Genomic DNA, 56655 nt, shown 5'->3' on the forward strand with positions numbered 1-56655 from the left:
ACGGGGCGCAGCCGCTCGGCCCGCCTGCGGCTGGGCCGAGCAAAGAAGCGGCGGTCAAGGCGAAGCCGCCGCAAGAGCCGGAGCGGTCCGATTCCATGGACCGCCTCCTTGCAGCCCGCAAGCGTAATTCGCGCTAACGGGCAACACCCATGATCCACATACGTTCCTTGGATCATGTCCGAATACTAATGCCCGCGGCCTACTTTGAGCCGTGGCTTTTTTTATTCCGTTAAGCTGGGTGTACTCACATAAGAACGGGTACATATACAAGAGGATGTGAACCCAATTGCTTAGTTTTCATACGAATGACGTGGGTTTTTCGTGCGTGAAATGAATAATCCGCAGATTCCTAGCATGATTCCATACAGCAGATGCCCACTAAGCCACCATAGAAGTGCGATGCCATCTGTGACCGAGGGTACCCTCTCCGATAAGAGTGACAGTGGAAAAAATAAGAGCGATGATAACATTCCTAGCCATAATCCATTCCGCCAAGGATGGTGATTTGTGCGCGTCCAAGCCACATAGAGAATGCCGATGATCAAGGACACTATCAAATGAAAGCTAAATTCAATCCATTCTGGCATATCCGTGGGTAAAAAGGGAACAAAATCAACATTAAGCAGTAGGTCATAGACCCTTTGCTCCGTCAGAAACTGAACAGCTTTTAGATAAGAGCCTAACAGGATTCCGCTGAAGAGCCCTGCAGCAATACCGAATAAACAATGTTGGGAGGTCGGCCATCCCTTTTGAAAAAAAGGAGTCATATGATTTCTTTTTCCTCATCTCTTGTAAATATGGAGTCATTCATCGTTAAGAACAGACTACAACCATTCATGATTTTATGCTGTGTAATATTAACTTTTTACCATTTCTGAATCATTCTAAATGTTCCCCAGAGCATGCGTAGGTTCAATAATCCTTCCGCATAATGAGTCCAATACCAGGGAAAGGTGATAAAGGATATGGAAAAGATGCTTGCCAAGTGTTACAATAGTCAAAATGAAACATTCAAGCGGATTCTCTTCATAATAATTGTTTTTTGAAGGTTATGAAAGAATTCCAAATACATTGAACACATGGAGTTTCCACAACCCCTGAGGAGGATAAGTCATGAACGACAAGAACCAAGCGATTGATAAAGATGAGAACCAAACGATCGAGAATTTGTCGATTACTACCATCCGTACATTAGCAATTGATGCTATAGAAAAGGCTAACTCGGGTCACCCAGGTATGCCAATGGGCTCTGCACCTATGGGTTATCAATTGTTTGCGAAGACAATGAACCATAATCCAGAGAATCCAACATGGATCAACCGCGACCGTTTTGTGCTGTCCGCAGGACATGGTTCCATGCTTCTTTACAGTCTCCTACATTTGAGTGGATATGATCTGCCAATGGAAGAGTTGAAACAGTTCCGTCAATGGGGAAGCCTAACACCAGGACATCCAGAGTTCGGTCACACTGCAGGTGTTGATGCTACAACCGGTCCACTTGGACAAGGTGTTGCTATGGCTGTAGGTATGGCGATGGCAGAAGCTCAACTAGGTGCAACATATAATAAAGATCAATATAAAGTCGTAGACCATTTCACATATGCAATTTGTGGTGATGGCGATCTAATGGAAGGCGTATCGGGTGAAGCCGCTTCGCTTGCTGGTCATTTACAGCTTGGTAAATTGATTATGCTATACGATTCCAATGATATTTCGCTAGATGGTAAACTAAACCTTTCATTCTCTGAAAATGTACAGCAACGCTTTGAAGCTTACGGCTGGCAAGTAATCCGCGTTGAAGATGGTAATGATTTGCCTGCAATCGAGGCTGCTATTGCTGAAGGTCAAGCTGACACGAACCGTCCTACACTGATCGAAGTGAAAACGGTAATCGGTTATGGTAGTCCGAACAAGCAAGGTAAAGGTGGACATGGTGGTACTCACGGATCACCACTTGGTGCTGACGAAGCTAAATTGACTAAAGACTTCTATAAATGGGTGTACGAAGAAGACTTCTACGTACCTGATGAAGTTCGTCAACATTTTGCTAAAGTCAAAGACCATGGAGTTAAAGTTAATAAAGAGTGGAATGAGCAATTCGCAGCTTACAAAAAGGCTTATCCAGAACTTGCAGCTCAGTTCGATCTTGCTGTTGCAGGCGACCTACCTGAAGGCTGGGATGCTGATCTTCCTAAATATTCTACTGAAGACAAAGCAGTTTCAACTCGCGTAGCTTCTGGTAATGCATTGAACGGTCTAGTTGGTAATGTTCCACAATTACTTGGTGGTTCAGCTGACCTAGAAAGCTCAACGATGACACACTTGAACGACCTATCTAACTTTACAAGAGATAGCTATGAAGGTCGTAACATTTACTTCGGCGTACGCGAGTTCGGTATGGCTGCTGTAATGAACGGTATGATGCTGCACAGTGGCGTAAAAGTATTCGGCGGTACATTCTTTGTATTCACTGACTATCTTCGTCCTGCCGTGCGTCTGGCTTCCATTATGAAACTGCCAGTAACCTATGTACTAACTCATGACAGTATTGCTGTTGGTGAAGATGGACCTACGCATGAACCAATCGAGCAACTGGCTTCACTACGCATCATTCCAGGTTTAACGGTTATCCGTCCAGCAGATGCGAATGAAACATCGGCAGCTTGGGCATACACGGTTGAGAATAAATCAAACCCAGTAGCTCTGGTATTGACTCGTCAGAACTTACCGATCTTGCCAGGAACCGTGGAAGGTGCTCGTGAAGGTATCAAACGTGGTGCTTATGTAGTGTCTGATGCTAAGAGCGGTAAGCCTGTAGCACAAATTCTTGCAACAGGTTCTGAAGTACAGCTTGCTGTGAAAGCTCAAGAAGCACTTGCACAAGAAGGCATTGAAGTTCGTGTTATCAGTATGCCAAGCTGGGATCTGTTCGAACAACAAGATAAAGCATACAAGGATTCTGTTCTCTTGCCTGACGTTAAAGCACGTCTTGCCATTGAAATGGCTCAATCTTTCGGTTGGGAACGTTATGTTGGCGACAACGGCGATATTCTTGCCATTACGACTTTCGGAGCATCTGCACCTGGAGACCGTGTCATTAAAGAATACGGATTTACAGTTGAAAATGTCGTTAGTCGTGTAAAAGCTTTGCTGTAATAAGCGATAAACCGATTATAAAATGTTAGGATTTCAGAACGAAGCTACTCTCGTAAGCTGAATTCGGGAGGATCACTTACGATTACAGCTGAGAGTAGTCCATTCGTTCTTTTGATATCATACAGTTTATTTATAGAGGAGCAGTGAATCGATGCCGCAGTTCAGTAACGCTACTATTGTAAAAGCAGCAAACATTTATTATGACGGTCAAGTGACGAGTCGGACAGTCATTAAGGAAGACGGAAGTAAAGTAACGCTCGGCATTATGCTTCCAGGAACATACGAATTTGGCACGGATGGTCCTGAAATTATGGAAATCCTTTCAGGTCATTTGAAAGTTCTGCTTCCCGGTGAAGATGGCTGGCAGGAAATCCAAGGACAACATACATTTCATGTACCAGGCAATTCCAAGTTTGCTCTCGAAGTTTTTACGATAACTGATTACTGCTGCTCCTATCCGGTGTAAATATAAAAAGAAGGGTAAGTCCCAACCTTGGGACTTACCCTTTTCACAACATTTCTGTGTATATTCTGCAGTTAGCTTGGCTCGATGCATAATTTATGCTTCCAGCCATCAAGCTAGTGATGCGGGATACATTGATTATTGAAGTGGTTTGCCTGCAATGGTTTGACCGATCCAAGCTTCATAACATTTGACGACAGCGGATAAATCCTCTTCACCAAATCCTTGGGTTTGGCCTGCTTGGAACAGGCTCTTAGCCAAACTTAGCATTGGAGAGGGCATACCAATGCTATCGGTTAAAGAAGCTGCGAGCTTTAAATCTTTGAGCATGAGAGCCAATGAAAATTGATTGGTAAAATCATGCTCGATGATTTTGCGACCTTTGAGGTCTGCAGCTTTACTACCAGCAGATCCAAGCTGAACGAGTTCAAGAAAGCGATCTGCGGGTATTCCTGATTTGGATGCTATGGCGAAGCTTCAGCTAGTGCAATGTTGTTTATACCAACTACGGTATTATGAGCGAGCTTAGCAACAGCACCACTGCCATTTGGCCCCATAGGTAATACCTTTTTGCCGAGGGTTTCGAATAGGTCGGACTGCGCTTTAATGACGGCAGCCTCTCCGCCGACCATAAATACAAGTGTTCCATCTACAGCGGCAGGTTTACTGCCCGTAACTGGAGCGTCTAAGAATTTTGCCCCGACTGCTTGAATGCTGATTGCTAGTTCCTTGACTAGGTCTGGAGAGATAGTACTGCAATCAATAACGGTCATGCCGCTTTGTAGCGATTCTTGTAGCCCGTCTGTTCCATAAAACACGCTACGAATGGAGTCGTCATTACTAACCATCGTAATCACGGTATCTTGGCCTGCTGCTGCTTCCTTAGGAGTATTTGCCTGAGAAGCCCCTTCTTCAACGAGTGGGTTACATTTAGAAGCTGTGCGGTTATATACCGTAACTTGGTATCCAGCCTTCAGTAAATTGGAAGCCATAGGTGCTCCCATTGTACCGAGTCCAATAAAGCCTATTTTTTTCATGAGATCACCCATTTCTGTGAGATATAAACTTCACTTATTTTAACATGGGGATCTGATACAATCCATTGAAGACGGCTGGAATATGCCTTGAACGATAGGTTGCTCAGACCTTGCCAGTCTATTGAAATTAAAGTATCCTATTCTAAAGCTGTTTTTTACGGAGTGTAGAGTAGAATAGAGAAAAGCCAAACTAGGAGGTAACACCATATGTCTAACCCAATTAATTTTGATTACAGCAAGGCTTTATCTTTTATTAGTCAGCATGAAGTAGATTACTTTGCTGAACCGATCAAACTGGCTCATGAACAGTTACATAACCAAACAGGAGCAGGTTCGGATTACCTCGGTTGGATTGATCTGCCTACGAACTACGATAAAGAAGAATTTGCTCGTATTCAGCAGGCAGCTGCCAAGATTCAAAGTGATTCTGAAGTGCTGATCGTTATCGGTATCGGGGGATCATACCTTGGTGCACGTGCTGCAATTGAAGCATTGACTCATTCTTTCTATAACAATTTGCCGAAGGACAAGCGTAAAACGCCTGAAATTTATTTTGCCGGTAACAATATTAGTTCCACTTATGTTACGCATTTGCTCGATTTGATTGAAGGTAAAGATTTCTCGGTTAACGTGATTTCGAAGTCCGGTACAACAACGGAACCAGCTATTGCTTTCCGGATTTTCCGCGCAGAGCTTGAGAAGAAATACGGTAAAGAAGAAGCTCGTAAGCGCATCTATGCAACAACGGATAAAGAGCAAGGGGCTCTGAAGAAGCTGGCTAATGAAGAAGGATATGAATCCTTTATTATCCCAGACGACGTTGGTGGTCGTTATTCCGTACTGACAGCGGTTGGTCTGCTACCTATCGCAACTGCTGGCATTAACATCGAGGACATGATGAAGGGTGCAGCTGACGCTTCTAAAGAGTTCAGCAACCCGAATGTGGCTGAGAACTTAAGTTACCAGTATGCAGCAGTGCGTAACGCGCTTTACCGTAAAGGCAAAGCCATTGAGATTCTTGTGAACTATGAGCCTTCCTTACACTATGTTTCGGAGTGGTGGAAACAACTCTTTGGTGAGAGTGAAGGTAAAGACTACAAGGGTATCTATCCAGCTTCCGTTGATTTTTCAACAGATCTGCATTCGATGGGTCAATTCGTTCAAGAGGGTAGCCGTAACATATTTGAAACGATTATCCAAGTTCAGAATGTTTCCGAACAGATTACCATTGAAAGCGATGCTGATGATCTAGATGGTCTGAATTTCCTTGAAGGCAAGACCATGGATTTTGTAAATAAAAAGGCATTCCAAGGCACAATGCTTGCTCATACGGATGGACAGGTTCCTAACCTAATCGTCACGATCCCAGATCAAACACCTTACTCTTTCGGATACCTCGTATATTTCTTTGAGAAAGCTTGTGGAATTAGTGGCTATCTATTGGGTGTCAATCCATTTGATCAACCTGGAGTAGAAGCTTACAAGAAAAATATGTTTGCCTTACTTGGTAAACCAGGATATGAGAAAGAGAAGGCGGAACTGGAAGCCAGACTTACCGAATAAATTTACATCCATTGGAATAGACATAAAGCGGAAGAAGGCAGTCACCGGTTACTTTTACAGCGGGGGACTGCTTTCTTTCCAATCAGGGAAGGGCTGTACTATGATTGAACGTTACAAGACGGTCCGCGGGCCAGGCTCTAAGGAAATCGTTATTAAGAAATCACGTTTCATTGGTCATGTAATGCCAGTTGATAGTGAAGAAGCTGCAAACGCTTTTATTGAAGATATCAAAAAGAAGCATTGGAATGCGACTCACAATTGTTCGGCCTACATGATTGGAGAACGTGATGAAATTCAGAAACAATCGGATGACGGGGAACCCAGCGGTACAGCTGGTAAGCCAATTCTGGAAGTAATACGCCATCAAGGACTAAAGAATGTGGCCATTGTAGTGACGCGGTATTTCGGCGGTATTATGCTGGGTGCTGGTGGTTTGATTCGTGCGTATGCGGACGGAGCTGTCGCAGCTATTGAATCTGGAGATGCGATTACGAAGGTGCTTCATCGTGAGATATTTGTAGAGATCGATTACACTTGGCATGGTAAAATAGAAAATGAACTTCGTAGCCGGGAAATTCGGATGGGTGAGACGCTTTTCACTGATAAAGTAAGACTGGAATGCTTACCTTTGAATACAGAGGCAGAATCCTTTAAATCGTGGATGGTGGATTTGACTCAGGGGCAGTCCCTGATTACGGAGGGTGAACAGCTTTATTTTATTGAAGGGGAATAAAGTCTATGGCCAGAAGAGCAGTGGAACAGGAATTATCCAGGGACCGGATATTAGAGGCCGCTAGGCATTTGTTTATAACCAAAGGATACCGCGCAATTTCTATGCGTAGTATTGGACAGCATCTGGGATATAGCCACGGGTCTCTCTATTATCATTTTAAAGAAAAAGCAGAGTTATTCTATGCTGTCGTTGTTGAAGATTTCAATAATCTCGCGTTCCAATTGAACAAGGTAATTAAAGGTCCTCCTCTTCCAGATCTGAATAAGGTCGAGCAGTTAATGCTTGAATTCATTCGTTTTGGGCTGGATCATCCTTATCAATACGAAATTATGTTCATGATACGTGATGAGGAACTACTGTCCTACTGTCGGTCAGAACAGGTTCGATGCTTAGATTTGTTTGCTTCGATTGTACGTCGCTACATGAATGAAGAAGAGCATGGGCTCGATCACTGCCGGAATCTTCCACTTACTTTATTTTTATCCATGCACGGATTCATATCCTATTACATACAAGATCGTGTGACGTTTGAAGAAATTAAGCCTGCAGCCATTTCGCATGTGAAAATATGTTGCCGAAGTTTGCGTAATTAAATGATAGCGTTCTTAGCTGTGGACATGTCCTTTAGGACGGTGAAAGAGCATCGCTGAAAAGCGGAATATTAGGGTATTCGGTGGTGAGGACAGGAGGGATGTTAGAGCCTGTCAACATCGCCTCTTTGCCCTTGCTAATCTTATTATCCTTCCATTATTTTGATATGATATTGTCTTCGCCGTGGACCATCGAATTCACAGAAATAAATGCCCTGCCAACGTCCTAACAGTAGCTCCCCCTCCGTGATAATCACAGTCTGGGAAGTCCCGCAGGTTATCGATTTTAAATGTGAGGCGGTATTTCCTTCGGCATGTTTATATTTTGGGTGCTCCCAGGGGTATACCTCTCCCAATCTCATTAGCACATCACGCTTCACATCAGGATCGGCATTCTCATTAATTGCGATGCCTGCAGTTGTATGTGGGCAATAGATTAGCACGGTTCCGCTTTGCACTCCGCTTTGATGCACCAGCGCAATGACCTCACGTGTAATATCCCTTATTTCGTCCTGTCCGGTAGTGGACAATTCTAATGTATATAACATCATCATACTCCTTCTCCAAGTCCTTAGATTTAATGAGGGGCGCTTATTATATGTATACCCTTTAAGAGCCAGAAAGATAGATTTATGTAAATAAAAACTAAAATTTATATTGACGTTGTCATACAATTTTTGGTAAAGTAACTGTTAAGTAAAAACCAAGTAGACAAATAGGAATAATTAAAAAAATACAGATAAACGGTTAAGCAGGGGGAGAGGTATGAATATCATTTTGCGTCATAAAGGATGGACGTGGGGATTCCGAAGTACAGTGATGTTATATTTTGTGTTACTTGTGATTCTACCTTTACTAGGTGTATATTATCATTCATTTTCCCTCGGATTTCATTCTCTTATAGAGAGCCTTTCTGATCCGATTGCATGGAAATCGGTACTGCTAACACTTGAACTTGCTATCTTTTCTACTTTAATAAACGTAGTGGTCGGTACGATGATCGGTTGGGTATTGGTACGATATCAATTTCCAGGAAAAGCGTTCTTAAATAGTCTAGTTGATTTGCCCTTTGCATTGCCGACAGCGGTGGGTGGACTAATGATTCTGCTTCTACTCGGGCCAGGGAGTTTGATCGGCTCAGCCGCGGAATCACTAGGGTTTGAAATTGTATTTCATCAACCGGCGATTGTGATCGCGATGGTATTTGTTACGTTTCCATTCGTCATCAGAGCGGTGCAGCCGCTACTTGAAGAACTAGAACCATCGGAAGAAGAGGCTGCCCGTACGCTTGGTGCCTCTGGGCCCCGTGTATTCTTCAAAGTAATCCTTCCATCAATGCTGCCTGGAATGATTAGCGGGGGCATGCTGGCCTTCTCCAGAGCTATGGCTGAGTTTGGTGCCGTAGTCCTGGTCGCAGGTAATATTCCTGGAAGAACACTGATCGCCTCGGTTTTCATTTATGGGGAGGTTGAGAGTGATAATACAGCAGGAGCAGCGGCCGTTTCTATTTTGCTTCTCACCTTATCTTTTACAGTCTTATGGCTGATCAATTGGGTACAGTCGAAGGGGAAGACTATATGAGAAAATTGTGGATCGGACTAACGTATTTGGTGTTTGCACTGTTATTGATTGCTCCACTTGGGAAAATGGTTTTCGGTGCATTTAATGAAGGAATCGGAGGTTTAACGTCAGCCATCCTTCGACCAGAAGCACTACATGCGCTGATGATGACAGGTTTCATTGTATTGACGGTGACGCTACTGAACACGTTGTTTGGCATGATGATGGCTCTATACCTCGTCAGAGGAAGTTGGATGAGCCACTCGATTAAGCGTTTCTTAAATAGCATTGTTGATTTGCCTTATGCGGTGTCTCCAGTTATCGGAGGACTTATGATCGTTCTAATGCTGGGTCCGGGCAGTATTGTAGGTGCCTTTTTCGAAAAAGTTGGATTTCAGATCGTATATGCTTTTCCGGGAATGGTCATTGCGACCCTATTCGTAACGTTTCCGTTAATGGTGAGAGAAGTGATGCCTGTGTTGCAAGAGATTGGAGCCCAGCAGGAAGAGGCTGCTTCTACCCTCGGAGCATACGGCTGGACGACATTCTGGAGAGTAACTTGGCCATCTATTCGCTGGGCTGTTGTATATGGTGTAGTTCTGACGGTAGCAAGGTCTCTGGGCGAGTTTGGTGCAGTCCTTGTTGTCTCAGGTAACATTATGAACAAGACGCAGACAGCAACAACGTTGGTTTATCAGGATGTAGAGAATTTCAATGTAACTTCAGCTAACAGTGTGTCTTTGGTTCTGGCGGTATTTGCAGTTGGTCTGCTTTTAACAATGGAATGGGCCAAAAAAAGAAAGGGTGTTCATTAATATGCATATTGAAGTCCGTAATCTAAACAAGCAGTTTGGAGATTTCAAAGCTGTAAATGATGTTAGTTTTGATATCGAAAAAGGCCATCTTATCGGTCTGCTAGGTCCGAGCGGAGGTGGTAAGACATCGATTTTACGGATGCTTGCGGGACTTGAACATCCTGACTCTGGAGAGATTCGTTTCCATGGGCAACTTGTGAATGCTATTCCGCCGCAGGAACGCGGTATCGGATTCGTGTTTCAGAACTATGCTCTTTTCAAGCATATGACCGTGTTTGATAATATTGCGTTCGGACTTAAGGTGAAGAAGTTCGGTAAGGCTCAGCTTAAGGATCGAGTGATGGAACTTGTTGAGCTCACTGGACTGAAAGGTTTCGAGAAACGTTATCCGCATCAGCTTTCAGGCGGTCAACGTCAGCGTGTAGCTTTTGCTCGCGCCCTTGCACCGGAACCGCAACTGCTGCTCCTAGATGAACCATTTGCTGCGATTGATGCGAAGATCAGACAGGAACTGCGTTCGTGGTTACGTGAGTTAATTGAGCGTGTAGGGATTACATCTATTTTCGTTACGCATGACCAAGATGAGGCGATTGAAGTTGCTGATGAAATTATGATTATTAACCAAGGACGTGTCGAGCAGAAGGGTACACCTTGGGATATTTATAAAGAACCGAAGACACCATTTGTGGCGACCTTTATTGGTGAATCGACAGTGATAGAACGTGGTTCACAGCTGAAGGGATTTGAAGAAGAGGCAGCGCAACCGGGAACCAAAGCACTGATTCGTCCAGAATATATTGAGGTTGGGCTGGCGCAGGAGTTTAATTTGCTATCGGTTACGGAAGAGGGCATTGTAGGGCATCTTCATTTCCGTGGTAGCGAATGGATGGTTGAGGTTCAGGTAGGCGAGCATAAATTAATTACGTATCGTTCGCTAGAGAAAGAGACATTACAACCCGGGCAACAGGTTCGTGTACTGGTGCATCGCGCTTATTTGTTTAACGAAGATCGCAGCTGGATTGCGGAGAATCGCTTGAAGGAAGATCCAATGCCAGTAATGATTTAATCATATTTTGGACACGTAAAGGAAGTGAAGGTCATGCGTCATGGTCAAATAAGGCAGAGAGTTTCGGCTATTGTGAGTGTATTATTGTTGTTCATCATGGCGCTGATCTCTTCCGGATGTGAATCGAAGACTTTGCCCGTGAGCGGCGGGGAGGCAGCCGTGCAAAATGGGGATGTAACCCTCGTTATCGGTGCATATAGTGTCGCCAAAGATGCTTTGACGGATATTCTTCCACATTTCCAGAAGGAGTGGAAGGAGAAGACAGGGCAAACGATCCGCTTCCAGCAATCGTATGAAGCATCTGGAACGCAGGCGAGAGCTATTGCAGGTGGATTTGAAGCTGATGTAACCTTGCTGGCGATGGAAGGGGATATTGGTAAGTTAGTTAAGGCAGGACTTGTAAGTAAGGATTGGAAACAAAAGCCCAACAAAGGAATGATCACGAGGTCTATTGTGGTGCTGGGAACTAGGGAAGGTAATCCGTTAGGAATCCAAGATTTCACGGATTTGACGAACCCGGGTGTGAAGGTGCTGTATCCAAATCCGAAAACTTCTGGCGGAGCACAGTGGGATATCAATGCCATTTATGGTGCTGGGCTTAAGATGTCGGAGCTCAGGGTCATAAGGACCCTGCTGCCGCGAAGGATTTTCTCAAGCAAGTACATCGCAACGTAGAGTCACTGGATAAGAGTGGAAGAGCATCGATGGCGGCTTTTGAGTATGGTGTCGGGGATGTCATTGTTACTTATGAGAATGAACTGCTAGCGCGGATTCAGCAGGGTGTAAAATATGAAATTGTTGTACCGAAGAACACGATTCGGATTGAGAATCCGGCCGCAGTTGTAGATACTTTCGTAGATAAGCACGGGACGCGCAAAGTAGCTGAGGCTTTCATTGATTATTTATGGAGTGAGGAAGCACAGCGAATATTTGCCGATCATGGATTTAGACCCGTAAATGAGAAGGTACTTAGCGAAAAAAAAGAGCAGTATATAGATCCTCCCGGGTTATTTGATATTCAGTATTTAGGTGGTTGGAGTAAAGTGAAAGATACGTTATACTCCAAAAAAGGGGTATGGTATCAGGTTCTAGCTGGGCTTTAACTCTCGGTGCTCATGTGAATCAGAAGCTAAGGTGTATAATTAGCTTTGAGATTTATATGCAGGAGGAGATAGCTTGAATTCACTCATTTTTCTCGGTACGGGCGATGCCATGGGCGTACCTCGGGTATATTGCGACTGCGATATTTGTCTTGAGGCACGTGCGGAAGGCATTAACCGTAGATTTCGCTCTTCTGTGATGGTAGATGGTGCGGCAGGGCAATTTCTAATTGACTGTGGTCCGGACTGGCGCAAGCAGATGGAGTTAATAGGTCAAAGATTTACACATAAAATATTAGTGACGCATGCTCATTTTGACCATATTGGTGGGTTACCTGAATGGGCAGATGCCTGCCGCTGGACTGGTACCAAGGGTGAAATGTATGCGCCACTTGTAGTGTTGGAGCTGATTCAAGTCCAGTTTCCATGGCTCAGCAAGCATATCGACATGATTGCGGTAGATGAAGGCATTTCACTTGCAGGTTGGAAGATAACCGGCTGGAAAGTAAACCATGGTCATAACGGATATTCCTATGCCTATCGTTTAGAACAAGATGGCTTTGCATGGGCCTATTGTTCCGATTCGATTGGACTTGGAACAGAAGAAAAACAGCCTTTATATGGACTCGATCTGCTTGTTCTAGGTACAAGTTTCTATCATGAGACCGCTGAATATTCAACGCGTTCTGTTTACGACATGGTCGAGGCGGAGCAACTAATCAGCGAGGTTAAACCTGTCGAAGCCGTGTATACGCATATGTCTCATCATGTGGATGTAAGGAGTAACTATCCGCTCCCAGCGGGTGTAGTGCTTGCTCAAAGCGGAATGAAATTGATTCTTGAAAAAGAGTAGTTGTGAGCATGCCCATATCCATACATGATGTGGCATAGATTTGGAATGCTCCAAACCTGAGAGTACATAAGTACCAAAAGCCCTGCGGATCATTTGATTCGCAGGGCTTTTGCATAAATACATGCATGTATGCATTCAGTAATGTGTATCTATCTTAGAATTTATTCAGCTTGTAGTACGAATTTCTCAATCGCAGCCTTCACACCATCATCATTATTGCTTAGCGTCACGTAGTCAGCAATATCTTTCAAAGCCTGAATGGCATTGCCCATAGCTACGCCAAGTCCTGCCGCTTCTAGCATTTCATGATCATTCCACGAGTCACCGATGGCAATCGTCTGTGACATATCGCAATCAAATTCTTTTGCTAGGAATGTGAGCGCGTGGCCCTTAGTTCCTTCATGATGCATAATTTCCAAAAATTGTGGCTTTGACTTGGTAATATGAACTTGATCTCCAAGCAATTCGCGAAGAATTGGACCAAGCTGATCTAGATAATCGGGATCGTCGATAATGAGCATTTTAGGTGTTTTTTGTGCAATCAGCTTCTCGAAATCAGGCTCAATATAGTAAGGAGTACGATTCAACTCACTGTAATCTTTCAGCTTTTGGTTTTCTTCACGCGCATACAGCTTATCATCAATGTAAACCTGTAAATGTAAGTCATGCTCAATGCAGTATTCAAACAGCTTGTGGGCAGCATCCTTCGGAACATAACGCTCATATAGCACATGTCCGTCCATTAGGTTCTTCACCAAAGCTCCTTGGTACGTAATGATAGGTACGTTCAGACCCGTCTGACGGGCGATAGCTGTGCAGAAGCATAGGCTCTGCCTGTGGCTAGGGTAACCACAACACCCTTCGCTACGGCTTGCTCTAGCGCCTCCTGCGTAGCAGGTGTCACCTCTTTATCATCGTTAATCAAAGTATCATCAATATCAATTGCAATCAGTTTGTACATGGTTGTCTCCCCATCTCTCTATTATTGAATATGCTTCCTTCTATTGTAACGTACGAGGCGTAGATTTCAATTCGGTAAGTATCATTCCGCTAAAAATACAAATACATCCTATCCCTGCAGCAGTCCCAAGTATTTCTCCGCCAAAGAATACACCTGTCAATGCAGCGAAGACCGGTTCCATGGCGAATATGACGGCAACCCGCGATGGACTCGTATATTTCTGGCAAACGGTTTGGATCCAAAAGGCAAGTGCGCTAGTCGGTCCGATGGAGATGACGAGTGCCCACAGAACTTGCGGCTCCATTAGACGCTCCATGGTCTGATGAATTGGCCCCACATTTTCAAATAATAAAGAAGCAATAAGGCTTAATACCCCAACAACAGACATTTGAAGTGCAGCTAATGGAAGGGCAGCATAACGCGGTGCAAAGACACCTGTGTATGCCACATGTAGAGCAAAAGCAATGGCGCACAGAAAGATTAGAAAGTCACCACGATTAATGGATAAGGCTGTTCCAGCAAAAGCTAGTAAATACAGACCCGCGGCGGCCAATAGCGCACTCAGCCATGTGTATTTGGTAATCGGATGTTTCAGTAGGATCAGAGATAGAAAGGGAACAAACACGACAGAGAGCCCAGTGATAAATCCTGCATTGGATGTCGTGGTGTACAGTAACCCTATGGTTTGAAAAGCATAGCCCATAAATAAAAAAAGGCCCAGTAGGCTAGAATGCAGAAGCATTTTACGAGAAATATTCCGCCACTGACTACGGTAGAATATCGAAATAATCAGACTAAGCAGTATGGCTGCGCCAATAAAGCGGATGCTATTAAAGGCAAGTGGTGGAAGTACCCGGACGGCATTTTGCACAATTAAAAAGGTACATCCCCACATCATAGCAACAATCAATAGGCTGATGTCGGCTAGACGTGAGCGGTTCATGAGGTCATTTTCCTTTCATCAGGCAAGTGAACAAATTGTATCGCATTATATCGCAGTGGACAATAGGTTATTGCATGACGAGCCTACATAAAACTGATATAATGTGTGTGGAAACGGAGATGATGACATGGCCAAGAAGAAACAACAGGCTAACGCTCCCAAAGTTGCCGCGGCAGACAAACCTACCACACTGAAGGACTTGCTGAGCAGTGAGGTGCTGGAAAAGCTAAAAATGCAGGCAAATGAGCTGAAGGCCGAGGAAAAGCAGAAGAAGGAAGCCGAAGAGAAACAAGCAGCTGATGCTCGCAAGGCGGAGCAGAATCGATTAGATAACAATTTCGAACATCTGCTGGAGAACAGCAGTATGGACTGGCATAAATATAAATAAGAGTGTGAAGGGTATGTAGAATAGTCGACAGAGGGTGTCCCAAAAGTCATAAGATGACGAGGGACACCCTTATTTTATTTTAATGAGGGAGCGAAGCGCGCAGGGAAAGGGCTACGGATTGTGCTGAATGGACAGGGCTATATCTCTATTCTTGCAATAATAATTTCCAAAATTCAGAAGAAAAGTAGGTAGACTCAGGAAAATTGAACACTATAATGGAAATAAGATACATAAATAGAACCAATCTTTAAAATATAAACAAGAATCAAGCTAAGTAAGTTAACGATTAAGGGAGGCTCTCTCGTGGGGAGATCATTTGCAAATTTGCATATCAAGTCGGATAACCTTGAGAAGACTGTCGAAGCATTAAGAGAACTAAGCAATGGGCATGCCGAAGTATTAGGCATAACAAATCAGGAGGCTCATGAGACGCACATTGTCATGTACGTAAGCAAAAGTAATGAGAACTGGATCAGCGTGCTTCACGATTATTTTGTATGGGGTACGGTGAAAGAGATCGGACAAACGTTGTCCCGGCTTATCGAGGAGCCAGTGATGACGGTCGGATATATGAATGAGGACATATTCGAGTTGTCGTTTTTCGAGAATGGAGACATTCAGGCCGAAAGAATCTTTTGTGAACCGTGGACGAGGGATGAATATGAACAGCTCAAAGAAGAGCGTATTAATGATGACTACTTGCGCGAAGTGTTGGATATCCGAAATGAGGATGGTGACGATCTTCTTAACATCACGAGTCCAGAACAAACCGTGAATAAACTGTCAGAACTCTTAGGAATGTCTTTATGGTGTGATTGGGAATGGATACCGTATGAAGAGACTCTCAGAGAACGATTTGAGAAATATGAATTCTGATAGAGAGGATGAAGATTGACGGTGAACCAAAAATGGACAAATTAAAGAACAGCGGATTTTATAAACTTAAATTTTTCATAAGGCCAGAAGAGTTTAAGAGCATTTTGAAGCTTTTTGAAACAAAGCAAGCACAATTTCATCTTACCAACTATGCCAGAGCAGAGCATGATCAGAATCAGGTGTATGAGGCGTATCAGACATTTTATCAGTATTTTGCGGCAGAGGAAAAAAGGAATGATTATCACCCCTTCTTTGTTTATTCCATTACTGTTGCTTCTAATCAAGAAAGCTCCGGATTTTTTGCAAGAAATGAAGGTGTCCCTTTTCCATATGGCGGACAGTGGGCACAGGATGAACTGCCGTGTATATTGATTTCATTTCCTAAAGGCTTTCAAATTAATTTGGAAGATGAGAAGGGCAAATATTATATTTATGAGGATATCCGGGACTATAAGCCGTTATCCTATACGTTTTTCAATGAAATAACGGACTCTATTAAAAAAATGACAAAGCCACTTCGCTTCTCGGCGCATGATGCAGATGCTATGAAGGAGCAAAAGCCCTCAGTGCGTATAAGCATGATGCGATTCAAGACTTGAGCAAATCGTGGATTGTTAGTAAATATGGACTTGTGATTCATGGTAAATAGGGGGTTAACGGATGCGCAAAGTATGGAAAAAAAGGATTCTGATCAATAATCCTGTTGCGCTGGACCGGGTTCAGATCGAGCAGGATTTGCACGGCGGCAACCAAGTCATTGTGCAGTTCTCTAACCCGGAGTTTTATGGCTCCATATTGGAAGAAGTAGATGAGCTTTGCGAGCGCTATGATGAGAATTTCGGAGTACGTTTTTACGCCCACTATTCCCTGTCCTTTGATTGTCATACGCTCATGCGGATTCCCCATGTCAAAATGCTGCACCTCGACTTCCTCCAGGCACATAACATCGAAGCATTTGCCAAGCTTAATAACCTGTACAGTTTGAGTATAGGCATACACGAGCTGGAGAATTCCGAAATTCTGGGGATTGATACGCTTTGCTCTCTAAAAAAATTAACCATAGTCTCAGACAAAAAGATTCTCAATTTGCAATATTTTAAGGAGTTCCCTTATCTGGAAGAGTTGCATGTAGGGGGCAAGGTTAAGAACCTTGATGCTGTAGGTGATTTGGAGGAACTAAATTATCTCGCGCTGCATTCGATCAGCAAACTGCCGTTACATTTCATTAACCGACTGCGGAAGCTGAAGAACCTTCGCATTTTGCTTGGAGGCCGAGAGCATATTCAGGAAATTGAAGAGAATGAAATCATCGAGGATCTGGAAATCGTTAGAGTCCGCGGCTTACATGACCTGACTAATATTACGTCCTTTCAAGCACTGAACAGACTTGTTATTGAGGATCAAATCAAGCTGCAAGAAATCAGCTTTGACAAGGAAATGAAGGTACTGGAGGAGCTATCTATCAGAAATTGTAAAGGCTTAACTGGTTTGACGGGAATGGAGCAACTGCCTTGGCTGCACAAGCTTCGCATTCTCAATACGGCAATTGATTTTGATTCCTTTATCAATCAAAAACTTCCAAGTTCTTTATTTTCAGTGGAGTTTGCAACTTTCAAGAGCAAAGCAGACAGGGAAATACAACATTCTTTATTACAATTGGGTTATCAATCAAGTTGGTGCTAAAGTTTATCTGTACCTGGAATATTGCTCGTTGCATCATGTTTGGTGGTGAGGGTGGGGCTTCAAAACAGAAAAGTTTATAACCGTCTCTTGTCTGGCGTTTCTACTACCCGCCGTCTTCCAGTTCGCGGCCGCTTTCCGGATCGGCCCCAGCGATGCGAAGTAGCTGATCGTGTTCGGCTGCATAAACCTTGTGTTCACTGCCCTTGTGGGTGTGGCTGTCTGGTATCTAGTCCAATGGGCTAATGCATATAAAAGAGGCAAATAATTGACGTGCTGGTTCGACGCAGCCCGCGCTTACTGATTAAAAAGCTCAATAATATGATATAAGAATCCAATAAAACTAGATGAAGTTTATCCTGAACTTAGTGGGGAGCGCGAAGGAGGTTACTCATGAAAGATGCATTAACGGAGAGATTAAAGATTTTTCTTCATCGGGAAGATAATAGAACATTAGTAGGCATTCCGGCGAGCAAGAGGAAATTGCTAAGGCCCAGCAACGGATGAACGTAAAATTTCACGAGGACTACATACAATTTATCAAGATGTTTGGGGGAGCCTATGCGGGTCTTGCGGTGCATGCCTTCTCTAATGGATCTAGTCTCGGAAATGAAACGGTTGTCGACTTGACGCTGGGGTTCCGAGAGCAATTCAAGGACCTTCCCTTTGCAGAAGTTTTAAGAACCAGCTATGTCATTTCCATGAATGGGTCTGGCGATCCGATCATTATTAATCAGGCAGGGAAGGTTATCATCTATTATCACGATTCCGGAGAGACCGAATTATTAGCGGATTCATTTGAGGTGCTAGTCGAGGACAATTTTTATGAATGGTGACAAAAGGGTGCGAGACGATATCATAAGTCTTTGACGAAGAAGTGTAATTTTATTAAACTTGTTCCCTTTTATCACATAAAAAGAGAGAGCCTCATGTTTCCATGAGAACTCTCTAGTTCATTACACCATGCTATTCTTCTAAGAAAATAAGCCCGATAAAGTCATCCATTTCGATATTTCCGAAATAGTGCTTGATATCAATCTCTTTAAGAGCTTCGCGCACTTCAGTATCTTCGTAACGTTTCCCGCGCAACAGATCTTCAATATCAGCTACATCCCCAACGCCGAAGAAGTCGCCGTAGATTTTGATATTTTCGATGCGTGCATCCTTGATATCCATACGTAGATCAATGATACCGACAGGGAATTTCTTGGTATGCTTTACGTTGGATTCCGGAGATTTGCCGTAATTCCATTCCCAATTCTGATAGTGCTCTTTGGAAATCTCATGGATTTTCTCCCAGTCGCTATCTGTCAGATGATACTGTGGAACATCTTGGGGCTCAATGCCGAAAATAAAGCGTAAAAGCTCGCCTCGGAACTCTTCAATGGTCATTTTACGGTCCATCAGGTCACTGATATTCGCGACACGGCTGCGCACCGATTTAGTGCTCTTAGACTTGAACTTCTCAGGATTGACGTTCAATGATGACTGAACATTGTCCAAATTAAGATCAAACATCAGCGTACCGTGGCTGAACATACGTCCTCTAGTGGAGAATTGGGCATTACCGGATATTTTCTGCTCACCCACCTGTAGGTCATTGCGACCGCTAAGTTCGGCATTAACGCCTAAATGATGCAGCGCATCGATCACAGGTTGAGTAAACTTCTGAAAGTTATGGAAGGATTGTCCGTCATCCTTAGTAATAAAGCTGAAGTTTAGATTCCCTAGGTCATGATATACAGCACCTCCACCTGAGAGGCGGCGTACGATTTGCACCTGGTTGTCCTTCACATATTCTTGGTTGATTTCTTCAATCGTATTTTGATGTTTTCCGATGATGACTGAAGGTCGATTAATATAGAAAAGCAAATAGCTGTCGTCGTCCATAGGCAGATGCTTCAGAACGAATTCTTCAATCGCTAGATTCATGGCAGGGTCTGTTATCCCCTGATTATCAATAAACAGCATAGCTTGATTCCTCCGTTTACTAGGGCAAAATGAATAGTTGTACCTTCCTATTGTAAACCAAGTGTCATAAGAAACAAAAGTGAAAACGGATTGACGAACCCGGAATAATGAGTCAATAATGGGGACATTCATGGTTTAATTGATATTATTGGGGGTTTGTTAGTGATTCTTGAACAATATGGACATGGAGGAGATTTAGAAAGTGCAGCGGTAGCTTATGATAGAGCAGCTGATACATTTCTGGATTTTAGCGCTAATATTAATCCACTGGGCCCTCCTTCGGAAGTTATGCATATGATCGAACAAGCGCTACCATCAATCATTCGTTATCCTGATCCTGGACATCGGCGTTTAAAGGAGTTGCTTGCATCTAAACTCAATGTAGCAGAGGCAGAAATTCTGATCGGCAATGGCGCTGCTGAATGTATGGCGCTTATTTTGCTTGGTTTAAAGCCGCAGAAAGTAGGCATCGTTGAGCCATGTTTCTCCGAATACAGGCAATTGTCTGAACAATATGGAGCAGAAGTTCATTCCGTACAGGGAACAAGGGAGAATTTATGGCGGGCCAGCGTTGCTGATATTTCGGCGCTGCTACGCGAGGTGGATTTACTCTTTATTGGACAACCAAACAATCCCAATGGCGTTCAATATAATGTTGATGATCTGCGGGAGCTGGCATATATAGCGGAGCAGCAGGGTGCTTTTTTGGTTGTAGATGAAGCGTTTATTGATTTCATACCGCAAGAGAGTCGGATGACTCTTTTACCTGAGCTACAACAATATCCTCATACGATACTTATCCGCTCGATGACGAAATTTTATGCCATTCCTGGACTCAGACTGGGATTTGCGATAGCCGCTCCGAAGCTAATTCATGCGATGAAGAGCAAGCAGGTAACCTGGAGCGTGAATGCGCTGGCACTACTAGCAGGAGAGGCTTGTCTAATGAGCGGGGTGAAGTATGAACTTGAGACGATCAGCATCATTTCAGAGCAGCGGTCTTATCTATGTGCGCAACTCGCTCATTTAGGATGCGACGTTATTCAGGGTGAGGCTAATTTTATATTGGTGGGGCTTCCTACATCATGGACGGCAGCAGCTATACAGCGTGAACTTGGTGTTCGAGGGATACTGATTCGCAGCTGTGCGATGTATCCTGGACTTGGGCCGGAGCATATCCGACTCGCGGTGAAGGATGAGAAGGCTAATCGACAGTTGCTGAATCAACTAGAAGAGGTACTAAATGTAGAGGATGGATTGAAATAGAGAGTGGGGGAATAGAAATGACGACACCTTTTCTGGACGAAAAGACCTTAGAATATAGCTCAAGCATTTGGCCAGGTATGGTGTTAAAGCGAGGAGAACGGCATATGCTGTTGCAATCACCAATCATGTTGGATAGTCTTGCAAGTTCGATTCACGGTGGAGGTTTGAGCAGATTACGACGTGTTGTGAATATATATGTCGATCGATTCTACAACTGCGATCATCCGGAACAGGATATTATTCAAAGTCTTCGCGAATGGAGATATCCAATCGATACCACCGCTGGACTGCTAACGGCTGTACAGCTTCAACATACATCTGTGTTAGAGGAGCAGGGAGAGCATGCTTCGATCTTCTGCTGTTCCACGGCTGGGATATCCAATGCTGCGAGAGCAGGGGCTGAGCGAACGACCTTTGCAGCATACAAGCCAGGTACGATCAATACGATATTAGCCATTAACGGACGTCTGACACAATCAGCTATGGTCAATGCTATGATCACAGCAGTGGAAGCAAAGGCGGCGGCGTTGGCCGATTTAGATGTTCGGGACCCCGACAATGGGCGAGTTGCGACGGGGACAACAACAGATGCAATCATACTATGTGTGAGTCAAAATAAGGATTATCCGGTTGAGCATCATTACGCAGGTACAGCTACCGATCTAGGAGCGGCTATTGGCCGTACAGTTTACGGAACGGTCACGGAAGGGCTTCTCGCGGCATGGAAGGAACGGAAAGCATGATATGGATCGCTATCGGAATCATAATCGCTGCATTGGTTATGGATCTCATTATTGGAGATCCACGGTGGATTCCACATCCGGTTATTGGAATGGGGAAAGTGATTAGCCGCCTTGAACGCATCATTCGTTCTACATATGTAGAACCAAAGAGTCTGAAAAAAGCGGGTATTCTTCTCCCTGTCGTAGTCGTAGGAGGATCATTCCTGCTAACGTGGATAATCATTACATGTCTATACAACATACATCCGTGGATTGCTTGGTCCGCCGAAGCGATCTTCATTGCTACAACCATCGCGGTAAAAGGGTTGAAGGATGCTGGTATGGAAGTGTTTCGTCATCTCCGTGAAGGAGATTTACCCGCTGCAAGGCAGGCACTGGGCATGATCGTCGGCCGCGATACGGCTCATCTCGATGAACCCGAAATTGTACGCGGCACCGTTGAAACGGTGGCCGAGAATATTGTGGATGCGATCATTTCCCCGCTTTTTTATGCCCTGATTGGCGGTGCTCCATTAGCGATGGCCTACCGAGCCGTGAATACACTGGATTCAATGGTGGGGTATAAGAATGATAAATATATGAATCTGGGATGGGCTTCTGCCCGTCTGGATGATATTGCGAATTATATACCCGCACGGCTTACTGCACTGCTCCTTATCATGTGCTCTTGGCTGCTCCGTCTGGATTATATACGGGCAGCTCGAACGATCCGCCGAGATGCCCGGCTTCATCCAAGTCCTAACAGTGGATTTCCAGAATCCGCTGTTGCAGGTGCCCTAGGTATTCGTCTCGGTGGCGAGAATGTGTATCATGGGGTAGCCTCATTTAGAGCTTACATGGGTGAGGCGACACGTGCTTTGGAAGCTAAGGATATTATGACAACAGCAAGGTTGATGGTGACGGTATCCGTTTTGTTTATTGTCATAGGCAGCCTCATATTGTGGTCAATTGGAGGCACATTATGGGTTTATTAGAGTTTGAATTTATACTCATGAGGCATGGGCGTACACGCTGGAATCAAGAGAAAAGATATGTAGGTCATACGGATGTAAGTCTTTTGCCTGAAGGGCTGACCGAGTTAGCCTTACTTCGTAAACAACTTGTTGAATTAGAGATATCCAAAGTATATTGCAGTGATCTGATCCGCTGCCGCGAGACCCTATCAGAAACATTGCCTACGCTCGTGGAGAGAGCGGTGTATGATAGCCGCTTGAGGGAGATGGATTTTGGCGACTGGGAAGGTCACTCGTATGATGAATTGCAGCATATCCAGCATTACAGGGATTGGCTTGATGACCCGCAGCATATGACGCCGCCGAATGGTGAGGCATGGACGAGCTTCGCCTCAAGAATTGCTGATTTTCTTCGAACGGTAACGGATGGGATGGAGTCGCAGTCTGAACTAAACCAAGAATTGAACGATACAGAGCTGAAAGTTAACGATCTGTATACTGGGCCAAAAAGGATTCTTATCGTGACACATGGAGGCGTTATTCGCCAATTAGCAGCAATGACCATTCCCGGCTCTTCATTTTGGGACGTTCATGTTGAGCCGGGAAGGACAGCAACGCTCAGGATGACCCGCAACAATGATAGATGGAGCGCTGTTTTTTACAAGGGATGATGCATCATATATTGCAGTCCGTTGGGACCCATACGTGTGATGCCCTTAAATTCAAACCCGGTCTTTTCATATAGTTTCTTAGCAGACGTATTATCTGCATTAACCGCGAGCACCATTTCCTCGAAATTTGGAAAAATATCGCGAGCCCAGTTGGGGAGTAGTTGCATAGCTTTACCGCCGTATCCCTTGCCCTGATGGAACTGATTAATGGATAATCCTCGTAATAGTAATGCACGAGGATTATCTGAGAACTCTAGAATGCCATGACCATGATGTAGAACAAAGAAACCTACAATGGTTTTTGCAGTAACAATTACTGCAGGGAAACGGCAAGGGTCTTCGATAGATATTTGAAGAATTTGTTTAGGGAGGGCTACGAAACTTGTTTGGTCATCTTGTAGCTTAAACGTTTCAAGAACTATGCGATCTGAATCCTCGTAAGGACGAAGTTCAATGATAGTATCTTGGGTAGTCGAATGAAGTGGAATGGACATAGCGGAGGCTCCTTGTACTATAGAATGACTTAGATGAATAAGCCTATCATACATTAATCATAAGGATTAGCGTAAGGAAATTCATTGTAAGTCAAGGGGTTTTCCCCTATAATTTTGTACTAGAGTAATTGTGCCTGGAACCCATACATAAATAATGATGACTTATAAGGTCCCGTTAACGGTGTGATCACACATCGTTCGGGTGAAAAGGGAAGTCGGTGCAAATCCGGCACGGTCCCGCCACTGTAAAACAGGGATATTCCTATATGCCACTGTTCTGACCAATAGGTAGAATGGGAAGGCTGGAACATCATTCACCTGCAAGTCAGGAGACCTGCCTTATAAGCAAATTAACGGTCCTTCGAGGAAAGGATTACGTTTGTGCGCCCGTGTGCATGATGGTTACATGTATTCGTGCCTGTATCTTATGGCTAGTAGCCTCTTAAGATATGTAGACGTAATCCCTGATTCTTGCTTGAAGAGAATCAGGGTTTTTTTATGGATGTTGTATACCGTTAAAATCATTTCATTACGCAGTTTATCCAGGCCCCTTCAGATCATTAGACAACAGAAATGAGCAAAGAGGAGAGAAATAGAAAAATGAATTGGAATCCATGGGTTAAACGCTGTTCTGCAGGAATTGCGGCATTACTAATCGCGTTGTCACTGGCAGGGTGCGGTGATAGTAAGCAAGAAACGACGGTACCAGAGAAAGCACCTGCAACTCAGGATGCCGCTCCTTCTGCTAAGCAGGATGCACTAAAAACGACGTATCCACTGACCGTACAAGATGCTACTGGAGCTTCTTTTACCTTTAAAGAAGCGCCGAAGCATATCATCTCAGTATCACCTGCTGAGACAGAGGCGCTGTTCGCCATTGGTTTAAACGATGAAATTGTTGGTGTCTCTAATTATGATGACTATCCCGAAGTGGTGAAGAGCAAGCCGAAAATGGGCGATTTGATGAAACCAAATGAGGAATCCATCATCGCGGCTCAGGCGGATATTGTATTTACGGGGATTTCGATGAGTGAAGAGGCGGTTAAGAAACTGCGTGATCTTAATATTCAAATTTTCAAAACCAATCCAAAGACGGTTGATGATGTCATGAAGAATATTGAAGTATTCGGACAAATTACGGATCACCAAGCTGAGGCTAAGGCCGTAAAGGATAAGATGAAAAAAGAGCGCCAGGAAGTAACGGATGCTGTTCAATCACTAACACCGGAACAGAAGAAGAAAGTATATATTGAATTCTCTCCAGGTTGGACCGTTGGTAAAGGTGAATTCATGGATGAGCTTATTACACTTGCTGGTGGTATTAACGTAGCTGCAGATACTAAAGGTTGGAACGAAATTAGTGAAGAGAAAATTATCAAGGATAATCCAGATGTTATTCTATTTGCTAAAAGTGTAGTTGATACCAAAACCAATAAAGGTCTTGGTGAGATCATTACAAGTCGCAGCGGCTGGAATCAGATTACGGCAGTCAAGAATAAGGCAGTCATTGGACTTGATGACAACCTTCTTAGCCGTCCAGGCCCACGTGTAACTGAAGGTTTACAAGCTGTAGCCAAGGCGATCTATCCAGACCTATTTAAATAATGCATAAAAAACTAGCAGGTTACGGAGGGATCGGCATCGTACTGCTCGCCATGACCCTCGTAATCTGCTTGGGGATCGGCTCAGTAGCGATACCGATCCGGGATATCGTGATGATGATTCTTCATCACCTTCCCTGGATTGGTGATGATGTAAAGCCGGATTGGAATCCGTCTTATGAACAAATTATTATGAAAGTACGGATGCCTCGTCTTGTCTTAGGGATGTTGGTCGGAACAGCACTCGCCGTAGCGGGCTCTGGATTTCAGGGCGTCCTACGAAATCCACTGGCTGACCCATTTACATTAGGAGTATCATCAGGATCAGCAGTAGGGGCATCTGCCCTTATTTTTTTCGGATTGCAGTATTCATTCATTGGGTCTTTTACATTGCCATTCGTTGCTTTTATAACAGGGATTTTGACATTGTGGGCGGTTATGGCGCTTTCTCTAGATAGGGGAAAAATTCCGACGAACAGCCTGATATTATCAGGTGTGGTCATGCAGTCGTTTCTCGGAGCGATCGTATCGTTCATGACGGCGATGAGTAATAAGACAATCAATGAAATTCTATATTGGACGATGGGTAGTCTTAGTCTTCGAGGTTGGTCGTACACACTCATTTTACTACCGTATCTATTGATCGGATTGAGTTTGGTATGGGGACAAGCAAAATCGCTGAATGTACTCTCTCTAGGAGAGCGGCAGGCCGCACATCTGGGCATGAGGGTGGAGCGAGTGAAATTCATTATTTTGCTCGTTTGTACGCTCCTTACTGCGGCGGCAGTTTCTGTAGCTGGAATTATCGGGTTTGTAGGACTGGTCATTCCGCATGTGATTCGTCTACTTACGGGGCCCGATTATCGGTTGATTGTTCCATTGTCAGCCATTGGAGGTGCCATATTTATGGTTATAGCTGATACACTTGCACGAACGGTCTTAGCTCCCACTGAAATTCCGCTTGGTGTAGTGACAGCTTTTGTAGGGGCACCCTTCTTTGCTTATTTGCTACACCGCAGCAAAAAGCATGGCAGAGGAGGCAGCTTATGATAGAGGTTCAAAAGGCAAGTAAACAATTTGGCGAACTTAACGCTCTCCATGAAGTAGATTGGTCTGTTCAGGAGGGGGAATGGTGGGGGATTATTGGCCCCAACGGCAGTGGGAAATCCACGTTGCTACGCCTACTCTCCGGTACGGAGCAGGCTTCCTCTGGTGAGGTATTAATCCGAGGGAAGGCTGCTTCATCTTACGAAAGAAAGCAGCTCTCTCAAATGTTGGCCGTCCTTCAGCAGGACGGCCTTCCTCCTGTTCACTATCCGGTGAAGGATGTGCTGGAGATGGGAAGGTATCCTTTTCAAAACTGGCTTGGTCAGGAGCTAGGGAATGATCCAGAAGATCTAATTGAGGGGATCATGGACAAGCTTGATCTACGCTTGCTTGCCAAGCGACCGCTGGATGAACTAAGCGGTGGGCAGCGCCAGAGAGTTGCACTGGGTCAGGTGATGGTGCAGCAACCACAAATTCTGTTGCTTGATGAACCAACGACTTATCTAGATCTCCGTTATCAGCATCAATTTATGGAGCTTGTTGGCAATTGGCGTAAGGAATCTGGGATTACGGTCATTGCTGTGCTGCATGATCTAAACTTAGCAGCGCAGTTCTGTGACAAGTTATTGGTTCTACAGGATGGGCAAGTAACGGGAAGCGGGACACCGCAAGAAATGCTGACTGCGGAGCATATTCGAAGGGTTTATGGTGTTGAACCGGTGATCGTGCAGCATCCCGTAAGTGGTGTGCCACAAGTGTTGATATCAAGACATATGGAAGAGTAACCTTTTCAAGCTGAGTTGTAGCTTCTGAAGTATAGCTGTTAGAATGAATAATAGTACAGAATCGAAAGGGGTATATCTGATGAGTTTAGCACTTCTTCCTTACATTTCCCGAATTGAGGAGCTGGATGCACAGGCGGCTCAGGCAGCCGCTCAGCATATTAGTCAATTAACCGTTCCTCCTGGTAGTTTAGGTAAACTAGAGTCTTTGGCGATCCAGTTAGCGGGAATCACAAGAGAGGTCAAACCTTCATTTACCCAACGTGAAGTGGTTATTATGGCAGCAGATCATGGCGTATGTGCAGAAGGAGTGAGTGCATTTCCGCAGGAAGTAACGCCGCAAATGATTCTTAACTTTCTTTCTGGTGGTGCGGCGGTTAACACATTGGCACGTCAGGCGGCTGCAGACGTCGTTTGCGTCGATATCGGAGTGCTCAGTACATTAACACATCCTGTACTTGTGCAGCGTAAAATCCGCCCAGGAACAGCTAACATGGCTAAGGAACCCGCAATGACAAGATCTGAGGCTGAACAATCGATTGTGACAGGGATTGAAATTGTAGAGGATGCGGTAAAACGCGGCGTAAGCTCTTCATAACAGGGGAAATGGGAATTGGGAATACAACCGCCAGTGCAGCTATTATGTGTGCAATGCTCGATATTCCACCTGAAAAAGCAGTAGGACGCGGCACCGGTCTGGATGATGCGCGTCTAGAGCATAAAATAAGTGTTGTTCGTCAGGCTCTTTCCCTTAATCAACCCGATGCGAGCGATCCACTCGACGTATTATCTAAAGTTGGGGGTCTTGAGATTGGAGGACTTGTTGGGGTTATTCTAGGTGCAGCAGCCAATCGCTGTCCGGTCATTATCGATGGATTTATTTCGAGTGTTGCTGCGCTGCTGGCTAGGGCACTCGTGCCAGCATCAGCGGGATACATGATTGCTTCTCATGCATCGCATGAACAAGGTCACCGTTTGCTACTGCAAGGATTGGATCTGCGTCCTGCCCTTGATTTGGACATGCGTATAGGTGAAGGCACAGGTGGCGTTCTTGGCCTACATCTCGTGGATGCAGCTTGCCGTATCGTAAGCGAGATGGCGACGTTTGAGAGTGCAGGTGTCACAAGTAATAACGAGGATGCGTTAATATGAGTATTCTTGTTACTGGTGGTGCCCGTAGCGGCAAGAGCTCCTTCGCGGAAAAGCTGTGCATGAGTCTGGATAAAGAGGCGGTTTACGTCGCTACTGCACAAGCATTTGACGAGGAGATGACTGGGCGTATTGCTCTGCATCGACTTCAGCGTATTCAAGCGGAATATGCATGGCAGACAATTGAGGAACCGCTTAAGCTGGCGGAAAAGCTGCGGACTTGGCGCGTGACTTCAGATCAAGCACCGACGGTTCTTGTGGACTGCTTAACGTTATGGCTGTCGAATGTTCTGCTTGCTTTGGAAGAAGAACCTGACATGGAGCAGAAAGTAGAGACAGCTATGGATGAACTAATGAGTGAAATTTCAGCTTACCCAGGTCAACTGGTGCTTGTAACCAATGAAGTCGGAAGCGGCATTGTACCTGCGTATCGACTGGGACGGCAGTTCCGTGATTTTGCAGGCTTTCTTAATCAAGCGGTTGCTCGCTCTTGCACGCAAGTTTTTCTTGTCACAGCAGGTATACCTATTGAGCTCAAGAGTAGGGAGTATCATCTATGAGTAAAGGCTGGCAAGCAGCTGCGGCTGCTTTTCAATTTCTGTCCAGGTTTCCTGTAAAAGCAAATTTAGATTACACTCCTGCGTTATTCCAACAAAGCACACGTTTTTATCCGCTGGTGGGAGCAGCCATCGGATTATGTATAGGGATCATTGCAGCTGGAACAACCTACGTGCTGCCAGCGGCCCCTGCAGCGGTGCTCGTACTGATTGTCTGGGTGATACTGACGGGCGGCCTCCATTTGGACGGCTGGATGGATACAGCCGATGGTCTGCTCAGCTACCGCTCACGTGAACGAATGCTAGAAATTATGAAAGACAGCCGGGTAGGAGCGATGGGCGTCATTGCTTGCGTTCTGCTTTTAATGTTAAAAGGTACTCTGATTTATTCGCTATTATCGAGCAGTAGAAATGGTGTTTTACCAACATTGTTGCTCATACTTCCTCCTATTTGGAGCCGCTGGTTTATGATCCACGCAATGGCAGGCTATCCTATGGCTAGGGGGAAGGAAGGACTTGCTGGGGCAAATTTTAATGGCATCAGCAAGAAGCATACTGTGCGTGCTTTTCGAATGGCTGCTGTTTTAACTTTGGTGATCACAGTACTTATGCCGTTTCTTGGCATTCACGATTCATCGTGGCTTCAGAGCGTAGTAGCATGGCTGGGATTGCCGATCCTGGCATGGCTTTCGGGAACATGGGCCGCTCGGCAAATGAGCAATAAACTTGGTGGATTAACAGGTGATACATACGGCGCACTGAATGAGGGCATCGAAACGGTATTGTTACTGTTTATAGTTGTTTTGACGCAGTGGATGTAGTCATCATGCAGGCACTTCATTAAACGAATGTTGTATGTGATCTACACAATAGGAACCTAGGTCTTCTCAGGCAAGCTGCTATGAGGAGGCCTTTTTTGTGATTTCCATAATCGGATGATTGGGCTGGCCATTTTTGATTAATGAATAGAATATATCAAAAACATCAATATTAAGAATTAAATTACCATTTTATTCTTCAGTAAATTAATCCTATCCAGATACTATGAATTGTGATATTATAAAAAAACCAGTTTTAGTAGATACGTATTAATAATATTAATGATTAATAAAAGGGGAGCTATAAATGGATACAATTTGGATTATCGCAAACGTCGTTGTTATGTTGCTTCTCATTGGATTGCTCATTTGGATGCAGAAGAAACATGTTTCTTTTACTAAACGAGTGTTCACTGGTTTGGGTCTAGGGATTATTTTCGGAGTTATCCTTCAGATCATATTTGGTGCAAGTTCAGATGTAATGAGTAAATCAAGTGATTGGTTTGGTCTGGTGGGTTATGGTTACGTTAGTCTACTGCAAATGGTCGTGATTCCTCTTATTATGGTTTCGATCATTTCAGCTATTATGAATTTAAAAGGTAAGCAAAACTTAGGGAAAATTAGTGCATCTATTATAGCAGTGCTCCTGATTACAACGGCAATTGCTGCCTCAGTCAGTATTATAACGAGCAACACGTTTAATCTGAAAGCTATTGATATTACAAGTGGTGACCGTGAGCAGCAACAAGGTATTAAGCTAGAAGAGAAGCTAGGGGATGTACAGCATAAATCCATTCCACAGCAAGTTCTTGAGTTTATACCAAGTAATCCTTTCGAAGATATGACTGGCGCTCGTCGTTCTTCAACGCTTGCTGTTGTTATATTCTCCGCATTTATTGGTGTAGCTGTTCTTGGTTTGGATCGCAAAAAGCCTGAACAGGCTGCAACTTTTAGAGGAATGGTAGAAGCTGTATACGCGGTAGTTATGCGAATTGTAACATTGGTACTTCGTCTGACACCATACGGTATACTTGCTTTGATCACCAAGACGGTGGCGACGACCAATGTGGATGAAATCCTGAAACTCATTAAGTTTGTAGGAGCTTCTTATGTTGCCATAATCGCTATGTTTATTGTCCATCTCATCCTAATTACACTGTTTGGTTTCAATCCAATTCAGTATTTGAGAAAAGTGTTGCCAACGTTGACATTTGCCTTTACATCGCGCTCAAGCGTAGCTACAATTCCATTGAATGTGGAAACGCAGAAGAAGAAACTGGGCGTATCCGATGGAATCGCGAACTTGTCTGCTACCTTTGGAGCTACGATTGGACAGAACGGTTGCGCAGGTATTTATCCCGCGATGCTGGCTGTGATGATTGCACCAACGGTGGGTATTGATCCAATGAGTTGGAGCTTCATTATTAAGCTAATTCTTATCGTAGTCATCAGTTCCTTTGGGGTTGCTGGTGTCGGTGGTGGCGCAACATTCGCTTCGCTGATCGTGCTTTCAACGATGAACCTACCAGTAGCATTGGCAGGACTTCTAATCTCGGTTGAACCATTGATCGATATGGGACGTACGGCGCTAAATGTGAATGATTCGATGACAGCAGGACTGATCTCCAGTAAAATTCTAAAAGAAAATGACCATAATGTTTTCAATGATAATAGTGTTGATCTAGATTCAGCACATGTATAATTGAAATAATATGCAGGAAAGAGTTAAAGCAAATTGCTTTGGCTCTTTTTTTGTTGACTCGTTTCGAGGAAAAAATACATAGCCAGATCATCTCAGTTGTGATAAAGTAGATCATGTTTTGGGACTTGGCATCTAAGAGTGGGCTTCACCACACTGATTTTGTACCTGAAACCGCGGTTCGTAACCATCCCGCGTAATCAAAACTAGGAGGAATAATCCATGTTTAACTTGCTTTGGGGCATGTTGTTTGTGCTCGTGAATTTCTCCCTGTTTCTACTGTGTTACCGTTTATTCGGTAAAAAGGGACTCTATGCCTGGATCGGAGTGGCGACGGTTATCGCCAACATTCAGGTAACGAAGACAATCGACATGTTTGGCATCGTGATGACGCTCGGCAACACGATGTATGTCAGTCTGTATATGACGAGTGATTTGCTTAATGAGAAGTACGGGAAAGAAGAGGCGAGGAAAGCAGTATGGTTTGGCTTTTTCACATTAGTAATGACGACTGTGATTATGCAAATGGCACTGTACTTTACACCGGATGCTAGTGATCTTGCACAGGAGTCACTAAGCAACATATTTGGTCTGATGCCGCGGCTCGCGCTTGCTAGCTTGGCTGCTTATTTTATCAGCCAGTTTCTGGATGTACGACTCTATTCTTGGCTGCGCAACATGTTCGGCAAACGCAATCAATTTTGGATTCGTAATAACGGCAGTACGATGATTAGTTCATTAGTCGACACGCTCGTTTTCTGCACGATTGCATTTGCAGGGGATCGATATACATTTGGTGTATGGATGGAAATTTTCCTGACGACTTACATTATCAAATTTATACTGACTGCGGTAGGAACTCCATTTCTGTACATTGCTCGTGATTTCAAATTCAAGGATGAGGATTAAGTCCTCATACAATAAAAACCCGGAAGAGGCACTTAACGTGTATCTTCCGGGTTTTTAAAATTATATATCGCTGACGATTTGCTTAACCAATGACAGTTAACTCTTTAGGATACGAAGTGAGAACTTCGACTCCGTTCTCTGTGACATAAATATCATCTTCAATGCGGACCCCACCGATGTTAGGCACATAAATGCCAGGCTCGACAGTGAATACCATGCCTGCCTGTACCAAATCTTGATTGTTACCGTGAACCGAAGGATATTCATGTACGTCCATGCCTAGGCCATGTCCGAGGCGATGCATAAAGTACGGACCGTAGCCAGCATCAATCGTCACCTTGCGTGCCGCTTGATCTACGGAAGCTAATGTTACACCAGGTTGAATGGCCTGAATCCCATGCATGTTGGCTTCCAGAACGGTTTGATAAATTTTAGTCTGTTCAGGAGTAATATCTCCTACAGCAAATGTTCTCGTAATATCGGATGCATAGTTATCTGCGTAAACGCCCATATCAAACATTAAAAGATCGCCCGCCCCAATTTTACGATTTCCAGGTACGCCGTGTGGTAGCGCTGTGTTCGGGCCTGAGAGTACCATCGTATCGAAGGATGGACCTGCTGCGCCGGATTTTTTCATGAAATACTCCAGCTCTGCAACCAGCTCAATCTCTGTCATTCCAATCTTAAAATGATTGAGGCCTTGACGAAGGACATCCTCTATGAGGTGAATCGCGTGTTTCATTCGAGCAATCTCATCGGTACTTTTGACAACGCGCATGCTTCTCAGAAGGGGACCAATGTCTTGAAACTGGTCAGGTGCCACAGACTGTTGTAATAATTCAAAACGGGATACCGTTAATTGTTCCTTCTCGATACCAAGAACGCCAGGTGAGGACGTGAATTGTTGCCCTAAGATCACGTATGGATTATCTGTGTCTTCATGTGTCACGATGTGGCTTACAGAGGAAGCTGCGCGAGCTGCCTCCGCATCTAATGCAGGCACAATGAGAATGGGCTCCTCACCACGAATGAGTAATAGGCCGAGAAACCGCTCATGGGGGTCAGAAGCAAAGCCTGTTAAATAATATACATGCTTGGGATCTGTGACTAATAGACTGTTCAGTCCCGCTTGACCCATAGTTTGCTCAAGTTGTTGAATTCGTGTACTCATGTTTGGGGTTCGCTCCTTGTTTCGTCGATTCGATTAGTGCAATGTATTTGATATCTATTATAAACCCCAATTATCAAAAAGGAAAAATAATGACAAGGTCATTTCTTCAATAGATCTGTTCTTCTGAAAGCTAGGGAATTCGTATGGTGAAGAACGTATTTGCGCGTAGTAGTTTCATATCCTGTCCCCCTGTATTATAAATGAGATATGTTCATCATAGATTTATTTATCATAGGCTTTTACATGAAAATAATTTGAAATTGTATAAAAGGGGTGAATCATCATCGAAATCGCAATGGTGACTGGAGCTAATTCGGGTATGGGGCTTGCCACATCGATAGCATTGGCTAAAAGAGGAGCGCATGTTATCATGGTTTGCCGCAGTGAAGAACGAGGCAAAGCGGCGTTGGAAGAGGCAATAAACAAAAGTGGCTCACAGCATGTAGAGTTAATGTTATGCGATTTAGGAGATTTGGAGAGCATCCGTAGCTTCGCCACAGCTTTTTGTTCTAAGTATGATGTCCTTGACGTGCTTGTAAACAATGCAGGTGTCGTAAGTATTAAACGAGAAATTACCAAGGATGGATTTGAAATGGATTTAGGAATCAATCATCTCGGGCATTTTTTGCTCACGAATCTACTATTGGAACCACTGATTGCTGCCCACCAAGGGCGAGTGGTGAGTGTTGCATCAGGTGCGTATAAAGTAGGACATATTCATTTCGATGATCCTTTTCTATCGAAAGGATTCAATCCAATTAAAGCATACGCGCAGTCTAAGCTGGCCAATATTCTATTTATTAAAGAGCTAGCTCAGCGCTTGAGCGACACTCGTGTTACAGCAAACTGTGTGCATCCAGGTGCAGTGGGAACGCAGATTGGTGTGAATCGTCAGACTGGATTTGGTAAAAGCGTGCATGCATTGCTACGGCCGTTCTTTCTAACCCCAGAGCAAGGAGCGCAGGGAGCCATTTATTTGGCAACGTCTCCAGATGTGGTGGGGATGAGCGGGCAATATTTTTACAAGACAAAACATCAAAAGCTTACTTCGCGGGCAAATCATCCCGAGGACGCGAAGCGGCTCTGGCAATGGAGCGAGAAGCAGGTTGGTTTGTAAGAAAATAGATAAACCATAACCTCTATTTTTCCTTTAAAATAGTGATATAAATAACCACTATCGGAGGTAGGGGAAAGACATGACAGAGGATCAATATACAATAGAACATGCACAAGTTAGTGATTTAGAGGATATCGTTCGCATATACAATTCAACGATTGCCGGTAGAATGGTGACAGCGGATTTAGAACCTGTGACGGTTGAGAGTAAACTCAACTGGTTTATGGAGCATAATGAACATCAGCGGCCGCTATGGATAATGAAATCCGAAGGTAAGGTTATGGCTTGGCTTAGCTTCCAATCCTTTTATGGAAGAGCAGCTTATGACGCTACTGCAGAAATTAGCATTTATGTGTCGGAGGATTGCCGCGGAGCTGGAATCGGAGGCATTTTTCTAGAAAAAGCTATTGGAGAATGTCCTCGCCTTGGAATCACTAGCCTGGTAGGATTTGTATTTGGGCATAATGCACCAAGTCTCAAGCTGCTACGCAGATTTGGTTTTGAGGACTGGGGTTTTCTTCCTGGTGTAGCGGTGCTAGATGGAGTCCAACGAGACTTGGTGATTATCGGTAGAAAAATAGACAACGCGGGATTGTAAACAAATGAACACACGAAAAGGCGCTTCATTATAACTCCAGCGCCTTTTTAATACAATGTATGAAATTCATAGAAACTAAGTTTCTTTCATGTATGCTATGGAGTTAAAATTAGGTCCTTGTGTCTGTGGCTTCTTCTAATGTCACCCATTGTTCAGACCATTCCTCTATTCCTCGAATAACTGGCTCAAGTGCTAAACCCTTCTTCGTTAAGGAATACTCAATGCGTACCGGTGTTTCAGGATACACATCTCTTCTAACCACACCATCATGTTCTAAATCTTTCAATCTTTCAGATAGGAGCCTTCCACTAATGGGGAGAGAGGCCTCAATTTCGCAGAATCGTTTAGGGCCTGTAAGCAGCTGATAAATAATAAAGCTGGTCCAGCGCCGATTTATAATTTCCATCCCTTTTTCCAATTTCGGGCACAAATCCATAGAACACATATTCTTAGAACTCATGATTATTCACCTCTTTATACCTACATTATAGCTGAAAGTACTCGTTAAATACATAATTTATGATATTCAACGCTGGATTAACTATCATTAAAGGAAGATCTCCCGAATATTTTTGGTACAATTTCCCTTTACATAGAGAGCTTACTGCTGGCATACTATATTCAATCATGATCATTTTTTTATATATACGAGGGGGAAAATAACGAATGAAGCGTTTCAAGTTAGGGCTGGCTTTAGGACTGGTATTACTATTAGTTATATTATCTGGTTGTCAATCGGTAGGGGGCCTAGATGTAAGCAATGCGTTGACTCGTACTTTGGACGTGAAGACATCTGAATCTAAATCGGCAATGTCTATTGAAATCATCCCTACAGCAGGAAAGATGGATGCAGAAGATCAAAAGATGATTGATATGATCAACTCATTTTCGGTAACGATTGATCATGTCATTATGCAAGATGCTTCAACAGCTTCTTTGGAAGGTGCATTAACGTATCAAGGTAAGAAACTTCCGTTTCATATGTCCATGGATAAAAAGAATCTAGCACTTAAGCTCGAAGGTATGAAGCAACCCGTTGTTATTTCACTAGACAGTGTTGAACAATTGGGAATGGGTGTGGATGTGCAAACAGGTTTGTCAGAAGAAAAGGCCATGAGTATGGTCAAAGACGTGTCGGGATTCGTGTTAAAACATTTACCTAATCCATCGTCCATTTCACTTGCATCCGTAACGGATAAAGTAAACGGAGAAAGCGTGGCGCTTCAGAAGCTACATGTTGAAATACGCGGTGATGAGTTGACTGGATTGGTTAAAGGCTTCTTAACGAGTCTTTCTAAAGATAAAGAGGGCATCAAATCTGTAGTTGGTGCGCTGTATGATGTTTATTACCCGCTTTATGCAGCATCACAGGCTTCTGATGAAGAAGAGGATGGATATGAAGATACAATGGGTGATTTTCTGAGTGGATTTGGTACCCCATCCAGTGTAATGGCGGATAAAGAAGCTGCTGTTATTTATTTAACGAACCAACTGATCAAAGAAATGAATAAACTACTTCCCAAATATGATCAAGAGGTTACGGATTTGTATGCGGACAGCCCTGAACTGAAAGAAGTTTTAGGTAAAAATACATTGTTAGCTGTCGATCTTTTCTTCGACAACAAACTGAATATTCGTAAGCAAAATGTAGATCTAACCGTTCAAATGCCCGAAGATGCAGGAATTCCAATTAAACAAGTTAAGGCTCATGCTACTTCTGAGAGCTGGAAGATTAACGTGCCTGTTACCATTAATAAAGTGGATGTTTCCAAAGGAGCTTGGGATCCAACTAAGAATGATATGACGCCTGGGGAAATTCTTGGTCAGCTAGATAATCAATCCGAGTTATATCGTTTTTTGAAGGAAGAAATGACTATTACCTACAAATATTTCGAGATTGAAACTCCTGTAGATGAAGATAGTTGGTATTATGATTATCCAGTTCCTTACTCAGTAAATAACAATTTAATGGTGCCGCTTAAATTTGTAGCAGATCAGTTGGATGCTAAAGTGAGTTACAACCAAGCTACGAAGCAAATTACGGTGACTGACGATATTAATGGATCTACGATTGTTGTCAAAGCAGGTGATAAACAGGCTGTTGTTAACGGTAAAGTGGTTAAGCTTGTTGCACCTGTCACAAACCGTGAAGGTTATGCTTTTGTCCCATTACGTTTCATTGCTGAGTCACTTGGAGCAACGATAACGGTCGATAAAATAGAACAATACATCTATATTGAGCGTAATTAGTTTAGTAGTGTAGGTGTAGGAAATAGAGAAGAGGCAGCCTAAAGGCTGCCTCTTTCTTCGTATGTAGAATGATAATAACAACGCAGGTCTTAAACGAATGGTTTCGTCATAACCCAGAACTCATTGTTATTAGTTAGGAAGGATGACTCTTTTACAAAACCAACTCTAGTATATAATTGAATAGCTCTTTTATTAAATGTGGCTACAGTTAAACGAATGGTAGATGGATCATACTGATGCCTAACCTCTTGGATAATAAAAGTTATAAATTCATAACCAAGTCCTTGACCCGTTAACTCAGGTTTCATGCCAAATCCTAAATCAATAATGCTATTGAATTCAGGGTATGCCCATTGACTATGACCAAGAGGCACCTGAGCATATTCTCCTGTGCAAAAATAGCCAATTAGCTGATCATTCCGCAGTATGCATTGATAATGCATAAGTTCTTGAATTGACTCATCATCTTCGTCCATGTCATACAGATCGTATGGGACTTCATATTTCCATGTAGCGATATCACTTGCGTAAAGCTCGTCCATTGGTTTTAGAAACATTGTTATTCCTCCTCCATTCAGAATATAGCATATTTTCATTTGAATTTAATTCTAATGATACAAAAAAACAGCCGAATCTCCATAAGAGATCGACTGTTTTTTTATTCTGGCAATGATCTGGCATTATGAATGCTATTATCGAGGAGCTACCAAGTTATCATTTGATGTAATCATAATTAACTCAGCATTCGTGATGCCTGGTAGTGATCTTGTCATCATTGGCGAATGGTAAGCAACAATCTTAGCACCTGGTTTAAGATCTTGAGATCCGCCAAATTGGTGAATTATTTTTGTATCTTTAGTGATATTTAGAATAACGTCATTGTTAACGTTCTGATCAGTTCCTACATTAACATATACTTGGTCTTCAGAAGTGCTGTCAGATCCAATAACTGTACCTACAACTTTCATATTTTCTTTCGCTTTAACTACAATTTTATCTGCATGAGTTTGTGCAGGGAAAATCATGGTCATTGCTTCGCCATAAGTTGCATCGATCGATACATCTGCTTTCAAAGCTTCAGCAGTTACAGCCTTACCTTCTTCATTAACGATTTCGGTATCTTTATCAACCGTTAGAATAACGTAATCCACGCCGCCTTTTTCCATGCCTTTACCCATCAGAGTCACCTTATTATCTTTAACCTCTGTGATAATACCAGATGTACCAACCGCTTGATCTGTTACTGTTTCTTCAGCTTGTTTATTAACAATAACGTAGTTTGTTGTCGATTGAGGTGGAAGACTCATAGTAACGGCAGGACCATAGAATGCTTGAATATTCATTCCTTTTTGAATGTCACTTGCCTTAATAGCTTTGCCATCTTGGCCTAGAATCTGAGCTTTCTTAGCAAAATGAAGTACAATGGTAGCTTCGTTGCCAGAGTAGATGTCTTTACCTTTAACGAGAATACCGTTGTCTTGTACTTCAGTTACCGTACCGTTGATGGCAGTGAAGCTTTGATCTTGAACAACAAGCGTTAAAGCAGTGCTTTGCGCTGGAATGCTCTTTGTCATAGCAGGACTATAGAAAGCTTTAACGACTTTCTTCTCATCTATAATTGTTTTCAAAGCAACTGTTTTGCCTCTTGAATTAACAATTTTTGTGTTTTTAGTGATGGAAAGAACGATTTCCTTTTGATCTGTCGTTGTAAGGCCACGACCTGTTACAGTAATAAATTTACCTGTTTTATCATTTACGAAATCTGTAATTTGACCTATTGTACCAGGCACTGCTTTGAATTGGTTTTGAATGACTCCAGAACCATGATAAGACGTAGCCGTAGGTACTTCCTGTGCATATGCAGCCATCGGCATTGCTGCCATCGCTAGAATTGAAGTAGTTGCTAACAATTTGTGCATTTTTTTCATCTGTAATTCCTCCAATTGTTGTTGTAGAGTTCATTGTTAAAATATGCTTGTTCTATAGTCCTAGACGGAGCTGTTACACAGAATGTTGCAGTAGTTCCTAAAAGTAATGACAATAAACTTTTAAAATAGTATAAAGATAATAAATAGAATACATTAGGGGAGCGATTATGGCACAGATTAAAGTCTATGGAATTAAGGAATATCTGAGTCCAATTCAGTCTGAACTTTCGGATCTAATTCATGAGTGTGTTATTGAAGCATTCCAATATCCTGTAAACAAAAGATTCCATCGATTTATTGGATTAGAAAAAGAAGATTTTTATTTCCCTGATGATCGCTCTGATCGATATACCATTATTGAAATGAGTATATTTGAAGGGAGATCCATCGAATCTAAGAAAAGGCTAATCCATCTTCTGTTTAACCGACTACATAAGCAGTTAAACATCAATAAGAATGATTTAGAAATTACAATATTTGAGACCGCGCAGCATAATTGGGGAATTAGAGGACTTCCGGGGGATGAGCTTACATTAAATTATAAGGTGGATGTGTAAGAGAATAAGAAATGAGTTGAAGATATGAAGAAAAAAGTAGTTTTAGCCGGTGGTACTGGTTTTATTGGAACATATTTTGAAGAGAAATTTAATCATCTGGGTTATGAAGTGAAAATCATATCAAGACAACCACGTCATATTTCTTGGAATCATATGTCTGACATTGTAGAAGCATTAAATGATTCCGAGATGTTAATCAATCTTGCCGGTAAGTCTGTAGACTGCCGTTATAATGCACAGAACAAGCAAGAGATTTTTAATTCAAGAACAGAGACAACCCGTATACTTGGGCAAGGCATATTAGCATGTAACAACCCGCCCTCCTTATGGCTTAATTCTAGTACGGCGACGATCTATAGATATGCTGAGGATCGGCCCATGACAGAGGAGCAAGGTGAGCTTGGATCGGGCTTCTCTGTTGAAGTGGCAAAAGAGTGGGAGAAGGCATTTTTCTCTTTTCAATTACCTCATACTCGGCAGATTGCCTTAAGAATTGCCATTGTATTAGGTGAAGATGGAGGTGTGATTACGCCATTCAAAAACTTAGCCAAATTCGGATTGGGCGGATCGCAGGGAACGGGTAACCAGAAGTTCAGTTGGATTCATATTGAGGATTTATATCAAATCATTCTTTTTATTCTAGAGAACAAAGAGTTGAATGGAGTCATCAATTGTTCTTCCCCTAATCCGGTTACGAATCGTGAATTAATGGATGAGGTTCGCAAAGTAATGAATGTAAAAGTGGGAATACCAATACCCAAATGGCTACTCGAAGTAGGTGCAGTTCTTATTAAGACAGAAGCCGAGTTGGTATTGAAGAGTCGTTGGGTTATTCCGGATAGACTTGAGAAAGCGGAATATACGTTTAAATACAATACCATTAATCAGGCACTTCAGAATGCTCTAAAAGGCACCCTCAACTAACAGTAATAGAAATCGCTCACGCTAGCTTAGTTATTCAAAGATACCAATTGGTGGAATAGACGATAATTCCTATGTTAAACTAACCCTATATTTATCTGAAATACTGCAATGATAAAATACCTGAAGGGGGACAACGCATGTCTTCACAACCGCAAAATGAACTTGAACTAAAATTAATTAAAGCTTTCGAGGATGCTTCAGCCAGAGCTGATTTTTATATCGAGCTACAAAAATCGCAAATTTACGCAATCCAAGGTAATGGACCTGAAACGGTAACGAAAGAAAAGACCTTATCACAAGGTGAGACCGTACAATTGTTAAATATCGAAGGGAACGGAAAAATATATATCCCTATTTTTTCATCCATCACCCGTATGCAAGAATTTATTCAGGAAGAAGTACATTATCTTTCGATGAACGCAAAAGAACTATTTCAATTGACTAAGGGAGCCGATTTGTTGCTCAATCCTGGTTCTGAGTTCGGTAAAGAATTTTCGTCAGGTGAAATTGAGTCCATTCTTAATGGTGCTGTGTTCAACGCTCCTGAGTCCTATGTTGTTGAGAAAGATACGAATGTTATGATTGGACAACCTACCACTCCACCTGTGGAACTACTAAATGGACTGCGAACGTTATTCGCAACTCTAAGCCAAGTAGAATGTGCTTATAACGCTCAAGTATATAATCCTAAAACGGATGAGAAGCCGCATACGCTGATTGCTATACGTTTTAATGGCGGAGGAGACGAGCTTATCGCCGCTGCAGGAAGAGTTACTGAATCGGTGAGCATTCCGGATCCGCCAGTGGATTACGTTCAGTTGGATGGGAACTCTGGTCTTGAATCCTATTTTGAAAAAGAATGTATGCCTTTCTATCAAAAATAAGAATAAATAAGTAGGTAAAAATACGCCCTATGTCTTAGAGCAGAAGATGCTGAGGCTGGGGCGTGTTCTATATAAAAGTAGCAAAGAAGTCTATGTAAAGAAGCGAAAGTAACACTCATGGGGGGTGAACACACATCAAAATAAGCGGATCATTGTGCGAAATAATCATGAGATTATGGAGTATATCAAGAATGAACAAAATATCCTAATATATCCTACAATGTGATATTATTTCAATGTAATATTAAGACTATAAACCAGCGTAGTAGAGTACGAAAGAAAAGCTTTAAGATATTAATCTTAAGCTTTTTTTACTATAAAGAGGAGGGAAATCAATGCAACATATCATTAACTCTGCGAAAGAAGTCGCGGTACAGGTCATAAGAGAAGCAGGGCTGATTGCGAAGGAACGCTTCGATACACTCTCAACGATTAACGTGAAAGACGAGTATGGTGATGTGGTAACAGAAGTGGATTTTCAATGTGAGGCAGTGATTCTAAAAGCGATAAACGAGCATTTTCCAGAGCATCAAATCCGAAGTGAAGAAGCCGGCAGCAACAATAAGGAAAGTGACTGGCTATGGATGATCGATCCACTTGATGGTACGAATAACTATGCGATCAGTCTTCCGATATTTGCTATTTCGATCACGCTGATATATCAAAAGGTACCGGTGTTGGGTGTCGTCTATGAACCGATGACAGATCGTCTATTTGTTACAAGTATTGGCGAAGGATCTTACTGCAACGATAAAGCAATAAGCGTGAAGGAAAGTACAAATGTACATAGAGCGAATCTTGGATGGATACAGGGCCATGGTGTACAAAATGATGTGAAAGCGGTCCAACTGAGAAATCATATCGATACGCATTGTAAAAGAATGATGAGATTATGGGCGCCCACACTTCAGTGGTGCATGTTAGCCAGAGGCGATTTGGATGGTATCGTCCTGTATAACTCAGAAGGTGATGATTTATATTCTGGCATCCTCATGGTCAAAGAGGCTGGGGCAATCGTAATTGATTTCAATGGAAATCCGTTTACTGAAATGATGGAAGAGCCTTATTTAATTGCATGTCATCCAGCTCATCAGGAGTATTTTATGAAATTAGTCGAAGAAGGACTGAGTTAATGGGGCATTTTAAAACAATGAAATTCTTTGATAAACATAATCAGGAGTTTGAAATCAGATCAGCATCACCGAATGATGCACAACAGATTTTAAAATATAGTCAGGAACTGTTCCTTTCAGATTCAGAACCTTATTTACTTACGACGACCGAAGAATTTAATGTAACCCTTGAACAAGAGTGTTCTTGGATTGAGTCAATGGAAAAAAAGCCGGGATCTATCATATTAATGGCCGAAGTTCAGGGTGAGGTTGTTGGACTACTGGATTTCAATAATGGGCATAAGCGGCGCATGGTGCATACGGGTGAATTTGGAATGAGCGTCAGATATGATCATAGAGGGCGCGGCATTGGTAAGGTACTACTTCGATCACTTATAGATTGGGCAACAGAGAATCCTTTAATCGAAAAAGTTAATTTAGACGTATTTGCTACGAATGATCGAGCGATAAGTTTGTATCAGAGTATGGGATTTATTCAAGAGAGCTTTCGTAAGAACCATATTAAACTTGGGGATGGAGAATATATAGACTTAATAGGAATGGGGCTAATCTTAGAAAAACCGGGAGTGATCTCTGAGAAGGACTTCATCATTGATTGTGGTGACATTTTACTAAGAGAATATAAAGTAGAAGATTTAGATGCGCTATGCGCGCTTACTCAGCAGCCTGAAATCAAAGAATTCTTACCGGACTGGGATGTGCCCAAGGAACAGAGATTGGACTGGCTGATCAACTATGAAACTGTGGATAATCAAAGGTTTCTTGAGGCGGTAGCGAAGGATGGATACGTAGAGGATATTTGTTTGCGCTTAGGCATTATTTTGAAAGAAACAGGGGAGTTTATTGGCTGGTGCTGTTCCGGTATGAAAGAAGAACTGCCAGCACCGAATAGAGAGATCATGTATGCCATTTCTGCGGCTCATCGAAATAAGGGATACGTTACGCAAGCAGTCGGTGGAATGATGCAATATTTATTTGAAAATACCAATGTGGAGCAATTGAACGCAATCGCTTTGATTCGGAATATTTCTTCTAATAGGGTGATTCAAAAGATTAGATTTGAATTTGTGAACACAATTAAGATCGATGATGAGTCATATAACTGGTACAAGTTTACGAAGCAAACCTACATCCATATGAGAGATTCGACAGGTTTTAGGAGTCCATCCGAACAAGAACTAATAAGCGTTCTCGAATCAAATGGATACGAAAACAAACCGTTTGCAACAAAGTATTATAGCGATCATGCCATCGCAATTGGTGATCATTACGCATGCAGAGTGAGTATGAACATTGATAATGAGATGCAGTATATATGCGATTCTTGGTAAGAAAGCAATCATGGCAAGATCGCTGTAAAAGCATTAGGATGCGGTATTGGGATTCTCATTCAACGCGAAGACTTATTAGAGTATGGACGGAAAGTGAGAGTTACGTTTAAAGATAACATCACGGTCTGGATGACAATGAAGCATGAGCAGGGATTGATTATTGACCATCCGCTGGGAAAGGAAACTGTTTCTTCACAAGCTAAGGTGGAAATTTTTAATAGTGAGGGAGCAATTATATATCAGAATGATTAATGATTTCTCTGCACTACATGATTATGTTTCAACGATACAAAGTTCAATTTCGGCTACAGCAGCTGCGGTATATATTTTAAAGGATGGCCAGTGTATCAATGAATGGTACGCAGGTTTCCACGGAAATAATGAAAATAGTCGATTAGTTGATGCAGTCTCAGTTTAATGTGGCATCAGTTAGAAAGACATATTTAGGCTTAGTTGTAAGCCTAGCCATCTATGAAGGGAAAATTCATAGTCTAGATGATCTTGTTACAATATATCTGGACGAATTGGATGAAGACATCGTTAAGGGAATAACGATACGCCATTTGTTGACTCATACCCACGGATTACAGAGTCAGAATCATCGGCTTTTCCCGCCGGGCACGGATTGGAGATATAACAACACTGGTGTTCATATGCTGATAGCAATCATCAGGAAATTATATGATCAGTCTTTCCAGAAGTATTGAAAGAAAGAGTTTGCCTGCCAAGTGGTTACAAGGAGACGGGGTGGAGACAAGAAGCAAGTGAAGAACTAGTTTGGCTCGGTGAGCAATATACTGGAGATTTGGGGGATGAAGCGAATCTATTTGTAAGTGCCCGAGAATTAGCAATGTGGGGACATCTACATCTCACAAAAGGGTTGATACAGGGCAGACAGATCCTTCCCCAAAAAGTATTTGAACAAGTCACTTCAATGATTAGTCCACCCAACCTGAAACCCAGTTTGCCAAGGAATGGTTTTTTCTGGTTCATACAAGATATACCTCGATCAAAGTCAGAACTAGGGGATGAGCTTCCCAGTGGTTCTTTTCAATCCCTAGGAGCAACTGGTTGTGTTTGTCTTGTCATTCCTCAACATCATACGGTTGCCGTGCGAATGTATAATCAAGTGGGTCCCAATCCAGAGGGATATGATTACCTAGAAGATATTAAGACGTTTGGAAATATGGTGTACTCGTCTATTCAAGGATACGAAGGAAAGAGGGAATAGGAGAATTAATGATTCGAGATACAAAGAATATTTTAATTAAGCTAGAGGAGTGAACTCTATGAAAAAGGTACTTGAAGGAGAGCGAATTTACCTTCGCCCTTTTACAAATGAAGATTCAGAACTTTATTATGTTTCTCTATTAGATAAGGAAATGAGAAGGCTAACAGGAACAAAGAAGATTTTTTCTAAGAACATGATCGAAAAGCATATTGCTCGAATTGCTGAGGATGATGAACGAATCGATTTGTTAATTGTGCTTAAAGAAGAAGACAAGGTAATCGGCGATATTGCGCTACTGGATATTGATCTAAACAATCGGAATGCACATATGCGTATTGCTCTTTTTAATGATGAAGAATGTAGTAAAGGGTATGGTACAGAGGCCATGAGAATATTACTTAATTATGGATTTGGGTCTTTGAACCTCCATCGAGTGGAGCTAAATGTATACTCATTTAACCCGAGGGCGATTAAAGCGTATGAGAAACTGGGCTTTGTTAAAGAGGGAGTACAAAGAGACATCTTATTTTACGACCATGAATACCATGATGCTATTACCATGAGTATTTTAGAAGATGAGTTTAAATAAACCTTTAATCATGAAGATGTCCGCTTGATCTTGTTGATATCGTATACGGATAATCTAGTACTTGTATCGGTTCTTCTTTTTCATGCTCAATAACAATCTCTAATGGAAATATTTCAGCGTTCTTATTCGATCCTAACCATTGCCGACCAAGGACTGAAAGGATCAATAAACCTTCTTCATCTCCAATGGGTGTGAACGTAGGACTGCTCGATTTATAAATCTGTTCATTGTATTGATGTAATAGATAATCAGAAAGGATGGTCACATCCACTGCGGGCAACCCAATTTCACTTATATTTAAGAGGTCTTCAGATGTAAAAGTACCGTTTGATGTACTCGGACTATTATGGCGTGCAATCAATTCCATGATGTTTCCAACGGAATCATAAAAGTATACAGAGTGAGAATTCCAAGTTTCCGAATATGTATCCACTAAATTAATGACAATCCCTTTCGCCTGCAACCAAGAGATGGCTAAGTCCATTTTGCTTTCCGTAATATTGAATGCTACATGGTAAAATGGATGTTCAACCTCATTACTTTGTACAAACGTTAATTGGGATGACCCAATTTGAAAAGAAACATGATCTGAGGAGCGTTCTATTAAGGGGAGCTGCATTCCAGTATAGAAATCGATGATTGCATCGAGATCATTCGTAAGTAAATTAAGCATCTGAATTTTCATAAGAAATACCTCCCTGGGAATATCGAAATGATGATTTATGTACTTAATATACATTAACGTATATTAAGTAACAAAGATATATTTTTAACTTGAGGAAAGGAGAAGAACATTCGATGTATAGCATAAGGACAGTTCAAAGCGACGATGTACTTTTTATGGGAAATGTTATATGAATCCATGTATGTACCGGAAGGACATGAGCCATTGAGCAGAGATATATTGCAAGATCCACACATCTCTAAATACATGGAGGGTTGGGGGCGAAAAGGGGATTATGGCTTGGTCGCGATTTCGGAAGGGAAACCGGTAGGTTCAATCACAATTCGATACCTGAGTGAAGATAACAAGGGATATGGTTATGTTAGCGATGATATTCCAGAACTAGGCATGGCCATTTCACAAAATTACCGAGGACAAGGAATTGGATCAGCTCTTTTACATAGACTTTTTGAAGACCTTAGATCTAAGAATGTTACAAAGGTTTCCTTAAGTGTAGATCCCAATAATAGAGCAGCTATGAAATTATATCGGAAATTTGGCTTTCATAAAGTTGGTATGGAAGGAACATCCATAACGATGGTAGCGAATCTGAACAGAAACCATGCAATTGAATTCATAGCGATTTCTAAACATCGAATGATTAATCATTATCTTCCGAAGCTTAAAATATGTTTAGAGCAGTTAAATCACACGATGATCTGGCATAAAGAATCGGATGATTCGAATAGCATAGGTGGAATTGTGTCGCATGTCATTGAACATGTAAATCGAAATACACTGCGATTAGTTAACCCTGATGTGATCTTAAGCCAAGGCTTTGAAGATTACTTTCCGGATGTAGATGTAGATAAAGTTATATTACTGGATAAACTGGAGATCACTTTTTCAAGATATGCTGAAGCGATGGATCTTTTAAGCGCAGATCAACTCCATATGTATAATATGTACCATGTTGTTGAGCACACGGGATATCATTTAGGTCAAATCATAGACAGAGCCCAGCGGATCACCGGAATTCAATTTCAATTTGTGCAAAATGGGATTAATGAAAAGCAATTAATGAAGATGGTTGAAGAGGAAATAGGTTAATAGAAGAAAGGACGTGGACAAAGTGAGAGCACCTAAACTAGTAGCAGGAGACGAAATACGTATCATTTCTCCTTCCAGAAGCATGTCATTAATTGCGGTCGAACAGAGACAACAAGCTGAGAGAAAATTAGAGAAACTAGGCTTTAAGATCTCCTATTCCAAAAACTGCTTAGAATCGGATGAATTTGTATCATCGTCGATTCAATCAAGAATTGAGGACCTTCATGAAGCTTTTTTTGATTCTAATGTAAAAGGAATTTTGACCACCATCGGTGGATACAACTGTAATCAATTATTGAAATATATTGACTATTCAATAATTGCATCGAATCCTAAACGTCTTTGTGGATACTCCGATATTACGGCGTTAAGCAATGCAATCTATGCGAAGACAGGATTAATCACATACTCCGGTCCACATTTTTCAACTTTTGCAATGCGCTATGGAAATGAATTCACGATTGAATATTTCAAGAAAATGATGATGCAGGATGAAATCGTACATATTCACCCTTCGGATCAGTGGAGTGATGATCCATGGTTTATGGATCAGGAGAACCGCGCTTTTATTCAGAATGAGGGTCCGTATGTCATTAATGAGGGAGCAGCAGAAGGAACGATTATCGGGGGGAACCAGTGTACGTTTAACCTCTTGCATGGGTCTGAGTATATGCCGAGTCTAGCGAATTCGATATTATTTATCGAGGATGATTTTGAAGCGGGGCCAACCACATTTGATCGAGATTTGCAGTCTATTATTCAGCAACTTGATTTTACAGGTGTTAAAGGTATCGTAATTGGAAGATTTCAGAAATCAGTAGATATGAAGAAAGATGTACTCAAACAAATTATTAAATCCAAATCAGAATTGAATCAGATTCCAGTGATCGCTGATGTCGATTTTGGACATACATCTCCACTAATTACATTCCCCATAGGTGGACAGGCATCGATAAAGGCTAAAGGCAACATCGTCGAAATCAGTATTTCTGAGTGAGAAAATGTCAGTCATATATCGATGTTTCGCATCATAAACTAAAGATAAATAATGAAAGGTCGAGCAGGATAACACTTGCCTCGGCCTATTTAATTCTCATTTCTTATTTGGAAACATTAGCCATATTAAGAAAAATCGTATAATCTATATAAATAATGTAGTTGAAAGGTGTGAACGTATGGGTTTTTTGATTGTCATTATCGTGTTATTGCTTGTAGCTGGAATCTATGGAAACCAATATATGGCGGTAAAGAAAATGGATGAAGTTAAAAAACAGTTAGATGAGATCCAAATGAAGTTAGAAAGAGTAGAAAGAGTTACTAGACGCTCATAGCTCATTAATAACTTTAAGAGGAGAATGAAAATGGAAAACACAGAATTTGAAAACACACACACCGAAATTACAAAATTAAATACGTTCTCACCTTGGTTGTCGATCTGGGTAAAGCCAAGGTGGACCATTCGCCAGTTAATCGATCTTAATTACAAGAAGTATATGCTTCTAATCAGTTGGATCGCAGGAATGATCTCCGTATTGGATCAGGCCTCAAATAAGAATTGGGGAGATCATATCTCACTATGGACTATCATTGGAATTGCTATAGCCGGCGGCGCGGTGTCAGGCATATTGGGACTATACTTAAGTAGCTACGTTACAAAAGTTGTAGGTAGCTGGCTTGGGGGTAGAGCAAATTTCAGTGAAATGCAAATTGCCATTGTTAGAGGAGGCTATGTTCCCTCTATTATTATAGGATTATTATGGATTCCTGAATTGCTACTTTTCCGAGATGAGATGTTTACTCAAATGACGCCAAGAATGGATGAGAGTTCAACTTTGACGATATTGTTTGTCATCATTATTGTTATTCAGTATGCTCTGGCTATTTGGGCTATGATTATAGGTCTAAAATCCATTGGAGAGGCGCATCGCTTTTCAGCTTGGAGAGCATTATGGACTGTGGTTATCCCGATCGTAGCATTTGTTATCGTGCTTAGCATCATTATTGGAATCGTCTACTTGCCTATTATGAACTAACAGCTTAAGGAGATGACTATGAAATTAAGATCAACGTTCAAAGAAATCAATACTATTGATTACATCCTTATCGCCCTGTGTGCAGCATTATTGATTATCTTTGGTACAAGCTTTGGAGTTCTCTTCCTATGTATGGCTTGTGTCATGTTTATGATACTTCGAAGAATTGATTATAAGAAACATGTTATGGTCAAAAGAATACTTATTTCGTGTTTTGTGCTGGGTGGGGTTCTATTTATCATCGTAGAATCCTTGGTTATATCTGACTTCGGTGATCATGACCTTAATGTATCAGATGCTGATTATGTTGTCGTGCTTGGCGCCGGCATTAGAGGAACAGAATTATCCTTAACACTGAAACAGAGACTTGATGCCAGTCTAACTTACGCAAAGAGCCATCAGAATATTCCGATCATTGTATCTGGTGGTCAAGGCCCGGGTGAAGATATGACAGAAGCGCAGGCAATGAGTAATTACTTAATCCAGAATGGAATAGCAAAGGATCGAATAATTCTTGAGAACCGATCAACCAGCACGGAAGAGAACCTTGAGTTTTCTAAGGCTATTATTCAAAAAAATGGAGCCTTCGTGCATCCCCGAATTTTGATCGTAACGAGTGACTATCATATGTTTAGAGCGCGCTTTATTGCAAAAAGGCTGGGTTTCGAAACCTTTGCGATATCTAGCGATTCGCCGCTTCATTTGAAGCCTTCGCATATGATTCGAGAATTCTTTGCCATGGTCAAAGTATTCTTATAAATATTATTTCATCCCTCAGGAGGTGTTTATGGAGCATATTAAGGCCATTATTTTCGATCTAGATAACACGATTTTAGATCGGACGAGCACCTTTAATCGATTCACAGACTCCTTCGTGCAGACGTATTTTAATCATGTTGAGTCAACACTAGCGATCTTTGATAGAATCATACATCTTGATCAAGATGGGTACAAAGACAAGGGTGAGCTATTTCATGAATTACTAGATGAATTACCTTGAGCTCCAAACCATCACATGACGAATTATTAGCATTCTACAGTACAGAGTATGTGAGAAGTGCTGTGTTAATAGATCAAGCGAAGGAAGTTGTAACTGTTTTGAGAAAGAAATATAAAACAGGCTTGATTACCAATGGGAAGACAAATATTCAATATGGCAAAATAGATCAGATCGGAATGCGTAATGACTTTGATATTATTATCGTGTCAGAGGAAGCAGGCGTTAAGAAACCAGACCCTTCTATATTTGAAATGGCCTGTACTGCACTTGATGTTAGGTCTGAGGAATGTATTTATATTGGAGATCATCCAATGAACGATATCGAAGGTGCTTTCAGGGCAGGGATGGAAACGATATGGATGCAGGCGAATCAGCCTTGGCAAGATGGGTTAACAGCGAAGCCGCTTCATACGATAGATCAATTAAGTAAACTAAAAGAGCTGCTCTAAAGAGCAGCTCTTTCCTTTTGTTTTATCGTCAGAAGCTTACGTTCTTTAAACATAAAGTAATACATTGCCGATGCGCTTATATATAATACTCCTGTAATACTAAATGTGAGTGCATAACCCCAATACGTGCCGTATGTGGTGAGGAGATACGATTGTACAGGTCCCATGGTGGCCCAGCCAAGCATAAAAGCGGTTTGTGTCATAGAGTTGGCAATGCCTCTCCTACGATCCGATACCCGGTCGACGATAATAGATGAATGAATAGGGTTCGCAGCATTCATGAGTGCTTGACGAAACAAGAAGCTAATCGAAGCGATCAAGATCATATTCGTGAATCCGGTTAGGAGCAGGAATGGCAGAGACATCATTTGAAAAAGAACCACAGCTTTTACAGGTCCCACCCGATTCGCTAGCGATGGACCAATAAGCATGGATACGATCGTAATGACCTGTCCCAGGGAAATCAATACGCCGATAGCAGTTAGTGATACAGAGAATCGGTTGGAGAAATATAGATTTAAATAGGGTACGACGAGCCCAGACCCGAGTCCTACAATTAATTGCGCAGTAGTAAATTTAAAAATCGTTTTCCAATCATCTTTGTCACCTGCTTGCAGTCGTGTAGAATGATTAGTAGGAGTGGAAATGACAGGAGACTTCAATCGAACCGTTTTCTTAACAAATAAAAGAGGGATGAATGCTAACACACTCGCTGCTCCTCCAGCGAATAGCACGGTTTGTAGACTGGAGATTTTACTCCAGCCTGCTGCTTGAAGTTCATCTGCTAAGTAACCCCCACCAATGCTTCCAACCACTTGTGCAGCCAGCACTAATGAGAAATGATAGCTAAATAGTTTGAGTCGTTGCTTCTTTTCCGTATTTTCTGCTAGAAAGGGAACGGCAATGACTTGGAAAAAAGCTGCGAATATCCCTGCTGATATCGAAAGTAAAATGAGACCAGATTCCCCAGTGACAAAGGCCCGCCCCATAAAACTTAGTCCCGTAAAGAGTGCACCAATCATTAGAATCTTCTGATGACTTGTGCGGTCTCCAAGTAACCCAATTGGAATAAAAATAAGCGCTGTAGCTAAGGATTGAACACTGACAATGGTCCCGTTCATCGTATCCTGGTAACCAAGCGCCTGAATGTAAAGATTGTATAGCACCATAAACATTCCCGTGCCGATTTGATAGAGCAGGTTGGTCAGAAAGAAAAGTCGAATATTCCGATTGAATAATTTCCATTCTGATGATAGTCTCTGTACAAGATGCATGGCTTTTTTTATCCTCCGGTCAATTATGATCTATTTCCTTATTGTAGCAAGGCGAGCTGACGGTGGGAAGGTTAAAGTTCAAATTCTTGAAGGGATGATAATAGATGATAACCTTATTAGAAGTGAATGAATTGCGCCCCGCCATGGTACAGGAGTTATCTGAATTATTAATTCAAGTCGTCGAGAACGGCGCTTCAATCGGATTTCTGCCACCATTAAATATGGAAGAGGCGAACGCTTACTGGGAGCAAGTATTAGGCGATAGTGTAGTGCTCTGGATCGCTAAGCATAATGAGCAAATTGTAGGGACGGTACAACTTCATCTGGCGATGAGGGCCAATGGAAGCCATCGGGCTGAAATTGCCAAACTTATGGTACATCCGAATGCAAGAAGGGGCGGTATTGCAAGGCAGCTTCTGCAGTTATTGGAGAATACAGCTTCCGAGATGAGAAGAACACTAATTATTTTAGATACTAGAGCGGGCGATCCTTCTAACCTTCTATATCAATCGTTAGGTTATATTGAAGCAGGACGTATACCTAATTTTGCAAAATCTGCAAATGGACATTTGGACGACACCATTTTTTATTATAAAGAGATTTAATGGAGGTTGACAACGTTCTAAGTGTTTAGGATATGATAAACTTACTTATATACAATTAACGAGTTTTTCAGCTAAAGAAGATGTACCATTATTACTCAAATTACAAGTATGCCATGTTGTGCTTATCTACTCTTGAAATAAAGATGTTATTGGTTCCCTAAAAATGGAATATGTTGTAGAATAGGGTGAATTCTAAAATCTCCCTAAAGCATAGGGCATATTGCGGGTGAAACTATGAAAAAGTGTTTAGCACTCATTTTAGTAGTAGTTGTATCAGTTGGGGTTTCTTCTTCGGTATCTGCACATTCGGGCAGACTTGATAAGAATGGTGGTCACAATTGTTCGGCAAAGTCGAAGCAAAAAGGATTGTGTACTGGATATCATTATCATAACAAAAGAAAATAAGCATTCATGAACCCAGCTGCATCGTTTCTTTTATAGCTGGGTTTATTTTATGAAAAGGGGTGTGTCGTTAATGAAAATTAGAATTGCTGTTCCTGCAGATGCGCAAGGCATTGCTGAGGTACATGTTGCTAGTTGGAGATCCACCTATAGGGGTATTGTGTCTGATGCTTACTTAGCTCAGTTGAATACGGAATCCAAAAAGGAATTTTGGGAGTCACAACTCAATCTCCCTGAGGCAAAGGAATTTATATTTGTAGCAGAACATGAGACCGATGGCATAGTGGGATTTATTAGCGGAGGCAAGACACGAGAACCCGAACTCGTATATGGTGCAGAGATTTATGCGGTATATATCTTGCAAAGTATGCAGCAGCAAGGCATCGGAACGGGGTTATTTCAAGCACTTTCTAGGGCATTTAAGCGAAATGGATATACCTCGATGATGCTTTGGGTGATTGAAGGTAACCCATCGACTGCGTTTTATAAAAAAATGGGTGGGCAGGAAGTAGTGAAGAGGGGGATCAAAGTTGGACATGATGAATTAAGCGAAATCGCATTAGGTTGGAAGCATACTGAATAAAGGCAGATATAATTTTCTTTAATTCTTTTATATAGAAAAAGCGCCCCTTCCACAGATGTGGAAGGAGCGCTTTTAATAAGGGTATTATCTCACGATAATATTAGTTACTCTTCATTCCGCTCATTGCGCGGAAATCTGGAATGGTTGGGTTACCAAGGTAATGTCCACCTTCAACTTCAATCGTTTGTCCTGTAAGGAACTTAACTTCATCAGATGCTAGGAATAGCACTGTGTTTGCAATATCTTCAGGCTCGCCGTGGTAAGGAAGCGCATTGTATCTCATAAATGTTTTTTGTAGTTCTGGGGACAAGTTGTTCTTAGCAGCAGGAGTTAGAATAAGTCCTGGAGCTACAGCGTTACAACGGATATTGTGCATACCGTATTGAGTCGCTACATATTTAGTCAGGTGTACAACTGCAGCCTTCGAAGCGCCGTAAGCTGTACGGATTGCATCCGATGCAAATGCAGCCATCGAAGCTGTATTAATAATCGATCCACCGCCTGCTTCAATCATATGAGGGATGGCATATTTACATCCAATGAGTACACTCTTCAGGTTAACATCCATCAAACGATCCCATTCATCAAGATCCAAATTAAGAACGTCTAGATCCTTTTTCAAATTAGTCAAACCTACGTTGTTGAATAGGATATTCACAGTACCATATTTTTCAACCGTTTTCTCGATGGTTTCTTTAATGGATTCTTCTTTCGAAGCATCTAGGAATATTCCGATTGCTTCTCCACCTTGACTCACAATTTCTTGTGCTGCTTCTTCTGCACCTTTTTGATTGAAATCGGCAATAACAACCTTAGCACCTTCTTTAGCTAGTACTTGTGCTGTAGCTAAACCGATTCCGGAAGCTCCACCTGTGACAACTGCAACTTTTCCTTGTACGCGACCCATATGTTTATTCCTCCTGAATGTGAATGATGACTGAAAGCGAATCATTTTAGTATAAGCTAACTATTTAATAATTAATCTTCTACGTAAATATTTCGACTACAGTGTTTTTTAGCATTGAAAAGTATAGCCCATGAAATTTATAAAATCAAATGATGAGATGCTGTTATTTGAAAAAGAAGATTAGGATGTGTTTTTCCATGACTACAAATGTACCATTAATTAGTAATCAGCATATTACGTTCCGAAAAGCGAATATTAGTGATGTGAGTTTTATGATCAAAACAGAGCAGCATCCAGATATTCGTCCATATCTTATCGTCTGGTCGAATGAGCAGCACCAGATCGCTATGCATGATGCCAATTACTTACATATTATCATTGAGGATTCATACCATCGAGCTGTAGGTTATATTATCCTTAGAGGGCTTCTAAATACCCATGACAGTATTGAATTTATGCGGATTGCTATCGCTGAACAAGGCAAAGGTTGGGGGAAGGAAGCAGTGAAGCTACTGATAACCTATACATTTGAACAATTGAAAGCTCACCGACTTTGGGTGGATGTGAAAGAACAGAATTTGCGAGCGCAGTATATATATCGAAACTGTGGTTTTCAGCAAGAAGGTGTTTTACGAGATTGTTTAAAAATAGCTGAGGGTACATATGAATCCTTGATGATTATGTCGATTCTGAACACCCGCAAGATAACGCCTCAAGTGGGTTGAATAATAGATGAATAAGTGACATTAATTTGTTTCGGTTGTAACTATATTGCAACGACTTTACGCATGAAATGATCTATATTAAAAATATAAGATCAACCAGCTTGCAAAGGGCGTTTAGAAACGATTCAGCAGGGTAATGGATGATATGGAAAAGAAATACAATGTTCCATAAAGGAGATCATCGTTATGAGAAAAATTTCATTATTTACAACCATGATAGTGTTGTCCCTGCTGACTTTTGTGACCTCTGCAAATGCTGTCGGATACGAGAATAAGACGGTACCACAAATTACCGATCATAGTCCTGTGAATACTACAGCTATGTTATCGTCCATAGAACAACGCGAAGGTCATCTGTACATACAAGCCGATAAGATCGAATGGTATGAAGGTGCTGCGGCTGATAAGAAGTTTTTAGAACGTGAGCAAGATATTGGTGATATGACCGGTGCTCCTGATGGTTATTATATTGTTAATGATGATATTCAATATCAAACTTATGAAATTGATCCAGACGCTCAAGTGTTAATGCAGCTTTATGATCATGATGGCACTTACGAGGGCATGAATATTCAGTGGAATGAGCCTGTGACTCTAGAGAAATACAAGGCTATTATGGATAACGATACATTAATGGATATGAAGACATTTCCTTATCATTTGACGCTGAAAGACGGTAAAGTAGTTAAAATCGTACAGCAATATATTCCATAAGATGAATATGAAAAAAAGGCTTCCACCAAAGG

59 protein-coding genes, 5 pseudogenes and 1 riboswitch are annotated in these 56655 nt (G+C 42.2%); of the genes and pseudogenes, 50 read left to right on the forward strand and 14 right to left on the reverse strand.

Annotated features, from left to right (window positions below):
• Positions 1 to 290 precede the first annotated feature (290 nt).
• Positions 291 to 767: a hypothetical protein gene (locus JCM16418_RS00005; RefSeq protein WP_052019942.1), complete on the reverse strand. Its 477-nt coding sequence runs from the start codon at positions 765 to 767 to the stop codon at positions 291 to 293.
• Between the two features lie 346 nt (positions 768 to 1113).
• Here JCM16418_RS00005 and tkt point away from each other — a divergent pair, with 346 nt between their 5' ends.
• Complete coding sequence (gene tkt, locus JCM16418_RS00010; RefSeq protein WP_036644982.1) at positions 1114 to 3156, forward strand: transketolase; 2043 nt, start codon at positions 1114 to 1116, stop codon at positions 3154 to 3156.
• Positions 3157 to 3307: 151 nt separating this feature from the next.
• Positions 3308 to 3622, forward strand: a complete 315-nt coding sequence (gene ppnP, locus JCM16418_RS00015; RefSeq protein ID WP_036644983.1) for a pyrimidine/purine nucleoside phosphorylase — start codon at positions 3308 to 3310, stop codon at positions 3620 to 3622.
• Positions 3623 to 3757: 135 nt separating this feature from the next.
• Here ppnP and JCM16418_RS00020 read toward each other — a convergent pair.
• Positions 3758 to 4656 (reverse strand): annotated as a pseudogene (locus tag JCM16418_RS00020) (NAD(P)-dependent oxidoreductase).
• 207 nt (positions 4657 to 4863) lie between these two features.
• Here JCM16418_RS00020 and JCM16418_RS00025 point away from each other — a divergent pair.
• From JCM16418_RS00025 to JCM16418_RS00035, 3 genes are all read left to right on the forward strand, one after another.
• Complete coding sequence (locus tag JCM16418_RS00025; RefSeq protein ID WP_036644984.1) at positions 4864 to 6219, forward strand: glucose-6-phosphate isomerase; 1356 nt, start codon at positions 4864 to 4866, stop codon at positions 6217 to 6219.
• A 100-nt stretch (positions 6220 to 6319) separates the two neighbouring features.
• Positions 6320 to 6952 (forward strand): YigZ family protein, encoded by a 633-nt coding sequence (locus JCM16418_RS00030; RefSeq protein ID WP_036644985.1) that lies wholly within the window; start codon positions 6320 to 6322, stop codon positions 6950 to 6952.
• A gap of 5 nt (positions 6953 to 6957) precedes the next feature.
• Positions 6958 to 7545 carry a TetR/AcrR family transcriptional regulator gene (locus JCM16418_RS00035; RefSeq protein WP_036644987.1) on the forward strand — a complete coding sequence of 196 codons (588 nt, stop codon included), beginning with the start codon at positions 6958 to 6960 and terminating at the stop codon, positions 7543 to 7545.
• A gap of 143 nt (positions 7546 to 7688) precedes the next feature.
• On the opposite strand, the gene JCM16418_RS00040 is transcribed toward JCM16418_RS00035, so the two are convergent.
• A complete protein-coding gene (locus JCM16418_RS00040; RefSeq protein ID WP_036645984.1) occupies positions 7689 to 8090 on the reverse strand; it encodes a secondary thiamine-phosphate synthase enzyme YjbQ in 402 nt (133 codons plus the stop codon).
• A gap of 217 nt (positions 8091 to 8307) precedes the next feature.
• Here JCM16418_RS00040 and cysT point away from each other — a divergent pair, with 217 nt between their 5' ends.
• The 5 genes and pseudogenes from cysT (at position 8308) to JCM16418_RS00065 (ending at position 12936) form a co-directional block, all read left to right on the forward strand.
• The gene (gene cysT, locus JCM16418_RS00045; protein ID WP_036644989.1) at positions 8308 to 9123 is read left to right on the forward strand and encodes a sulfate ABC transporter permease subunit CysT; all 816 of its coding nucleotides are present in this window, start codon (positions 8308 to 8310) and stop codon (positions 9121 to 9123) included.
• Positions 9120 to 9917, forward strand: coding sequence for a sulfate ABC transporter permease subunit (locus JCM16418_RS00050; protein ID WP_036644991.1), 798 nt, complete (start codon positions 9120 to 9122; stop codon positions 9915 to 9917). Before cysT ends, JCM16418_RS00050 begins: the two co-directional genes overlap by 4 nt.
• A gap of 1 nt (position 9918) precedes the next feature.
• Positions 9919 to 10983 (forward strand): sulfate/molybdate ABC transporter ATP-binding protein, encoded by a 1065-nt coding sequence (locus JCM16418_RS00055; RefSeq protein ID WP_036644993.1) that lies wholly within the window; start codon positions 9919 to 9921, stop codon positions 10981 to 10983.
• Positions 10984 to 11079: 96 nt separating this feature from the next.
• Positions 11080 to 12086 (forward strand): annotated as a pseudogene (locus JCM16418_RS00060) (sulfate ABC transporter substrate-binding protein).
• Between the two features lie 73 nt (positions 12087 to 12159).
• Complete coding sequence (locus JCM16418_RS00065) at positions 12160 to 12936, forward strand: MBL fold metallo-hydrolase (protein ID WP_036644995.1); 777 nt, start codon at positions 12160 to 12162, stop codon at positions 12934 to 12936.
• Between the two features lie 161 nt (positions 12937 to 13097).
• On the opposite strand, the pseudogene JCM16418_RS00070 reads toward JCM16418_RS00065, so the two are convergent.
• Positions 13098 to 13897: pseudogene (locus JCM16418_RS00070) on the reverse strand (Cof-type HAD-IIB family hydrolase).
• 40 nt (positions 13898 to 13937) lie between these two features.
• The gene (locus JCM16418_RS00075; protein ID WP_036644996.1) at positions 13938 to 14840 is read right to left on the reverse strand and encodes a DMT family transporter; all 903 of its coding nucleotides are present in this window, start codon (positions 14838 to 14840) and stop codon (positions 13938 to 13940) included.
• Between the two features lie 127 nt (positions 14841 to 14967).
• Between JCM16418_RS00075 and JCM16418_RS00080 the strand changes: the two genes are divergently transcribed.
• The 5 genes from JCM16418_RS00080 to JCM16418_RS00100 all read left to right on the forward strand — a co-directional run bounded on the left by JCM16418_RS00080 (position 14968) and on the right by JCM16418_RS00100 (position 18620).
• Complete coding sequence (locus JCM16418_RS00080; RefSeq protein WP_036644999.1) at positions 14968 to 15228, forward strand: YqkE family protein; 261 nt, start codon at positions 14968 to 14970, stop codon at positions 15226 to 15228.
• A 303-nt stretch (positions 15229 to 15531) separates the two neighbouring features.
• Positions 15532 to 16104, forward strand: a complete 573-nt coding sequence (locus tag JCM16418_RS00085) for a hypothetical protein (protein ID WP_036645003.1) — start codon at positions 15532 to 15534, stop codon at positions 16102 to 16104.
• Between the two features lie 32 nt (positions 16105 to 16136).
• A complete protein-coding gene (locus JCM16418_RS00090) occupies positions 16137 to 16703 on the forward strand; it encodes a hypothetical protein (protein ID WP_242403658.1) in 567 nt (188 codons plus the stop codon).
• Positions 16704 to 16764: 61 nt separating this feature from the next.
• Positions 16765 to 17787, forward strand: coding sequence for a hypothetical protein (locus JCM16418_RS00095; protein ID WP_036645005.1), 1023 nt, complete (start codon positions 16765 to 16767; stop codon positions 17785 to 17787).
• A 500-nt stretch (positions 17788 to 18287) separates the two neighbouring features.
• A complete protein-coding gene (locus tag JCM16418_RS00100; protein WP_242403659.1) occupies positions 18288 to 18620 on the forward strand; it encodes an SMI1/KNR4 family protein in 333 nt (110 codons plus the stop codon).
• Between the two features lie 130 nt (positions 18621 to 18750).
• On the opposite strand, the gene lplA is transcribed toward JCM16418_RS00100, so the two are convergent.
• Positions 18751 to 19755: a lipoate--protein ligase gene (gene lplA, locus JCM16418_RS00105; protein ID WP_036645007.1), complete on the reverse strand. Its 1005-nt coding sequence runs from the start codon at positions 19753 to 19755 to the stop codon at positions 18751 to 18753.
• Positions 19756 to 19920: 165 nt separating this feature from the next.
• Here lplA and cobD point away from each other — a divergent pair, with 165 nt between their 5' ends.
• From cobD to JCM16418_RS00125, 4 genes are read left to right on the forward strand one after another with little or no spacing between them, the layout of a single operon-like run.
• On the forward strand, positions 19921 to 21021 hold the full coding sequence (gene cobD, locus JCM16418_RS00110) for a threonine-phosphate decarboxylase CobD (RefSeq protein WP_036645986.1): 1101 nt from the start codon (positions 19921 to 19923) through the stop codon (positions 21019 to 21021).
• A gap of 17 nt (positions 21022 to 21038) precedes the next feature.
• Entirely contained in the window at positions 21039 to 21764 is a 726-nt protein-coding gene (locus JCM16418_RS00115; protein WP_036645009.1) for an adenosylcobinamide amidohydrolase, read from the forward strand.
• Positions 21743 to 22738, forward strand: coding sequence for an adenosylcobinamide-phosphate synthase CbiB (gene cbiB, locus JCM16418_RS00120; protein ID WP_052019943.1), 996 nt, complete (start codon positions 21743 to 21745; stop codon positions 22736 to 22738). Before JCM16418_RS00115 ends, cbiB begins: the two co-directional genes overlap by 22 nt.
• Entirely contained in the window at positions 22726 to 23388 is a 663-nt protein-coding gene (locus tag JCM16418_RS00125; protein ID WP_036645011.1) for a histidine phosphatase family protein, read from the forward strand. Before cbiB ends, JCM16418_RS00125 begins: the two co-directional genes overlap by 13 nt.
• On the opposite strand, the gene JCM16418_RS00130 is transcribed toward JCM16418_RS00125, so the two are convergent.
• Complete coding sequence (locus tag JCM16418_RS00130) at positions 23376 to 23882, reverse strand: GNAT family N-acetyltransferase (RefSeq protein WP_052019944.1); 507 nt, start codon at positions 23880 to 23882, stop codon at positions 23376 to 23378. The two genes, JCM16418_RS00125 and JCM16418_RS00130, sit on opposite strands and share 13 nt — an antisense overlap.
• 150 nt (positions 23883 to 24032) lie before the next feature.
• A riboswitch (cobalamin riboswitch) is annotated at positions 24033 to 24238 on the forward strand.
• A 244-nt stretch (positions 24239 to 24482) separates the two neighbouring features.
• Here JCM16418_RS00130 and JCM16418_RS00135 point away from each other — a divergent pair.
• The 8 genes and pseudogenes from JCM16418_RS00135 to JCM16418_RS00170 all read left to right on the forward strand — a co-directional run bounded on the left by JCM16418_RS00135 (position 24483) and on the right by JCM16418_RS00170 (position 32444).
• Positions 24483 to 25487: an ABC transporter substrate-binding protein gene (locus JCM16418_RS00135; RefSeq protein ID WP_036645013.1), complete on the forward strand. Its 1005-nt coding sequence runs from the start codon at positions 24483 to 24485 to the stop codon at positions 25485 to 25487.
• Entirely contained in the window at positions 25487 to 26533 is a 1047-nt protein-coding gene (locus JCM16418_RS00140; RefSeq protein ID WP_036645017.1) for a FecCD family ABC transporter permease, read from the forward strand. The genes JCM16418_RS00135 and JCM16418_RS00140 overlap by 1 nt, the downstream gene beginning before the upstream one ends.
• Positions 26530 to 27315 carry an ABC transporter ATP-binding protein gene (locus JCM16418_RS00145; protein ID WP_036645019.1) on the forward strand — a complete coding sequence of 262 codons (786 nt, stop codon included), beginning with the start codon at positions 26530 to 26532 and terminating at the stop codon, positions 27313 to 27315. Before JCM16418_RS00140 ends, JCM16418_RS00145 begins: the two co-directional genes overlap by 4 nt.
• A gap of 79 nt (positions 27316 to 27394) precedes the next feature.
• Positions 27395 to 28464, forward strand: a pseudogene (gene cobT / locus JCM16418_RS00150) (nicotinate-nucleotide--dimethylbenzimidazole phosphoribosyltransferase).
• Positions 28461 to 29021 carry a bifunctional adenosylcobinamide kinase/adenosylcobinamide-phosphate guanylyltransferase gene (gene cobU, locus JCM16418_RS00155; protein WP_036645021.1) on the forward strand — a complete coding sequence of 187 codons (561 nt, stop codon included), beginning with the start codon at positions 28461 to 28463 and terminating at the stop codon, positions 29019 to 29021. The pseudogene cobT and the gene cobU overlap by 4 nt, the downstream one beginning before the upstream one ends.
• Positions 29018 to 29839 (forward strand): adenosylcobinamide-GDP ribazoletransferase, encoded by an 822-nt coding sequence (gene cobS, locus JCM16418_RS00160; protein ID WP_036645025.1) that lies wholly within the window; start codon positions 29018 to 29020, stop codon positions 29837 to 29839. Before cobU ends, cobS begins: the two co-directional genes overlap by 4 nt.
• Positions 29840 to 30143: 304 nt before the next feature.
• The gene (locus JCM16418_RS00165; RefSeq protein ID WP_036645027.1) at positions 30144 to 31538 is read left to right on the forward strand and encodes an L-cystine transporter; all 1395 of its coding nucleotides are present in this window, start codon (positions 30144 to 30146) and stop codon (positions 31536 to 31538) included.
• Positions 31539 to 31757: 219 nt separating this feature from the next.
• Positions 31758 to 32444, forward strand: a complete 687-nt coding sequence (locus tag JCM16418_RS00170; protein WP_036645029.1) for a queuosine precursor transporter — start codon at positions 31758 to 31760, stop codon at positions 32442 to 32444.
• An 82-nt stretch (positions 32445 to 32526) separates the two neighbouring features.
• On the opposite strand, the gene JCM16418_RS00175 is transcribed toward JCM16418_RS00170, so the two are convergent.
• On the reverse strand, positions 32527 to 33615 hold the full coding sequence (locus JCM16418_RS00175) for a M24 family metallopeptidase (RefSeq protein WP_036645037.1): 1089 nt from the start codon (positions 33613 to 33615) through the stop codon (positions 32527 to 32529).
• Positions 33616 to 33910: 295 nt separating this feature from the next.
• On the opposite strand from JCM16418_RS00175, the gene JCM16418_RS00180 reads away from it, so the two are divergent.
• Together JCM16418_RS00180 and JCM16418_RS00185 are read left to right on the forward strand one after the other, a co-directional pair.
• Positions 33911 to 34732 (forward strand): SDR family oxidoreductase, encoded by an 822-nt coding sequence (locus JCM16418_RS00180; protein WP_036645038.1) that lies wholly within the window; start codon positions 33911 to 33913, stop codon positions 34730 to 34732.
• A 79-nt stretch (positions 34733 to 34811) separates the two neighbouring features.
• Positions 34812 to 35330 (forward strand): GNAT family N-acetyltransferase, encoded by a 519-nt coding sequence (locus tag JCM16418_RS00185; protein WP_036645039.1) that lies wholly within the window; start codon positions 34812 to 34814, stop codon positions 35328 to 35330.
• Between the two features lie 109 nt (positions 35331 to 35439).
• Here JCM16418_RS00185 and JCM16418_RS00190 read toward each other — a convergent pair whose 3' ends face one another.
• Positions 35440 to 35775 (reverse strand): winged helix-turn-helix transcriptional regulator, encoded by a 336-nt coding sequence (locus JCM16418_RS00190; RefSeq protein WP_036645994.1) that lies wholly within the window; start codon positions 35773 to 35775, stop codon positions 35440 to 35442.
• Between the two features lie 221 nt (positions 35776 to 35996).
• Between JCM16418_RS00190 and JCM16418_RS00195 the strand changes: the two genes are divergently transcribed.
• Entirely contained in the window at positions 35997 to 37580 is a 1584-nt protein-coding gene (locus tag JCM16418_RS00195) for a copper amine oxidase N-terminal domain-containing protein (RefSeq protein WP_052019946.1), read from the forward strand.
• 89 nt (positions 37581 to 37669) lie between these two features.
• Here JCM16418_RS00195 and JCM16418_RS00200 read toward each other — a convergent pair whose 3' ends face one another.
• Both JCM16418_RS00200 and JCM16418_RS00205 read right to left on the reverse strand, forming a co-directional pair.
• Entirely contained in the window at positions 37670 to 38137 is a 468-nt protein-coding gene (locus JCM16418_RS00200) for a GNAT family N-acetyltransferase (protein ID WP_036645040.1), read from the reverse strand.
• Positions 38138 to 38272: 135 nt separating this feature from the next.
• A complete protein-coding gene (locus JCM16418_RS00205; protein ID WP_036645041.1) occupies positions 38273 to 39508 on the reverse strand; it encodes a hypothetical protein in 1236 nt (411 codons plus the stop codon).
• A 167-nt stretch (positions 39509 to 39675) separates the two neighbouring features.
• Here JCM16418_RS00205 and JCM16418_RS00210 point away from each other — a divergent pair, with 167 nt between their 5' ends.
• The 8 genes and pseudogenes from JCM16418_RS00210 (at position 39676) to JCM16418_RS00240 (ending at position 46157) form a co-directional block, all read left to right on the forward strand.
• The gene (locus JCM16418_RS00210; RefSeq protein ID WP_036645042.1) at positions 39676 to 40065 is read left to right on the forward strand and encodes a tautomerase family protein; all 390 of its coding nucleotides are present in this window, start codon (positions 39676 to 39678) and stop codon (positions 40063 to 40065) included.
• A gap of 24 nt (positions 40066 to 40089) precedes the next feature.
• Positions 40090 to 40989, forward strand: a complete 900-nt coding sequence (locus JCM16418_RS00215) for a TIGR01777 family oxidoreductase (protein WP_036645043.1) — start codon at positions 40090 to 40092, stop codon at positions 40987 to 40989.
• Between the two features lie 137 nt (positions 40990 to 41126).
• The gene (locus tag JCM16418_RS00220) at positions 41127 to 41873 is read left to right on the forward strand and encodes an enhanced serine sensitivity protein SseB C-terminal domain-containing protein (RefSeq protein WP_036645044.1); all 747 of its coding nucleotides are present in this window, start codon (positions 41127 to 41129) and stop codon (positions 41871 to 41873) included.
• 335 nt (positions 41874 to 42208) lie between these two features.
• The gene (locus JCM16418_RS00225) at positions 42209 to 43006 is read left to right on the forward strand and encodes an inositol monophosphatase family protein (protein WP_036645045.1); all 798 of its coding nucleotides are present in this window, start codon (positions 42209 to 42211) and stop codon (positions 43004 to 43006) included.
• Positions 43006 to 44337, forward strand: coding sequence for a GNAT family N-acetyltransferase (locus tag JCM16418_RS26530; RefSeq protein WP_158442396.1), 1332 nt, complete (start codon positions 43006 to 43008; stop codon positions 44335 to 44337). Before JCM16418_RS00225 ends, JCM16418_RS26530 begins: the two co-directional genes overlap by 1 nt.
• 220 nt (positions 44338 to 44557) lie before the next feature.
• Complete coding sequence (locus JCM16418_RS25515) at positions 44558 to 44755, forward strand: hypothetical protein (protein ID WP_242403660.1); 198 nt, start codon at positions 44558 to 44560, stop codon at positions 44753 to 44755.
• Positions 44739 to 45568 (forward strand): annotated as a pseudogene (locus JCM16418_RS00235) (serine hydrolase domain-containing protein). The gene JCM16418_RS25515 and the pseudogene JCM16418_RS00235 overlap by 17 nt, the downstream one beginning before the upstream one ends.
• A gap of 58 nt (positions 45569 to 45626) precedes the next feature.
• Positions 45627 to 46157 (forward strand): GNAT family N-acetyltransferase, encoded by a 531-nt coding sequence (locus JCM16418_RS00240; RefSeq protein WP_036645046.1) that lies wholly within the window; start codon positions 45627 to 45629, stop codon positions 46155 to 46157.
• 4 nt (positions 46158 to 46161) lie between these two features.
• On the opposite strand, the gene JCM16418_RS00245 is transcribed toward JCM16418_RS00240, so the two are convergent.
• The gene (locus tag JCM16418_RS00245) at positions 46162 to 46842 is read right to left on the reverse strand and encodes a VOC family protein (RefSeq protein WP_052019947.1); all 681 of its coding nucleotides are present in this window, start codon (positions 46840 to 46842) and stop codon (positions 46162 to 46164) included.
• Between the two features lie 177 nt (positions 46843 to 47019).
• On the opposite strand from JCM16418_RS00245, the gene JCM16418_RS24110 reads away from it, so the two are divergent.
• The 7 genes from JCM16418_RS24110 (at position 47020) to JCM16418_RS00275 (ending at position 51413) form a co-directional block, all read left to right on the forward strand.
• Complete coding sequence (locus tag JCM16418_RS24110; protein WP_242403661.1) at positions 47020 to 47931, forward strand: GNAT family N-acetyltransferase; 912 nt, start codon at positions 47020 to 47022, stop codon at positions 47929 to 47931.
• 22 nt (positions 47932 to 47953) lie between these two features.
• Positions 47954 to 48928 carry a S66 family peptidase gene (locus JCM16418_RS00260; protein WP_036646009.1) on the forward strand — a complete coding sequence of 325 codons (975 nt, stop codon included), beginning with the start codon at positions 47954 to 47956 and terminating at the stop codon, positions 48926 to 48928.
• 178 nt (positions 48929 to 49106) lie between these two features.
• The gene (locus JCM16418_RS24830; protein ID WP_156327199.1) at positions 49107 to 49262 is read left to right on the forward strand and encodes a hypothetical protein; all 156 of its coding nucleotides are present in this window, start codon (positions 49107 to 49109) and stop codon (positions 49260 to 49262) included.
• Between the two features lie 30 nt (positions 49263 to 49292).
• Complete coding sequence (locus tag JCM16418_RS00265; RefSeq protein ID WP_036645048.1) at positions 49293 to 49964, forward strand: YIP1 family protein; 672 nt, start codon at positions 49293 to 49295, stop codon at positions 49962 to 49964.
• An 18-nt stretch (positions 49965 to 49982) separates the two neighbouring features.
• Positions 49983 to 50723 (forward strand): YdcF family protein, encoded by a 741-nt coding sequence (locus tag JCM16418_RS00270; RefSeq protein ID WP_036645052.1) that lies wholly within the window; start codon positions 49983 to 49985, stop codon positions 50721 to 50723.
• A 28-nt stretch (positions 50724 to 50751) separates the two neighbouring features.
• Positions 50752 to 50964 carry an HAD family hydrolase gene (locus JCM16418_RS25520; protein WP_242403662.1) on the forward strand — a complete coding sequence of 71 codons (213 nt, stop codon included), beginning with the start codon at positions 50752 to 50754 and terminating at the stop codon, positions 50962 to 50964.
• The gene (locus JCM16418_RS00275) at positions 50961 to 51413 is read left to right on the forward strand and encodes an HAD family hydrolase (RefSeq protein WP_242403663.1); all 453 of its coding nucleotides are present in this window, start codon (positions 50961 to 50963) and stop codon (positions 51411 to 51413) included. The genes JCM16418_RS25520 and JCM16418_RS00275 overlap by 4 nt, the downstream gene beginning before the upstream one ends.
• Here the strand turns inward: JCM16418_RS00275 and JCM16418_RS00280 are convergent.
• On the reverse strand, positions 51410 to 52687 hold the full coding sequence (locus JCM16418_RS00280; RefSeq protein ID WP_052019948.1) for an MFS transporter: 1278 nt from the start codon (positions 52685 to 52687) through the stop codon (positions 51410 to 51412). The two genes, JCM16418_RS00275 and JCM16418_RS00280, sit on opposite strands and share 4 nt — an antisense overlap.
• A 104-nt stretch (positions 52688 to 52791) precedes the next feature.
• Here JCM16418_RS00280 and JCM16418_RS00285 point away from each other — a divergent pair, with 104 nt between their 5' ends.
• From JCM16418_RS00285 to JCM16418_RS00290, 3 genes are all read left to right on the forward strand, one after another.
• Positions 52792 to 53292 carry a GNAT family N-acetyltransferase gene (locus tag JCM16418_RS00285; RefSeq protein ID WP_036645053.1) on the forward strand — a complete coding sequence of 167 codons (501 nt, stop codon included), beginning with the start codon at positions 52792 to 52794 and terminating at the stop codon, positions 53290 to 53292.
• Between the two features lie 234 nt (positions 53293 to 53526).
• Positions 53527 to 53697 (forward strand): YHYH domain-containing protein, encoded by a 171-nt coding sequence (locus JCM16418_RS24495; protein ID WP_148298711.1) that lies wholly within the window; start codon positions 53527 to 53529, stop codon positions 53695 to 53697.
• A 70-nt stretch (positions 53698 to 53767) separates the two neighbouring features.
• Entirely contained in the window at positions 53768 to 54277 is a 510-nt protein-coding gene (locus JCM16418_RS00290) for a GNAT family N-acetyltransferase (protein WP_036645056.1), read from the forward strand.
• 100 nt (positions 54278 to 54377) lie between these two features.
• Here the strand turns inward: JCM16418_RS00290 and JCM16418_RS00295 are convergent, their stop codons facing one another.
• A complete protein-coding gene (locus tag JCM16418_RS00295) occupies positions 54378 to 55184 on the reverse strand; it encodes an SDR family NAD(P)-dependent oxidoreductase (RefSeq protein ID WP_036645058.1) in 807 nt (268 codons plus the stop codon).
• A gap of 197 nt (positions 55185 to 55381) precedes the next feature.
• Here JCM16418_RS00295 and JCM16418_RS00300 point away from each other — a divergent pair, with 197 nt between their 5' ends.
• Together JCM16418_RS00300 and JCM16418_RS00305 are read left to right on the forward strand one after the other, a co-directional pair.
• Positions 55382 to 55909 (forward strand): GNAT family N-acetyltransferase, encoded by a 528-nt coding sequence (locus JCM16418_RS00300; RefSeq protein WP_036645062.1) that lies wholly within the window; start codon positions 55382 to 55384, stop codon positions 55907 to 55909.
• Between the two features lie 186 nt (positions 55910 to 56095).
• Positions 56096 to 56623 carry a hypothetical protein gene (locus JCM16418_RS00305; protein ID WP_036645067.1) on the forward strand — a complete coding sequence of 176 codons (528 nt, stop codon included), beginning with the start codon at positions 56096 to 56098 and terminating at the stop codon, positions 56621 to 56623.
• The last annotated feature ends 32 nt before the right edge of the window (positions 56624 to 56655 follow it).

This window comes from Paenibacillus pini JCM 16418 (assembly GCF_000576305.1).
Lineage (GTDB): Bacteria > Bacillota > Bacilli > Paenibacillales > Paenibacillaceae > Paenibacillus_AQ > Paenibacillus_AQ pini.

Excerpts from the sequence above, each read along its gene's own strand:
- JCM16418_RS00290 (WP_036645056.1), top strand. The coding sequence starts at position 53,768 with ATGAAAATTAGAATTGCTGTTCCTGCAGATGCGCAAGGCATTGCTGAG.
- ppnP (WP_036644983.1), top strand. The coding sequence starts at position 3,308 with ATGCCGCAGTTCAGTAACGCTACTATTGTAAAAGCAGCAAACATTTAT.
- JCM16418_RS00135 (WP_036645013.1), top strand. The coding sequence starts at position 24,483 with ATGAATTGGAATCCATGGGTTAAACGCTGTTCTGCAGGAATTGCGGCA.
- JCM16418_RS00090 (WP_242403658.1), top strand. The coding sequence starts at position 16,137 with ATGGACAAATTAAAGAACAGCGGATTTTATAAACTTAAATTTTTCATA.
- JCM16418_RS00080 (WP_036644999.1), top strand. The coding sequence starts at position 14,968 with ATGGCCAAGAAGAAACAACAGGCTAACGCTCCCAAAGTTGCCGCGGCA.
- JCM16418_RS26530 (WP_158442396.1), top strand. The coding sequence starts at position 43,006 with ATGGGGCATTTTAAAACAATGAAATTCTTTGATAAACATAATCAGGAG.
- JCM16418_RS00140 (WP_036645017.1), top strand. The coding sequence starts at position 25,487 with ATGCATAAAAAACTAGCAGGTTACGGAGGGATCGGCATCGTACTGCTC.
- cobU (WP_036645021.1), top strand. The coding sequence starts at position 28,461 with ATGAGTATTCTTGTTACTGGTGGTGCCCGTAGCGGCAAGAGCTCCTTC.
- JCM16418_RS00035 (WP_036644987.1), top strand. The coding sequence starts at position 6,958 with ATGGCCAGAAGAGCAGTGGAACAGGAATTATCCAGGGACCGGATATTA.
- JCM16418_RS00210 (WP_036645042.1), top strand. The coding sequence starts at position 39,676 with ATGGCACAGATTAAAGTCTATGGAATTAAGGAATATCTGAGTCCAATT.
- JCM16418_RS24110 (WP_242403661.1), top strand. The coding sequence starts at position 47,020 with ATGTATGTACCGGAAGGACATGAGCCATTGAGCAGAGATATATTGCAA.
- JCM16418_RS00030 (WP_036644985.1), top strand. The coding sequence starts at position 6,320 with ATGATTGAACGTTACAAGACGGTCCGCGGGCCAGGCTCTAAGGAAATC.
- cobS (WP_036645025.1), top strand. The coding sequence starts at position 29,018 with ATGAGTAAAGGCTGGCAAGCAGCTGCGGCTGCTTTTCAATTTCTGTCC.
- JCM16418_RS00125 (WP_036645011.1), top strand. The coding sequence starts at position 22,726 with ATGGGTTTATTAGAGTTTGAATTTATACTCATGAGGCATGGGCGTACA.
- JCM16418_RS00055 (WP_036644993.1), top strand. The coding sequence starts at position 9,919 with ATGCATATTGAAGTCCGTAATCTAAACAAGCAGTTTGGAGATTTCAAA.
- JCM16418_RS00165 (WP_036645027.1), top strand. The coding sequence starts at position 30,144 with ATGGATACAATTTGGATTATCGCAAACGTCGTTGTTATGTTGCTTCTC.
- JCM16418_RS24830 (WP_156327199.1), top strand. The coding sequence starts at position 49,107 with ATGGGTTTTTTGATTGTCATTATCGTGTTATTGCTTGTAGCTGGAATC.
- JCM16418_RS00040 (WP_036645984.1), bottom strand. The coding sequence starts at position 8,090 with ATGTTATATACATTAGAATTGTCCACTACCGGACAGGACGAAATAAGG.
- JCM16418_RS00285 (WP_036645053.1), top strand. The coding sequence starts at position 52,792 with ATGATAACCTTATTAGAAGTGAATGAATTGCGCCCCGCCATGGTACAG.
- JCM16418_RS00305 (WP_036645067.1), top strand. The coding sequence starts at position 56,096 with ATGAGAAAAATTTCATTATTTACAACCATGATAGTGTTGTCCCTGCTG.
- tkt (WP_036644982.1), top strand. The coding sequence starts at position 1,114 with ATGAACGACAAGAACCAAGCGATTGATAAAGATGAGAACCAAACGATC.
- JCM16418_RS00115 (WP_036645009.1), top strand. The coding sequence starts at position 21,039 with ATGACGACACCTTTTCTGGACGAAAAGACCTTAGAATATAGCTCAAGC.
- JCM16418_RS00265 (WP_036645048.1), top strand. The coding sequence starts at position 49,293 with ATGGAAAACACAGAATTTGAAAACACACACACCGAAATTACAAAATTA.
- JCM16418_RS00095 (WP_036645005.1), top strand. The coding sequence starts at position 16,765 with ATGCGCAAAGTATGGAAAAAAAGGATTCTGATCAATAATCCTGTTGCG.
- JCM16418_RS00180 (WP_036645038.1), top strand. The coding sequence starts at position 33,911 with ATGGTGACTGGAGCTAATTCGGGTATGGGGCTTGCCACATCGATAGCA.
- JCM16418_RS00170 (WP_036645029.1), top strand. The coding sequence starts at position 31,758 with ATGTTTAACTTGCTTTGGGGCATGTTGTTTGTGCTCGTGAATTTCTCC.
- JCM16418_RS00220 (WP_036645044.1), top strand. The coding sequence starts at position 41,127 with ATGTCTTCACAACCGCAAAATGAACTTGAACTAAAATTAATTAAAGCT.
- JCM16418_RS00190 (WP_036645994.1), bottom strand. The coding sequence starts at position 35,775 with ATGTGTTCTATGGATTTGTGCCCGAAATTGGAAAAAGGGATGGAAATT.
- JCM16418_RS00200 (WP_036645040.1), bottom strand. The coding sequence starts at position 38,137 with ATGTTTCTAAAACCAATGGACGAGCTTTACGCAAGTGATATCGCTACA.
- JCM16418_RS00205 (WP_036645041.1), bottom strand. The coding sequence starts at position 39,508 with ATGAAAAAAATGCACAAATTGTTAGCAACTACTTCAATTCTAGCGATG.
- JCM16418_RS00225 (WP_036645045.1), top strand. The coding sequence starts at position 42,209 with ATGCAACATATCATTAACTCTGCGAAAGAAGTCGCGGTACAGGTCATA.
- cbiB (WP_052019943.1), top strand. The coding sequence starts at position 21,743 with ATGGAAGGAACGGAAAGCATGATATGGATCGCTATCGGAATCATAATC.
- JCM16418_RS00050 (WP_036644991.1), top strand. The coding sequence starts at position 9,120 with ATGAGAAAATTGTGGATCGGACTAACGTATTTGGTGTTTGCACTGTTA.
- JCM16418_RS24495 (WP_148298711.1), top strand. The coding sequence starts at position 53,527 with ATGAAAAAGTGTTTAGCACTCATTTTAGTAGTAGTTGTATCAGTTGGG.
- JCM16418_RS00280 (WP_052019948.1), bottom strand. The coding sequence starts at position 52,687 with ATGCATCTTGTACAGAGACTATCATCAGAATGGAAATTATTCAATCGG.
- JCM16418_RS00145 (WP_036645019.1), top strand. The coding sequence starts at position 26,530 with ATGATAGAGGTTCAAAAGGCAAGTAAACAATTTGGCGAACTTAACGCT.
- JCM16418_RS00100 (WP_242403659.1), top strand. The coding sequence starts at position 18,288 with ATGAACGTAAAATTTCACGAGGACTACATACAATTTATCAAGATGTTT.
- JCM16418_RS00005 (WP_052019942.1), bottom strand. The coding sequence starts at position 767 with ATGACTCCTTTTTTTCAAAAGGGATGGCCGACCTCCCAACATTGTTTA.
- JCM16418_RS00240 (WP_036645046.1), top strand. The coding sequence starts at position 45,627 with ATGAAAAAGGTACTTGAAGGAGAGCGAATTTACCTTCGCCCTTTTACA.
- JCM16418_RS00215 (WP_036645043.1), top strand. The coding sequence starts at position 40,090 with ATGAAGAAAAAAGTAGTTTTAGCCGGTGGTACTGGTTTTATTGGAACA.
- JCM16418_RS00270 (WP_036645052.1), top strand. The coding sequence starts at position 49,983 with ATGAAATTAAGATCAACGTTCAAAGAAATCAATACTATTGATTACATC.
- JCM16418_RS00185 (WP_036645039.1), top strand. The coding sequence starts at position 34,812 with ATGACAGAGGATCAATATACAATAGAACATGCACAAGTTAGTGATTTA.
- cysT (WP_036644989.1), top strand. The coding sequence starts at position 8,308 with ATGAATATCATTTTGCGTCATAAAGGATGGACGTGGGGATTCCGAAGT.
- JCM16418_RS25520 (WP_242403662.1), top strand. The coding sequence starts at position 50,752 with ATGGAGCATATTAAGGCCATTATTTTCGATCTAGATAACACGATTTTA.
- JCM16418_RS00075 (WP_036644996.1), bottom strand. The coding sequence starts at position 14,840 with ATGAACCGCTCACGTCTAGCCGACATCAGCCTATTGATTGTTGCTATG.
- JCM16418_RS00130 (WP_052019944.1), bottom strand. The coding sequence starts at position 23,882 with ATGTCCATTCCACTTCATTCGACTACCCAAGATACTATCATTGAACTT.
- JCM16418_RS00025 (WP_036644984.1), top strand. The coding sequence starts at position 4,864 with ATGTCTAACCCAATTAATTTTGATTACAGCAAGGCTTTATCTTTTATT.
- JCM16418_RS00300 (WP_036645062.1), top strand. The coding sequence starts at position 55,382 with ATGACTACAAATGTACCATTAATTAGTAATCAGCATATTACGTTCCGA.
- JCM16418_RS00195 (WP_052019946.1), top strand. The coding sequence starts at position 35,997 with ATGAAGCGTTTCAAGTTAGGGCTGGCTTTAGGACTGGTATTACTATTA.
- lplA (WP_036645007.1), bottom strand. The coding sequence starts at position 19,755 with ATGCTGTTTATTGATAATCAGGGGATAACAGACCCTGCCATGAATCTA.
- JCM16418_RS00295 (WP_036645058.1), bottom strand. The coding sequence starts at position 55,184 with ATGGGTCGCGTACAAGGAAAAGTTGCAGTTGTCACAGGTGGAGCTTCC.
- JCM16418_RS00245 (WP_052019947.1), bottom strand. The coding sequence starts at position 46,842 with ATGAAAATTCAGATGCTTAATTTACTTACGAATGATCTCGATGCAATC.
- JCM16418_RS00175 (WP_036645037.1), bottom strand. The coding sequence starts at position 33,615 with ATGAGTACACGAATTCAACAACTTGAGCAAACTATGGGTCAAGCGGGA.